Below are 55,390 nucleotides of genomic sequence, written 5' to 3' on the forward strand. Positions count from 1 at the left end.
CTGGTGGGCCTGGCTGTCCGTGACCTATGCAGGCGTGCCGATCGTACAGTCGACCATCTCGCCCAAGTCGAGCAGCGGCGATCAATGGACGACGATCGGTGGTCAGTCGCTGCGCGAGTCGTCACCCGCGATCCTGGGCTTGGTCAACGCGTGGATCATGACGAGGCCTGCGCCGCTCGCCCAGGTCATCGACGTGGCGGCGACCCAGCGGGCGGCCGACGACGGGTCGGGCGTTCCGAAGCTCATTGTTCCGCCTTACAGCGCGACGGGCGGCGGGACGCTGGCATCGGCGCTTACCACCTCGACCAGCGCCACCAATACAGGCGCGGTCCTGACCGGCTCCACCGCGCCGCAGGTTGGCGAATATCTGGTGATCGAGCCCGGCACGACGAATGTCGAGACGATCTATCTTCGCTCGGTCGTCGACAATGGCGATGGGACGTGGACCGTCAAAGGGCTGGGCACGTCGCAGGGGCTATCGGCCAATTTCTCCAAGGCTCACGCGGCGGGCGTGACCACCCGGACTTCCTACACGACGGATGGCTTGCACCCGGCGATGGCAATGCACTTGCTCATGGCCGAGCCGGTCAAGGCGGCGAAGACCGGTGCCTATCTGAAGTCCGCCACTTTGGTCCCCTAGCGCAGCTGGAGTGCTCTAGGTTCTCTTGTCCCAGACTCTAGAAAGTTTTGTCCCGCTACAGGCGGCCTTGTCGGAACACCCCTCCACCCCCATATCCGGGGTCGATTCGGCGCGCCTTTCCTTTTGGCGCCTTTGCGGCTATGGCGGCGCCTCTTCGACAGACCCAATAACACGACGAACCGAGGTATTTTTTGGCCAAGGAAGAACTGCTCGAGATGCGCGGCCGCGTGGTGGAACTCCTCCCCAATGCGATGTTCCGCGTCCAGCTCGAGAATGATCACGAGATCCTGGGGCACACGGCGGGCAAGATGCGCAAGAACCGCATCCGCGTGCTGGTCGGCGACGAGGTGCTCGTCGAACTGACGCCGTATGACCTGACCAAGGGCCGGATCACCTACCGCTTCAAGTGAGCGAACGGCCCCCCATGCCGCTCGTCCTTGCATCCTCCTCGCCGCGCCGCCGCGATCTGCTGGCGCGGTTGGGAGTCGTGCCCGATCGCACGGCCTCGCCCGATATCGACGAAGCGCCCCGCCCCGCCGAGCTTCCCCGTGCCTATGCGCTCCGTCTGGCGATGGAAAAGGCGCAGGCCATCCCGCGTGCCGAGGGCGAGATCATCGTCGCGGGCGACACGACCATCGCGGTCGGCCGCCGCATCCTGCCCCCCGCCGATACGCAGGATATCCAGCGCAAGCTGCTGCGCCTGCTTTCCGGGCGGCGCCATCATGCCCTGTCGGCGGTGTGCGTCATCGACGCGGGCGGCAAGGCACGCACCCGGCTGGCCGACACCATCGTCGCGTTCAAGCCGCTCTCCGAGGACGAGATCGACGGCTATATCGCGTGCGGCGAAGGGCTGGGCAAAGCCGGTGGCTACGCCATCCAGGGCCGCGCCGAGGCATTCGTCCGCTTCCTCCAGGGCAGCCATTCGGGCGTGATCGGCCTGCCGCTGTTCGAGACTCGGGCGCTGTTGAAGGCCGCCGGGCTGCCACTTGTCTGAATGGCTCTATGAGGCCGGGATCGGCGAGGCGCGCGCCGCGCTGGTCGAGGATGGCCGGATCGTCGAGGCCGCGATCGAGCTGACCGGCACGCTGACCGTCGGTACGGTGGCGCAAGGTCGGCTGGTCGAACTGCTCCCGGGTCGGCAGGGGCGGGTGACCCTGGAAGAGGGTCGCGACGTGCTGCTCGCGCCGGTTCCCAAGGGGATGACGCAAGGAGCGGCGCTGACCGTCATCGTAACGCGCGAAGCGATCCCCGAGCGGGGCCGCTCCAAGCTTCCCAAGGCGCAGGTCGCGCCCGAGGGAGCAGCGCCGGCCCCAGGCCCCGATCTCCACGCCCGTATCGCCGCCGCCGGCCTCCCCGTCCGCGCGTTGCAACCGCATCAGCCGGACGATCTGGAGGCGGCGGGCTGGTCCGAACTGCTCGACGAAGCCGTGACGGGCGAGATCGGCTTCGGCCCCGGCGTGTTGCGGATGACGCCCACCCCGGCGATGACCCTGTTCGACGTGGACGGCGCCGCGCCGCCCGAAACGCTGGCGATCGCCGCCGCGCGCGCGGTCGCCGAGGCGATCCTGCGCCACGGCATCGGCGGATCGATCGGGATCGACTTCCCGACGATCGAGGGGAAGGGCCCGCGCCAGGCGGTGGCCGAGGCGCTGGATGCCGCGCTCCCGCTCCCCTTCGAGCGGACGGCGGTCAACGGCTTTGGCTTTCTCCAGATCGTGCGTCCGCGTCCCCGCGCGTCGATCCCCGAACGGCTCGGCATCGACCCCATCGGCGCCCGCGCCCGCGCGCTGCTGCGCCAATGGGAGCGCGAGCCACCGGGGTCGTCCCCCGTGCATAGGCTGTCCGGCTCCCTCTATGATCGATTGATGGCGAATCCCGACTGGCGCGAGGAATGCGCGCGCCGCACCGGCCGCCCGCTGCAACTGGAACGAGCGTCATGACCAATTGCCCCATCTGCGACAAGCCGAGCGCCGCCGATCACACCCCCTTCTGCTCGCGCGGATGCAAGGACCGCGACCTTCTGCAATGGCTGGGCGAGGGTTATCGCATTCCGGTCAAGGAAAATGAGGAAGAGGGGGTGGACAGGATCGAAAACCACCCCTAAAGGCACGCCTCCAATCGCAATCGCGGTGTGGGCCCAAGTAGCTCAGTTGGTAGAGCATGCGACTGAAAATCGCAGTGTCGGTGGTTCGATCCCGCCCTTGGGCACCATTTTTCCCTGACATATATGGTGTTTTCGCGGTTCGCTGATTGGCGAAGCGATTTCCCGTCGCCTTCCCATCACGGATAGCTGACGGTCTTCGGAATCTCTGGAATCTCGATCCGCTCCACATCGTCGCCCGGCACGGTCGGGAACTCGCGCGCTTTCCAGGCGCGCTTGGCTTCCTCGATCCGCTCGCGGCGGGAGGAGACGAAATTCCACCAGACATGACGGGGCGTGGTGAAGGCATCGCCACCGCACAGCATCACCCGCCCGCCCGATTCCGAGCGCAGCGTCGCGGCGATCCCCGGCTTCAGGATGTAAAGTCGCTGCGGCTCCAGCGTCATGCCCTCCAGGCTCGCCTCGCCCAGCGCGCAATAGACCGCGCGCTCCTCCGCCGAGGCATCGATCGGGATGCTCCCGCCCGGCTCCAGCGCGATATCGGCATAGATGGTGCCCGCATAGGTGGTGGTCGGTGCACGTGCGCCCCATAATTCCCCCATGATGACCCGCGCGGTTGCGCCCTGCCCCTCGATCTCCGGCAAAGCCTCGGCCGCCACATGCTCGAAGGTCGGGTCCATCTCCTCCTGTGCTTCGGGAAGCGCCAGCCAGGTCTGGATGCCCGAGAGCACCGGCCCCTTTGGTCGCGCTTCGCCGGGGGACCGTTCGGAATGGACGATGCCGTGTCCGGCAGTCATCAAATTGACCGCGCCGGGCTCGATCACCACGTCGCTGCCCAGCGAATCGCGGTGCCCGATCGCGCCGTCGAACAGATAGGTGACGGTGGCGAGGTTGATATGCGGATGCGGCCGTACGTCGATCCCCGCGCCGGGCGCAAGCTGCGCCGGGCCCATCTGGTCAAAGAAGATGAAGGGGCCGACCATCGTCCGCTCCTTGTTGGGAAGCGTCCGGTGCACCTTGAACCCGCCCAGATCGTGGCTGGAGGGCTGCAGCGTGCGCAGCAGGAAATCGTCAAACATCCCTTTGCTCCATGGGGGTCGGCTCCGTGGCGTCGAGCAGCGCGATCAGATCGGTCGGGAAATAGGGTTCGGTATGGGCGGCAAGCTCTTCGCGGCTGAACCAGCGCCAGCTCTGCATGACCCGCTGTTCGAGCGCGGTGTGGCCCGCCCCCGTCACCTCATGCCCCTCGACATCGACGCGGAAATAGCGTTCGTCGGCCTCGACCTCGACACCCTCTATGGTGCGGAACTCGACCTGTCGCCGCGCCACCTGCGGCCCGCAATCGCGGTCGAGGCCGGTTTCCTCCCACAATTCGCGCCGCGCGGCATCCTCATAGCTCTCGCCCGGATCGACCGCGCCGCCGGGCGTGCACCAGAAGGGCGGACGATCATCGGGGGTGAAGCGGAACATCAGCGCCCGCCCACCCGCATCGACCAGCAGGATGCGCGCGGCGGGACGGGGTTGGCGGATCATGCGGCCTCCAGCGTCAGCCGGACGAACGCGCCGCGTCCCGGCAGGCCGGGCCAGTACCACAGGTCATAGGCCATTCGCTTACTCCTCGGGCGCCTTCGCGCTGATCGCCAGCGCGTGGATACGCTCCGACAACAGATCGGCAAGCGCGCGGTTCACCATGCGCTGGCGCGCGACCCGCGACTGGCCCGCGAAAAGCGGCGATTCGACAATCACGCGGAAATGGCTCTCGCCCGTGCCATCATCGCCCAGATGGCCGCTATGCAGCGCGCTTTCGTTGATGACGTCGAGATGGGTCGGCTGGAGCGCCTGGGTCAGACGGGCAGTGATCTGATCGGCGACAGGGGCGGTGGTGATATCGGTCATGCCCCCTATATAGACGGTTTTTCGGGACAAGCGGATAGCAGTGACGCGTCGGTCGAGCAGCGATACCCCCAGGGACAAACCCGGTGCGCGTTTTCACGGCCGGGTCGAGAATAGCGGTCGCGCCTGCGATCATGCCGGTTGCGCGCAGGCGGGCGAGTTCCGTGCGCCGCCGGCCGAAGGAACGCGCGGCGGCGATGGGCCGGGCCAGTTCCGCTGGTTCTGCCTGGAGCATGTCCGCGCGTTCAACAGCCGCTATAATTTCTTCGAGGGCATGAGCGCGGACGAGATCCACCGCGCACAACGCCCCTATTCGGGCTGGGAACGCGAGACACGGGCCTTTGCGCAAGGGGGCACCGATCCGGGGCCGCGCTGGGCGGATTTCTCCGACCCGCTCGACGCGATCGCCGCACGCTACCGCCGCGAGACCGCCCCCGAACGCAGCGACGGCAAGCCCCTGTCGGGGCAGGACCGGGAAAGCCTGAAGGTGCTGGGGCTGGAGGCGAACGCGGATCGCAGCGCGCTGCGGCGGCGCTATAGCGAGCTGGTCCGCCGCTATCACCCCGACCGCAATGGCGGCGATCGCAGCCACGAAGGGCGACTGCAAAAGGTGATCGCGGCGTATCAGCAGTTGCGACAGGCCCCGGCCTTCGCCTGAGCGGGGAATGACCGCACCATCCCGGCGAAAGGCCGGAGCGATCGCCCCGCAATCGCCACTCGGCCAACTTCGTGCGATCCTTGCCATTGAGTAGGGAGCCGCGCTTGGCCTAAGGCGTTGAGCGACGAGACGAGGGCCTGATGACCAACATCCCGAATACGCTTCCCGACAGCCGCGATACGACGATCCTCGACGCACCCGACAAGATGGTGTCGGTGCGCGACGTGTTCGGCATCGATACCGACATGGAGGTGCCCGCCTTCTCGCAAGCCGATGAGCGCGTGCCCGATCTCGATCCCGCCTATGTGTTCGATCCCGACACGACGCTGGCGATCCTGGCCGGTTTCGCGCACAACCGCCGCGTGATGGTGCAGGGTTATCACGGCACCGGCAAGTCGAGCCATATCGAACAGGTTGCCGCGCGCCTGAACTGGCCGTGCATCCGCATCAACCTGGACGCGCATATCAGCCGTATCGACCTGATCGGCCGCGACGCCATCGTCCTGAAGGACGGGCAGCAGGTGACCGAGTTCCGCGAGGGCCTGCTCCCCTGGGCGCTCCAGACGCCGACCGCGCTCGTCTTCGACGAATATGATGCCGGCCGCCCCGATGTGATGTTCGTGATCCAGCGCGTGCTGGAGACCGAGGGCAAGCTGACCCTGCTCGACCAGAACCGGGTGATCCGCCCCAACAAGTGGTTCCGCCTGTTCGCCACCGCCAACACGGTAGGCCTGGGCGACACCAGCGGCCTGTATCACGGGACGCAGCAGATCAACCAGGGCCAGATGGACCGCTGGAACATCGTGGTCACGCTCAACTATCTGCCCGCCGCCACCGAGGCGCAGATCGTGCTCGCCAAGTCCGGCGAATATGACAAGCCCGAGGGCAAGCAGCTGGTCGAGAACATGGTCCGCGTCGCCGACATGACCCGCAAGGGCTTCATCAACGGCGACATCTCGACCGTGATGAGCCCGCGCACCGTCATCACCTGGGCGCAGAACACGCTGATCTTCGGCGATCCGGGCTTTGCCTTCCGCCTGTCCTTCCTCAACAAGTGCGACGAGAATGAGCGCGCGCTGGTCGCGGAATATTATCAGCGCGTGTTCGGCAAGGACCTGCCTGAAAGCGTCGTCGGCCGGGCCTGACCTCCGTTGGCGAACGACACCCCTCTCGACCGGTTCAAGGCGGTCCTCGGCGGCACCGCGCGCACCATCGCGCAGGAGCCGGAGGTGGAGCTTGCCTTCACCGCCGATGCGCCGACGCAATCGGGCAAGCATATCCGCGTGCCCATGCCCGGCCGCGCGCTGCCCGCCGATCAGGTGGCGGAGGCGCGCGGATTCGCCGACGCCTTCGCGCTGCGGCTGAAGCTGCACGACACCGCGCTCCATGCGAAGGCCGCGCCGGTCGAGGCGGTGGCGCGCGCGGTCTATGATGCGGTGGAGACGGCGCGGATCGAGGCGCTGGGTGCGCGCGGCTATGTCGGGATCGGCGAGAATCTGGCGCGGGCGCTCGACGTACGGCTGCGCACCGATCCGATGACGCGGGCGCGCAACCGGGACGAGGTGCCGCTATCGACCGCGCTCGGGCTGTTGCTGCGCGAGCGGATGACGGGCCGCCCCTCCCCCGCCGAAGCCGCACCCGCCTTGGCGCTGGTCCGCGACTGGCTGGAGGGGGCGACCGATCTCGATGCGCTGGCGGGCGCGATGGACGATCAGAAGGCGTTCCAGACGCTCGCCGCGCGGATGCTCGCCGATCTCGAACTGGCCGAGCCCCCTGCCGAGCCCGAAGAGGCCGATGACGGCGGCAATGAGGAAGAGGGTGAGGACCAGCAGAACGAGGACGAAAGCGACGAGGACAACGACGAGCAGGGCCAGGGCGAAGGCGAGGTCGAGGCGCGATCGGAGAAGCGCGACTCGGACAGCGAGGATGGCGAGTCGCAGGACCAGAGCCAGGACTCCTTCGACGATCTCGACGGCGATCCCGGCGACGAGGGTGACGAGGGCAGCCAGCCGACCCGCCCCAACCGCCCACTGGTCGATCCGAGCGCCCAGTTCGACTATAAGCCCTGGACCACCCAGTATGACGAGGTGATCGCGGCGGGCGAATTGTGCGATGCGGACGAACTGGCGCGGCTTCGCGGCTATCTCGACCAGCAGCTCGCGCATCTGCAATCGGCGGTGTCGAAGCTCGCCAACCGCCTGCAACGCCGGTTGATGGCGCAACAGTCGCGGTCCTGGGACTTCGACCAGGAAGAGGGGATCCTCGACGCCGCACGGCTCGCCCGCGTGGTGGTGAACCCCGGCCAGTCGCTGTCCTACAAGATCGAACGCGACACCGATTTCCGCGACACCGTCGTCACTTTGCTGATCGACAATTCCGGGTCGATGCGCGGGCGGCCGATCGGCATCGCCGCCATCTCCGCCGACATCCTGGCGCGCACGCTGGAGCGGTGCGGGGTGAAGACCGAAATCCTGGGCTTCACCACCCGCGCCTGGAAGGGCGGGCAGAGCCGCGAAACCTGGCTCGCCGCCGGGCGTCCGCCGCAACCTGGGCGACTGAACGACATCCGCCACATCGTCTACAAACAGGCCGACGAGCCCTGGCGGCGCGCGCGCAACAATCTCGGCCTGATGATGCGCGAAGGGCTGCTGAAGGAGAATATCGACGGCGAGGCGCTGATGTGGGCGCATAGTCGTCTGGTCGCGCGGCCCGAGGAGCGGCGCATCCTGATGGTCATCTCCGATGGCGCGCCGGTGGACGACTCGACCCTGTCGGTCAATTCGGGCAGCTATCTGGAACGGCATCTGCGCCAGGTGATCGGCTGGATCGAGACCAAGAGCCCCGTGGAGCTGGTCGCGATCGGCATCGGCCATGACGTCACCCGCTATTATGCCCGCGCGGTGACGATCATGGACGCCGAGCAACTGGGCGGTACGATCATCGAGCAATTGGCCAGCCTGTTCGACACCGAATGAGCCGGATCGAGGCCCCGGCGGAGGGTTTTGTCGGCCCGGTGAAACGATCGATCACGATCGCGGGACACCAGACCTCGATCAGCCTCGAGCCGGTATTCTGGACCGCGCTGGAGGATGCGGCGGTGGCGCACGGCCTGCCATTGTCGGCGCTGGTGGCGGAGATCGACGCGCTGCGCATCGTCGTCGTCGATCCGCCCAACTTGGCGAGCGCGATCCGGTCGTGGCTTTTCCTGCGGCGGTGATTCCGGTTCGCCCGGAAAACGGGGACGCCATCCCGCCAGATTGACGCCATCGTCCCGCTACGGCAGGGCGCACCGTCTCTGTCGGAATGTGGGATGGCCGGAATCGCCCTTCGCTCGATCGGTTTGCGCGTGCATCGCTGGCTGGCGCTGACGATGGGCTGGCTGCTGATCGCGGTCGCGCTGTCGGGCGTGGCATTGGTCTGGAGCGGTCCGATCGACCGCATCACCCACCCCGCCCGCTACCGGATCAGCGGCGAGACGCGGATCGCCGCCCAGGATTATGCGACCGCCGCGCGACAGGCGATGCGCCCCGGCGAGCGGATCGCGGGCCTGTCGATGCAGGACGGATCGCGGCCGGTGATCGTGACGCTGCAACGGACCGACGGGCAGGCCCGGATGCTGTTCCTCGATCCGCCGACGGGCCGCATGCTGGCCTATGGCGCGCGCGATCGCGGCGTGGTGCCGGGGCTGCGAGCGCTGCATGACGCGCTGCTGATCCCCGGCATCGGGCACGTGCTGGTCGGCATGGTCGGGATCGCGGCCTGTCTGTCCGCCATCACCGGCCTCGGGCTCTGGGCAGTGCGCGACCGATCCCAGCGGCGCGCCAAGGCCAAGGAGCGATCCCGTGCGATGCATCGCCGCCTGGCGCCATGGGCCATGATCCCGCTGATCCTCTTCGCGGCTAGCGGTGTCGCGCTCGCCTTTCCATCCGGGCTCGCTCTGCTGATCGGCGCGGACGCGGCCCGCAGTCCCCACCCCGTCGCGCCGCCGCTCGCGCGGCCCGCGCTGTCGGTCGCGCGGGTGGTGGCGGGCGCACGAGCCTGGCCCCATGGTCGGTTGACGCAGATCGACTGGCCGACCGAGCGATCCCCCGACTGGACCCTGCATTTCGCCGGACCGACGGCGCCCGCGATCAAGGTCGCCGACGACAGCGGGTCCGCCATCGCCGCCCCGGCAAGGGGGGAGCCGATCGCGCGCTTCTGGGCCTATCGCTGGCACAGCGGCGCGGGCCTGTCATGGATATGGCGGCTTTTCGCGACCGCTTCGGGCCTGCTGATCGCGCTGCTCGCCACCAGCGGCCTGATCGGCTGGGCGAGGAGGCGTTAGAGCCGGTTTGAAGCGACGGGGAAGGCCCGTTTTGCGGGCGCCCTATCCGACGGCGCGCTTTCGCGGATTTTCGAACGAAGCTTCAGACCCGCTCGGGCGCGAGCAGGTCGGTCGCGTCCAGTCCCAGCAGCTCGATATGGTCACGGATGCGCGGCCATTGCACCGCCAGGAAGCTGCTCCGCTCGGCGGCGCGCAGGCGATCGGCGGCCCCCGGCATCACGAACATGCCGACCCCGCGCCGCACCTCGACATAACCATCGTCCTGAAAGCTCTGATAGGCCTTGGCGACCGTCAGCGGGTTGGCCCCCTGTTCGGCGGCGAGCGCCCGGACCGAGGGAAGCTGGTCCCCGGTCCGATAGGTGCCGTTGAGAATCCCCGTCGCGATCGTCCCGCGCAGGCGGATGTAAACCGGGCTGTCGTCACCGCTAAGAGCTGTCATGCCGAATTAATACAGCGGGCGACACGAAAAGTCGAGGGGGCCGATCCGATATCGTTTGCGGCCACGCCGCCCGGTCATGCCTCGGGCCCGCTCCAGGTTGACACGATCCGCGCCATGTCGGGGCGGGGCCGCTCGTCGAGCGGGCGGCCGGGCGTGCCCAGGAAGACGAAGCCGACGATGCGCTCGGGCGCCGCGCCAAAGGCATCGCGCACCGCGTCGGAAAAGGCCGGCCAGCCGGTCAGCCAGCCCCCGGCATAGCCCATGGCATGGGCGGCATGGAGCAGGTTCATGCACGCCGCGCCCGCCGACAATTCCTGCTCCCATAACGGAATATGGCTGTCGATCCTGGGACTGGACAGGACAGTGACGAGGCCCGGAGCCTGATGCGCGAACTGTTCCAGCGCGGTGATCTCGGTCGCGCTCGCCTGGGGGCGTTCGGCCCGATAGGCGGTGGTGATGACGTCGGCCAGCGTCCCGCGCGCTTCGATGGGGACGATCACGAAACGCCAGGGGGCGAGCTTGCCATGGTCGGGCGTGCGCGCGGCGATCGCCAGCATCTCCGCCAGTTCGCGCTCGTCCGGTCCCGGCGCGATCAGGTCGCGCGGCTTGCCCGATCGGCGGGTCGCAAGCAGCGTCAGCGGGGTCGAGCGGTCGTTGAAAGCCATGTCGGTCATGGCATCGATCCTTACGTCGTCGCGCATGATATTTACAGTCGCGGCTTTGGCGTTAGGTTACTGAACCATTACGCCCCCGCCTGCGCCCCCTGGCGCAGCGGGGGCGATTCCGATGGAGTAAACGCCGGCATGGCGACTGCGTATGAGGCCGCTGCACGCGGCAAGACGGTTTTGGGGCATCCCCGAGGCCTGTTCCTGTTGTTCTTCACCGAGATGTGGGAGCGTTTTTCCTTCTACGGAATGCGCGCCATCCTGGTCTTCTACCTGACCAAGCACTTCCTGTTCACCGACGAACCGGCCTTCGGCATCTATGCCGCCTATATGTCGCTGGTCTATTTCACGCCGGTGATCGGGGGCTATCTGGCCGATCGCTATCTGGGGGCGAGACGCGCGGTACTAGCGGGTGGTCTGTTCATCGCCTTCGGCCATCTGCTGATCGCCGCGCTTGAGGGGCCGCAGGGCGCGCAGGGCGTCTATCTGGAGGGCTTCTATCTGGCGCTGGCCGCGATCGTCATCGGCACCGGCTTCCTGAAGGCCAACATCTCGGTGCTGGTGGGACAGCTTTATGCGCGCGACGATATGCGGCGCGATCCCGCCTTCTCGATCTTCTACATGGGGATCAACGGCGGCGGCGCATTGGGGCCGATCGTCTGCGGCGTACTGGGCGAGATGGTGGGCTGGGCCTATGGCTTCGGCGCGGCGGGCGTGGGCATGTTGCTGGGCCTCGTCGCCTTCATCGCGCTCAAGCGCGAACTGCATGGCGCGGGTGAAGCGCCATCCCTGCCCCTGCTGCGCGCGCCGGTCGTGGCCGGTCTGTCGCGCGAATGGCTGATCTATCTGGGCGCGATCGTCGCGACGCTGGTGACGTGGCAGTTGATCCGGCATCAGGATGCGGTCGGCACGCTGCTGATCGCGTTCAGCATCGGCACGATCGGCTTCATCCTGTGGCGCGCGGTGTTCACCCTGCCCCGGGTCGATCGCGACCGCATTCTGGCCGCGCTGTTCCTGATCGCCCTCTGTCCCCTCTTCTGGGCCTTGTTCGAACAAGCGGGCTCCTCGCTCAACGTCTATGCCGATCGCATGGTCGACCGCAGCCTGCTGGGTTGGGTCATTCCGGCTTCGGCCTTCCAGTCGGTCAATTCGATCTTCATCATCCTGCTGGCGCCGCTGTTCGCCGCGCTCTGGACCTTCCTGGGCAAGCGCGGGCTGGAGCCGAGCGCGCCATTCAAGTTCGGCATCGGCCTGGTCGGCGTGGGCGCGGGCTTTCTGGTGCTGATCGCGGGCGCCGCCGCCTATGCGGGGGCGCCGACGCCGATGATCTTCGTGATCCTCATCTATCTGTTCCATACCATGGCCGAACTCTGCTTCTCGCCCGTCGGCCTGGCGGCGATGACGCGGCTGTCGCTGCCAAGCATGACCGGGCTGATGATGGGCACCTGGTTCCTGGCGACGGCGGCGGGCAATTTCATCGCAGGACTGATCGCGCAGGCGACCGGAGGCGAGAGCGCGGGGCCGGAAAAGGTGCTCGACGTCTATATGCGGATCGGCTGGTTCTCGATCGGGATCGGCGTGGCCGTCCTGATCGTCTCGCCCTTCATCGCCAGGCTGATGCATCTCGACCTGCTCAAGGCCGAAGGAGCACTGGCGGGGGACAAGGAACTGGCCGAACCGGCGGCGGCGGGCATCGACACCCGGCTGGAGCAGAAGCCGCTTTAAGCGAAGCAGGCGGTCGGGATTTGATGACCGACCGCCGTTCATGCCGCGTGGAGGTGGGATGCCGGGCTCAGAGCCGCGTCATCGCCATCGCCCGCTCGCCATAGCGAGGCCCCGCCGTACCGCCGCGTGGCGAGGCCTCGTCCAGCCTGGCCAGTTCCTCCGCCGACAAATCCAGCGCCGCCGCCTTCATCGAATCCTCCAGCGTCGCGCGCCGCTTGGAACCCGGGATCGGCACGATGTCGTCGCCTTGCGCCAGCAACCAGGCCAGCGCGACCTGCGCCGCACTGGCATCATGCGCGGCGGCGATCGCCTTCACCACCTCCACGACCTTCAGATTCCGGTCGAAATTCTCCTCGGAATAGCGCGGGTCGTTGCGGCGATAATCGCCCTCCGGTAAATCCTCGCGCCGGGTGATCTGCCCGGTCAGGAAGCCGCGCCCCAGCGGGCTGTACGGCACAAAGCCGATACCCAGTTCGCGGACCACCGGCAGGATGTCGGCCTCGACATCGCGCTCCCACAGCGAATATTCGGACTGGACCGCCGCGATCGGATGAACGGCGGCGGCCCGGCGGATCGTCTCGGCGCTCGCCTCCGACAGGCCCAGCCGCCGGACCTTGCCCTGCTCGACCAGCCGCCCCATCGCGCCGACCGTGTCCTCGATCGGCACATTGGGATCGACCCGGTGCTGATAGAACAGGTCGATCGTCTCGACGCCGAGCCGCCGGAGAGAGCCCTCGCAGGCGCGGCTGACATTGGCGGGGGTGGAATCCACGCCGGTCATCCCGTTGTCGTCATAGCGGAAACCGAATTTGGTCGCGATCACGACCGCGTCGCGCTTGCCCCGAATGGCGCGGCCGACCAGTTCCTCATTGACCAGCGGGCCATAGATTTCGGCGGTGTCGAACAGGGTCACGCCCAGTTCGATCGCCCGGTGGATGGTGGCGATGCTCTCCGCCTCGTCCGCCGCGCCATACATGTTCCTGCCGATGCCCGCCATCGGCATGCAGCCGAGGCCCAGCGCCGAGACCTCGAATTCGGGTCCGAGTGTGCGATACTTCATGGGGTGTCCTCGTCGATCGTGCCGCTCAACCGGGAAACGGTCGCGGTGGCGGCAAGGTCCATGCTGACATTGCCCAGGGTGCGGAAGATGTCCGGTATCGTCTCCACTGCGATGAGCAGCCCCAGGGGCGCGGCGGGCACGCCCAGCGCGACGCAGACCGGCGCGATCGAGGCGAAGAAGGTGATCTGCGCGGGCAGGCTGGCCGACCCCAGCGAACACAGGATCGCGACCACCACGGCGGCCACGATCGCGGCCGCGCCGGGAACGATCCCGAACCAGTCGGCGATGTAGAGCGACACCGCGACGTTCATCGCGGGCTGGGTCGCGCGGAACATCGCGACCGCCATGGGCAGGACCAGACCGGCGGTCGCGGGGGCGATGCGCAGGGTCTTCGTGCCCTCTATCATCGCGGGCAGGCTGGCGAGCGAGCTTTGGGTCGAGATGGCGACCGCCTGTGCCGGGGCCAGCGCGCGGGCAAAGCGCCCCAGCGGCACCCGCGCCGCCAGCATCGCCACGGCATAGGCCATCAGGATGACGATGACGCCGACGCTCGCGATGATGGTGATATAGTGCGCCAGCGCGCGGAACGCCCCGCCGCCTGCGCCGGCCCCGACGACGAACGCCAGCGCGAACACGCCCAGCGGCGCCAGCCACAGGACCCAGCCGATCAGCACCAGCATCGCGTCGCGGATCGCGGTGAACACGCGCAGCAGCGTGTCGCGCCCCTCCCCCTCGATCCGGGTGATGGCGAAGGCAAAGGCCAGGGTGAACAGGATCAGCGACAGCAGCGCATTGTTGGTGGCGGCGGCGAAGATGTTGGTCGGCACGATCCCGGTGACGAAGTCTGCGATGGGCGGTGGCGCCGTGACCGGCTCGGCATGGCCCAGCGCCCCCTTCAGCGCCGCCGCCGCATCGCGCGGGATCGGCAGCAGGTGCAGCAGCCCCGGCGTGACGATCGCCGACATGGTCCCGGTCAGCGTGACCAGCCCCAGAAAGGTGGCGATCGCGCGGCCCGCGATCCGCCCGGCCTGCACCGCCTGCGCCGTCGCGGCGACCCCGGTGATCAGCAGCGTGACGACCAGCGGGATGACCGTCATCTGCAACCCGTTTAGCCACAAGGTGCCGATCGGCCCCGCGACGGTGGCGATGGCCGCCGCGACGGCGGGCGCGGCGGTCGCCATCCCGACGCCGATCAACAGACCGGCGGCCAGGCACAAAAGAATCAGGGTGGCGCGGGACATGGGCGTTTCTCGCGTATTTTGAGCTTTTGGAAAGGTCGCGCTAAAGGGTGGCACGACCCGTTTGTTCCACTTCCTCTTAATCCGGCAGGGACTTGGCCGCATGGCAAGAAAATATTTCGGCACCGATGGCATTCGCGGCGCGACCAACGGCGCGGTGATGACGGCCGAGATGGCGATGAAGGTCGGCATGGCGGCGGGCGCCTATTTCCAGCGCGGCGATCACCGCCACCGCGTGGTGATCGGCAAGGACACCCGCCTGTCGGGCTATATGCTCGAATCGGCGCTGGTGGCGGGCTTCACCAGCGTCGGCATGGACGTGGTGATGCTGGGGCCGCTCCCCACCCCGGCGGTGGCGATGCTGACCCATTCGATGCGGGCCGATATCGGCGTGATGATCTCGGCCAGCCACAATCCCTTCGCCGACAACGGCATCAAGCTGTTCGGCCCCGATGGCTATAAGCTGTCCGACGAGGCCGAGGAATCGATCGAGGCGCTGATCGAACAGAATGTGCCCCTGGTCCCATCAGGCAAGATCGGGCGGGCGCGCCGGGTCGACGACGCCGCCGGCCGCTATATCCACTTCGCCAAGTCGACCTTCCCGCAGGCGCTCCGCCTCGACGGCCTGCGCGTGGTGATCGATTGCGCCAACGGGGCGGCGTACAAGGTCGCCCCCGCCGCCTTGTGGGAACTGGGCGCCGACGTGGTCGCGATCGGCGTGACCCCCAACGGCACCAACATCAACGACGGCGTCGGATCGACTGCGCCGCAGACGCTGGCCGAGACGGTGGTGGCGAGCGGCGCGGACATCGGCATCGCGCTGGACGGCGACGCCGACCGCCTGATCATCGTCGATGAAACCGGCCAGATCGTCGATGGCGACCAGTTGATGGCGATGATCGCCACCAGCTATGCGCGTGAGGGGCGGCTGGCGGGCGGCGGCCTGGTCGCCACCGTCATGTCGAATCTGGGGCTTGAGCGACACCTCGCCGCACAGGGACTGGGCCTGATCCGCACCAAGGTCGGCGACCGCCATGTGCTCGAAGCCATGCGCACGCGCGGCTACAATGTCGGTGGCGAGCAGTCGGGGCACATCATCCTGTCCGACTATGCCCGCACCGGCGACGGCCTGGTCGCCGCGCTGCAGGTGCTGGCCGAACTCAAGCGCGCGGGCGCCCCCGCCAGCGAGGTGCTGCACCGTTTCGATCCGCTGCCCCAGCTTCTCAAGAATGTCCGCTTCGCGGGCGGCAAGCCCCTGGAGCATGAAAAGGTGCAGTCCGTCATCGCCGACGCCGAGGCCGAGCTGGCCGGGCGCGGGCGCCTGGTCATCCGCCCCTCGGGCACCGAGCCGGTCATCCGCGTGATGGCCGAGGGCGAGGACAAGCGCCAGGTGGAGACGCTGGTCGACCGGATCTGCGACGTGGTGCGCGAGGTGGCCGCCTGATGCTGGAGATGCGTCCCGATTGCGAGCGCTGCGGCACGGAACTGCACCCGTCACAGGGTGGTGCCTTCATCTGCTCGCTCGAATCGACCTTCTGCGCCGAATGTGCCGACGAGCTGGACGAGATCTGCCCCGATTGCCGCGGCGAACTGCTCGACCGGCCGACGCGGATGGGCCGGGTGCTGAAGGCCAATCCTGCTTCGACGCGCAGCCGTTTTCGCGGCTGACCTCGACCCCGCGCGCCCGCCGCTCTATGCGGGCGTCATCACATTGAAGGAGTTTCCATGCCCCAGCTCGTCCTGATCCGCCACGGCCAGTCCGCCTGGAACCTGGAGAATCGCTTTACCGGCTGGTGGGACGTCGACGTGACCGCACAAGGCGCGGCAGAGGCACGCGCGGCCGGCGCGCTGATGGCGGAGAAGGGCCTCGACTTCGACCTGACCTTCACCAGCCTCCAGACCCGCGCAATCAAGACGCTCAACCTCGCGCTGGAGGTGATGGGTCGCCTCTGGCTGCCGACCGAGAAGCACTGGCGGCTGAACGAGCGGCATTATGGTGGCCTCACCGGGCTCGACAAGGCGGAGACGGCGGCCAAGCATGGCGACGAGCAGGTCAAGATCTGGCGCCGCAGCTTCGACGTGCCCCCGCCCCCGGCCGAGGCGGGCGGCGAGTTCGACGTGTCGGGCGACCGCCGCTACGCAGGCATCGACGTGCCGCAGACCGAGAGCCTGAAGGACACGATCGCGCGCGTCCTGCCCTATTGGGACGAGCGCATCGCGCCCGCGCTACGCGACGGCAACCGCGTGCTGATCTCGGCGCACGGCAACTCGCTGCGCGCGCTGGTCAAGCATCTGTCGAACATTCCCGACGACGAGATCACCGGCCTGGAAATCCCGACCGCGCAGCCGATCGTCTACGAACTGGCCGACGACCTGACGCCGACCGATCGTTATTATCTGTCGGAACGCTAAGCGACCGGGAGACGAGGGGCGGTCTGACGTGCGACCGCCTCGCGCCCCGACCTCTTCGCGCCATGGCGGCTTCGCGTGAGCCATTTGATTTCACGCGAAGCCGCGAAGCCGCGAAGATTTTGTTCGCGCGGAGACGCGGAGAATTGGTCCGCGCGGCGGGCGGATCGCCCCCATGGCAGCCTGCCGTCGTCTTCCGTTCGACGGGTAGGGCTACGCAGCAACCTATATCGACACCTCCGCGTCTCCGCATCTCCGCGCGAACCCAACTCCATCTTCCGTTCAGGCTGAGCGAAGTCGAAGCCCACGCCCCCCGCTCCGGCAAAATCGCCCGCACCAATGGCCGAACGCATACGGAAACTTGCCCCCCTCGCCCCGTGCCGCTAGGCAGCCCGCTTCCCCGGCAACGGGGCCAAAGGGGCTAAGGCGGAACAGCGGATATGACGTCGGTCGGGATCATCATGGGGTCCACATCGGACTGGGAAACCATGCGGCACGCCGCCGAGACGCTGGAGGCGCTGGGCGTCACGCATGAGAGCCGCGTCGTCTCTGCGCACCGCACGCCGCAGCGGCTGTACGATTATGCCACCGGCGCCGCCGATCGCGGGATCAAGGTCATCATCGCGGGCGCGGGCGGTGCGGCGCACCTGCCGGGCATGGCGGCGTCGATGACACACCTGCCGGTTCTGGGCGTGCCGGTCGAATCCAAGGCGCTGAAGGGCATGGATAGCCTGCTCTCGATCGTCCAGATGCCCGGCGGCATCCCCGTCGGCACGCTCGCCATCGGCAAGGCGGGGGCGATCAACGCCGGACTGCTCGCCGCCTCGATCCTGGCGCTGTCCGACGAAGCGCTCGCCGAGCGTCTGAAGGCGTGGCGCCAGCGCCAGACCGACAGCGTCGCCAACGATCCGCAAGGGTAAGCCAATGTTGAAGCCGGGCGCGACGATCGGAATCCTGGGTGGCGGCCAGCTGGGCCGGATGCTGGCGGTGGCGGCCGCGCAACTGGGTTACCGCACCCATGTGCTGGCCCCTGACGAGGAAAGCGTGGCGGCGCAGACCGCGTCCGCGCTGACCCGCGCCGATTATCACAATACGGTCGTGCTCGCCGACTTCGCCGCCGCCTGCGACGTCGTGACCTATGAGTTCGAGAATGTCGACGTGACGCCGGTCGAGTGGCTGGCCGAACGTCTTCCCGTCCATCCCGCGCCCGCCGCGCTGCGCGTCGCGCAGGACCGGATCGCCGAGAAGAGTTTCGTCGAGAAGGTCGGCGGCCGCCCCGCGCCCTGGGCCGCGGTGAACAGCGCCGCGGACCTGACCGCCGCGCTGGAGCGGATCGGCTGCCCCGCGATCCTGAAGACCACCCGGTTCGGCTATGACGGCAAGGGCCAGGCGCTGATCCGCGACATCGCGGAAGCCCCCGCCGCCTGGGAAGCGATCGGCGGTCCGGCGGTGCTGGAGGGGTTCATCCACTTCACCCATGAATTCTCGATCCTCGTCGCACGCGGCCTGGACGGGAAGGCGGTCCGTTACGACCCGCCGCACAATGTCCATCGCGATGCGATCCTTCGCACCTCGACCCTGCCCGCGCCGCCCGAGATCGCCGCCCAAGCCGAGGAGGCGACCACGCTCGCGATCCGCATCGCCGAGGAACTGGGCTATGTCGGCGTGCTGGCCTGCGAGTTCTTCGCGACCGCAAACGGCCCCGTTTTCAACGAGATGGCGCCGCGCGTCCACAATTCGGGCCACTGGACGATCGAGGGCGCCGAGACCTCGCAGTTCGAGAATCATATCCGCGCCATCTGCGGCCTGCCGCTGGGCGATACGTCGCTGACGGGTGCGTGGGTGCAGATGGAAAACCTGATCGGTGACGATGGCTGGGCGTCGTCGCTCACCGAAAAGGGCGCGCATCTGCACCTCTATGGCAAGGGCGAGGCGCGACCGGGGCGCAAGATGGGGCATATCACGCGGGTCACGCGGTAGAGGACACCCCGTCCCCTATCACCGGACCTTGAAGGTCACCGGCACCAGCACCTGCGCCTGTACGACCTGATCCCCCTTCATGACCGGCCGGATGCGGAATTGCGGATAGAGCCCCAGCGCCGCCGCGCCGAATCCGCGCCCAACAGGTCGCTCCGCCGCGATCGAACAGCTTTCGGGCTTGCCCGGCTGGGGCACGACGCACAGCAGCACCGCGATGCCGCTGATCCCGCCACGGCGCGCCATCGGGGGAAAGGCGTTGTCGATCAGGCTCTGACGCGGCCTCTCGATCCATTCGGCCAGTGCGAAGCGCAGGCGTCCGTCGCCCGGACCCGCACCATCACCCCGCCCATTGCCGGTGCCATGCCCTTCGCCACCCAGCCCCTGCCCGCTTGCGATCCCCGCGGTACGCCCATCGGATAGCGCCGCGCCGACCCGCAGCGGCAATTCGGCACCGATATCGCTGGCGGGGGCGAGCCGGTCGACGGAATCGAACCGTTCCGGGGTCACCGCCCGCGGAGCCGCTCGCTCTGCGGACACCACCGGGGCCGGGCGAGGCGAACCGCCGCCCGCGATCGGGCGCAGGACGCGGTTTTCGCGCTTGACCGGCTCGGGTGGGATCGGCGGCGGCGGCACGGGCAGAGGCGGCGGTTCGGGCGGCCGTGGCACATCGAACAGAACCAGGCTCGGCGGCTCGGCTCGCGAATCGAGAGGAAGCGGTATCTGGCGCAGCAGGAGCAGCGCTATGCCGACATGCACAGCCAGGGTGGCGATGGCCGCCACCCGTCGCCGCCCATGATCCTGACCGATCCAAACGCCTGTCCGCATCGCGAGAGTCTCCCGCCGACAGGATCGCCCGCGCCGACGGGCCGGGTCAAGCCCGCGCCCATTCCTCCCCGATCCGGCGCAGCACGTCGAGCGGTACGCGGCCATGGCGCAGGACGGCGGTGTGGAACGCCTTCAGGTCGAAGGCATCGCCCTTCTGCTTCTTCGCCAGGTCGCGAATGTCGACGAACACCGAATGGCCGAGCTTGTAGCTCGCCGCCTGCCCCGGATTGACGCAGTAGCGCTCCACCTCGCGCGTGGCGAAGCCCTCCGCCTCGCCCTCCGCATCGACGAAATGCCGGATCGCCTGTTCGCGGGTCCAGCGCAGATGATGCAGGCCGGTATCGACCACGCAGCGATTGGCCCGGAACAGCAGGAACTTCAGATAGCCGAGCTGCCCCAGCGGATCGTCGTCATACATGCCGATCTCGTCCGCCAACTGCTCGGCATAGAGCGCCCAGCCCTCGCCATAGCCGGAGAAGCCGTTGATCTTGCGGATCAGCGGCAGTCGCGTGTTGGAAAGCGCCAGCCCGCCCTCCATCTGATGTCCCGGCAGCCCTTCGTGATAGACGGTCGTCGCCAGGCAGAATTTGGGCCAGTCGGCGCTGTCCTTCAAGTTGAAATAGACGAGCCCCGGCCGCGAACCGTCGATCGCGGGCCCCTGTGCAAAGGCCGCCGCCGCCCCGGCCTCGGTCTGCGGGGGCACCCGGCGCACCTCGAAGCCATAGGGCGGGATCCGCTCGAACACCTGCGGCAGGCGGGTGCGGATCGCATCCAGCCGCGCGTTGCAATAGGCGATGGCGGCGCGCTTGCCCTCGTCGGTATTGGGATAAAGCTGATCGGGATTCTTGTAGAGCGCGGCCATGCGCTGCCCCACCGTCCCCTTCGTATAGCCCTGTTTCTTCAACAGCGCGTCGAGCCGTGCCGACAGCATCGCCGCCTGATCGCGGCCGAAACGATGCACCTCGTCGGGCGAGAAGCTGGTCGTGGTATTGGCCTTGAGCGCGACCGGATAATAGGCCGCGCCCTCGCGCAGCTTCCACACGCCCGCGTCATGCGTGGCCTTGGCCCGCAACGCCCTGGCATAGGCGATCTGGCGGTCGAGCGCGGGCAGGATTTCCGCCTCATGGATTTTCGCGGCCGCCTGCGCATAGCGGTCGCCCAGCCCCTTTTCGGCGGCGCGGCGGGCGAGCGACTGGACGACCAGCGCCTGGTCGGCGGGCTGGCGGGTCTTGCCCATCTGGTCGAGCGCGAGGTCGAGGATGAAGTCGGGCGGAACCACCCCCTGCCCCGCATCATGGCGCATCCGGTCGGTCTGCGCATCGATCTGCGTCGCGAAGGCGCGCAGCCGCATCAGATAGGCATCCGCATCCCCGGCCGTGGCGATCTTGTGCTTGGTGTCGAGGAAATCGGGCACCGACTGGTACGCGCCCGACAGTTGCGACACGACATAGGGGCTGGGGCCATAGGAATAGCCGCCGAAGTCGAACGCCTGCACCGCCTGCGCGGAGCGGCGGGTGTAGAGGATCGATTCCAGGTCGATCCGCTCCTCGGGCGACAAGCTGGCAGGATCAATCGCCTGGAGCCGCGCCAGATCGGCGCTGGTCGCCGCCTTGGCCGCCGCGATCCCGGCGGGCGACTGGTCGGACAGTTTGCTACGCAAGTCGGCGTTCGCGCCGGTGTCGAGGCCGAGATTGGTCGCGGCCTCCGGGCTGCGGCGAAGCTGTTCTTGGACCAGCGTGTCGAACAGGGTGGTGAGCCGGGTCGATGGCGTGTCCTGCGCCAGGACGCCCTCTGTTTGCGCCGCCAGCGCCAGCGCCGCGCTGCCCCCCAGGAAATGCCGCCGATCGATCATGCTTGTCCCCATTTTGCTTACCAAGGGTCAGCGTAACGGGATTTCGCGTGAATTGAACCAGTTATGTGGCCGACGCCACCCCATGAACAAAAGGACGGCGCGCCCATCCCGACGCACCGCCCCCTCGCCTGTCACAGGGCCAGGATCAGGCCGCGCGGGTCCCCGACAGCGGGAAGCTGCCGAACGCGCCCGCGCCCACCGATCCGGTCAGCGTGTCGCCATCGGCGGTCGCTTCGCAGTCCAGAGTCATCGGCATCGGCGAGGAGATCGACATCTTCCAGTGGATCGTGTTGCCCGACACGTCGCCCTCGATATCCATCGCCCCCATCTGGCCGCCGCCCGAACCAGTGAAGCGATCGCCCTCGGTCGTAACGGTCAGCGTCATCTCCTGATCGCCCAGCGGCGATTTCACCGTGCAGTTCCAGGTGCCGTCGATATCGGCCATCGTCCCTCTCCCTTACTTGCCCGCAGCGGGAGCAGACCCCGCCACATCCGCAGCCTCGATCACCTCGATCGGCAGCCCCAGCCCGTCAAGCTGCGGCTTCACCGCCTTGGCATCGCCGACCACCACCCAGATGAAGTCCTTCGGGTTCAACGCGGCCTCGATCGACTTGTTCAGTTCGCCCAGGGTCATCGCCCGGTAACGCTGGGTGATCGTGGCATAGTAATTGTCGGGACGGCGTAGCAGGTCGTTGGTCTGCATCGCCGACAGGACCGCATTCGAGGTTTCGAAGCTGCCCGACAGCGAACGAATCGCACCCGTGATCGCGCGGTCGAACTCGACCTGGTCCATCGGCTTGGTGGTCAGGAACTCGGTGACGTCGGTGCGCAGCGCGTCGATCGACGGGCCGGTCTTGTCCGCCTGGACCGGTGCCGACATGACATAGGGCGCGGCGAACGCGGACGTCTGGAAACCGCCCCGCACGCCGTAAGACCAATGCTTGTTCTCGCGGATGTCGGTGTTGATCCGGCTGAGGAAGCTGCCGCCCAGCGCGTCGTTCGCGGTGTTCACCAGCAGCATGTCATCCGTGCCCTTCAGCCTGGTCGGCAGACCGGCCAGGATCATCGACTGCGGGCTGTCCGGCCGGTTGATCAGCAGGATCTTCGGGGCCGAGGGCTGGCCCGCCACGAAGGTCTTGGTGCCCGCCGGGCCGGTGCCCTGCCAGTCGCCGAACACGCCGTCGAGCGCCGCCTTCACCTCGGCCAGCGGACGGTCCGAGGTGACGAAGATCTTCGCCTTGTCGGGACGCAGCCATGCCTGCTGGAACGCGATCAGATCGGCACGCGTCAGCGCCGCCACCGCCGCCGGGTCGCCCCCTCCCTGCGCCTTGGCATAGGGGCTGGTCGGCCCATAGACGAGCGGCGGCAGGACGCGGCCCGCCAGCCCCTGCGGGCTGGTCAGTTCCTGCTTGATCCCCGCCAGCGTCTGCGCCTTGACGCGTGCCAGTTCGGCATCGGGGAAGGCCGGGTTGCGGACGATATCGGCATAGAGGTCGAGCGCGGGCACCAGATTGGCGCTCGGCACGTCCAGGCCGACGATGGTACGATCGTTCGATGCGCTCGACCCGATCGAGGCGCCCAGCCGTTCCTGCTCCTCGGCGATCGCGATCGTGTTGCGATGCGTGGTCCCCTCGTCGAGCATCGACTGCACCAAGCCCTGCGTGCCCAGCTTGCGCGGCACGTCGGCCGCGACCCCGGCGTCGAACGACAGGGCGACCTGCGTCACCGGCACGGCGGTCCGCTGCGCATAGACGAGTTCGATCCCGTTGGTCAGGCGGGTACGCTGGACGGCGGGGAAGCTCAGCGGCTTGACCTCGCCCACCGCGGGCAGCGGCCCGCGCGTGCCCTGCACCGGCTGATCGGCGGCGGCGGGTACATCGGTGCGCGGCGGCACCTTGGCCTCTTCATAGGCGTCGCGCGCGCCCGGTACGACGGTCAGCGTATAGGCCGGGCGCGACAGCCACTTGTCGGCCGCCGCCTTCACGGTCGCGGGCGTCTGCGCCGCGATCGCCAGCAACTGCTTCTTATATTTGCCCGGATCGTTCGAGTAGAGCGCCCCCTCGGCCAGCGCCACCGCCTTGCCGCCGAAGCCGCCGACCGATTCCAGCCCCTCGACGCGGTTGGAGACGAACCGCGTCACCGCGCGCTGCACCTCATCGGCGGTCGGGCCATTTTTCAGGAAATCGGCGAGGATGTCGTCCATCCGCTTGCTGACCAGCGCGGGATCGACGCCGGGGCGGACGATCGCCATCATGTTGAACATGCCGACCTGGGCGAAGGGGCGGTCGCTCGCGGACACCCGCACCGCCAGCTTCTCCTGCTTGACCAGGATATTGTCGAGCCGCGACGAGGCGAGCCCGCCCAGGATCGAGCCCGCGACGACGAGCGGCGCACTTTCGGGATCGTTCAGGCCCGGCACCGCCCAGTTGCGGCTGATCATGACCGCCGCAACGCGGTCCTTCATCTCCTCGTTGACGGGCGCGGGCAGCGTCGGAATGGTGACGGTCGGCAGCACGCTCTTGGGGCCGGGCTTGATCGCGCCAAAATATTTCTCGACCAGCGGCCTGGCGGTCGCGACGTCGATATCGCCCGCCAGCACCAGCACGGCGTTGTTGGGACCATAATGGCTGCGGAACCAGTCCTTCACCGTGTCGAGCGTGGCCGCATCCAGATCGGTCATCGAACCGATGGTCGTATGGGCATAGGGATGCCCGGCGGGGAACAGCCCCTCCAGAATCTTGTACTGGGTCAGGCCATAAGGCTGGTTGTCCCCCTGACGCTTTTCGTTCTGGACGACACCGCGCTGTTCATCCAGCACCCCTTGCGTCACCGCGCCGAGCAAATAGCCCATGCGGTCCGATTCCAGGAACAGCGCGCGGTCGAGCGCGGCGGTGGGCACCGTCTCGAAATAATTGGTGCGGTCGAAATAGGTGGTGCCGTTGTAATCGGTGGCGCCCACCGACTTGAGCGGCGCGAAGAAGTCGCCCGGCGCATTCTCCGACCCGTTGAACATCAGATGCTCGAACAGATGCGCGAAGCCGGTCTTGCCCTTGGGCTCATGCTTGGACCCCACGTCATACCAGACGCTGACCGCGACGACGGGCGCCTTGCGATCGGTATGCACCACGACGCGAAGGCCGTTCGGCAGGGTGAAGGTCTGATAGGGAATGTCGACCGCCTTAACGAGGGTCGAGACGGGCGCGGGCTTGGCCACGGGCGCCGCTTTGGCGACCTGGGCCATGACGGGGGCCTGGACGGGCAGGACGAACGCAAGGGCGGCGGCGCCGGTCAGCGCCACGGACTTGATACGCATTTCTTCTAACTCCCCAAGCGGTGTTTGGTGCGAGCATAGCGGCCGCGCGGCACACCGCAATGCCGCCGAAAACAGGGAAAGTCCGGTCAGAAGCGCGCGACCCTTTCGGAATCGAAACGGCGATCCCATGTTGGGGAGAACCGAAATTCGCCCCGCCCCTTGTGTTGCAAAATTGCAACACCATCTGACCTGGAAACGACAGGAACCCCAGATGAACCTCGAAAAATTCACCGACCGCGCCAAAGGCTTTTTGCAGGCCGCGCAGACCGTCGCGATCCGCAACAGCCATCAGCGTATCGCCCCCGAACATCTCCTCAAGGCGCTGATCGAAGACGATCAGGGCATGGCGTCCGGCCTGATCCAGGCGGCGGGCGGCGACGCCAAGCGTGTCGAGCGGGAGACCGATGCGGCGCTGGCCAAGATTCCGGCCGTCTCCGGCTCGGGTGCGCAGAGTTCGCCGGGTCTCGACAATGATCTGGTCCGCGTGCTCGACCAGGCCGAGCAGGTCGCACAGAAAGCGGGCGACAGCTTCGTCACCGTCGAACGTCTGCTGCTCGCCCTCACCCTGGCCTCGACCAATGCGGCGGGCAAGGCGCTGGCGGCGGGCGGTGTGACCCCGCAAGCGCTCAACGGCGCGATCGAGCAACTGCGTCAAGGCCGCACCGCCGATACGGCCGGGGCGGAGGACCGATACGACGCGCTCAAGAAGTTCGCCCGCGACCTGACCCAGGTGGCGCGCGACGGCAAGCTCGACCCCGTGATCGGCCGCGACGAGGAAATCCGCCGCACCATCCAGATCCTCGCGCGCCGGACCAAGAACAACCCCGCGCTGATCGGCGAGCCCGGCGTCGGCAAGACCGCGATCGCCGAAGGGCTGGCGCTGCGCATCGCCAATGGCGACGTGCCGGATACGTTGAAGGACCGCAAGCTGATGGCGCTCGACATGGGCGCGCTCATCGCCGGTGCGAAATATCGCGGCGAGTTCGAGGAGCGGCTGAAGGGCGTGCTCGACGAGGTGAAGGCCGCCGAGGGCGACATCATCCTGTTCATCGACGAGATGCACACGCTGATCGGCGCAGGGAAAGGCGACGGGGCGATGGACGCCTCCAACCTGCTCAAGCCCGCGCTCGCACGCGGCGAACTCCACTGCGTCGGCGCGACCACGCTCGATGAATATCGCAAATATGTCGAGAAGGACCCCGCGCTCCAGCGGCGGTTCCAGCCGGTGTTCGTCGGCGAGCCGACGGTCGAGGACACCATCTCGATCCTGCGGGGCCTCAAGGAGAAGTACGAACTCCATCACGGCGTGCGCATCACCGACGGCGCGCTGGTGGCGGCGGCGACCCTGTCGAACCGCTACATCACCGACCGTTTCCTGCCCGACAAGGCGATCGACCTGATGGACGAGGCCGCCAGCCGCATCCGCATGGAGGTGGAGTCCAAGCCCGAGGAGATCGAGACGCTCGACCGCCGCATCCTGCGCCTGAAGATCGAGCGCGAGGGGCTGCGACGCGAGAGTGATGCCGCCAGCATCGACCGGCTGGAGCATCTGGAGGAGGAACTCGCCAATCTGGAGGAGCAGTCGCACGCGCTGACCCAGCGCTGGCAGGCCGAGAAGGAAAAGATCGCGGGCGAGGCGAAGCTGAAGGAACAGCTCGACCAGGCACGGATCGAACTCGACCAGGCGCAGCGCGCGGGCGACCTCGCGCGGGCGGGCGAACTGTCTTATGGGCGCATCCCGCAGTTGGAGAAGCAACTGGCCGAGGCGCAGTCCGCGACCGAGGGCGCGATGCTGCGCGAGGAAGTCACCGCCGACGATATCGCGGGCGTGGTCAGCCGCTGGACCGGCGTGCCCGTCGACCGGATGATGCAGGGCGAGCGCGAGAAGCTGCTCCATATGGAGGAGGTGCTGGGCAAACGCGTCATCGGACAGGAGGATGCGGTCCGCGCCGTCTCCACCGCCGTCCGCCGCGCGCGAGCCGGGCTACAGGATCCCAACCGGCCGCTGGGCTCGTTCCTGTTCCTCGGACCGACGGGCGTCGGCAAGACCGAGCTGACCAAGGCGCTCGCCGAATTCCTGTTCGATGATCCGTCCGCGATGGTGCGCATCGACATGAGCGAATTCATGGAGAAGCACAGCGTCGCCCGGCTGATCGGCGCCCCCCCCGGCTATGTCGGCTATGAGGAAGGCGGCGTCCTGACCGAGGCGGTGCGCAGGCGGCCCTATCAGGTCGTGCTGTTCGACGAGGTGGAGAAGGCGCATGGCGACGTGTTTAACGTGCTGCTCCAGGTGCTGGACGATGGCCGCCTGACCGATGGTCAGGGGCGGACGGTCGACTTCTCCAACACGCTCATCATCCTGACCTCAAACCTGGGCAGCCAGTATCTGGCTAGTGTCGAGGACGGGCAGAGCGTCGAGAGCGTCGAGCCGCAGGTGATGGAGATCGTACGGGCCCATTTCCGCCCCGAATTCCTCAACCGGCTGGACGAGATCATCCTGTTCCACCGGCTGGGCCAGAGCCATATGGGCCCGATCGTCGACATCCAGGTCGGCCGCGTCGCCAAGCTGCTGGCGGATCGCAAGATCAGCCTGCACCTGACCGACGCCGCGCGCGAATGGCTGGGCCGGGTGGGCTATGATCCGGTGTACGGCGCACGCCCCTTGCGCCGCGCGGTCCAACGCCACCTCCAGGATCCCCTGGCCGAAGCGATCCTGCGCGGCGAGGTCAAGGACGGGTCGACCGTCACCGTGGATGAGGGCGACGGGAAGCTGACGCTGTCGGTGGGGTGAGACCCAGGAAAAAGGGGGCGACTCCCGAAGGAGGCGCCCCCAAGTAGGGTTCGGCAGGCCGAACCCTGGGGTTAAAAGTCGACCTTCGCACCGAAACGGACGAAGCGGCCGATGAACAGGCTGTCGCTCCACGCCGGGTTGAACTGGTACAGGCCATAACCCGCATTCGGCTCGTAAGCAGGCTTGCGGTCCAGCAGGTTCTTGACGTCGAGATAGAAGGTGAAGCTGTCCTGCACCTTAACCTCGGCGTGACCATCGAGGTAGAACACCGACTTCGAGCGGCACTGCACCGGATCGCCATTGTTGTACGTCACCAACTGGCCGTTGGCGGCGCTGGCCGCACAGTCGCCATAGACGCCACCCGCGTCAGTCGCGACCGACGAATAGCTGCTCGTATAATAGGCCGTCAGGCTAACATTGCCGCGCCCGTTGAAATCGAGCGTGTTCTGCCAGGACGCACGCAGATGCGGCGCGCCCGAGCAGGAAGTGATGTTGCATGGCCCCAACGTCCCATCATACCGCTGGACGGTGCCGTCCTCGAGCGTTTGCTCCAGACGCAAGAGGCGCGAGGCATTGGCGATAGTCCGCCACCGCACATCGGCCGTGATCGGGAAATTCGCGCTCAACGAGAAATCCAAACCACGGACCAGATAGGTATCGGCATTCTTGTACGACCCCGCCGCGAAACCGAGCAGCGGCAGCGCACCGGGGTTCTGCTGGTCGGCGACCCCCGGAGTGACCGTGATGCCGGGCGCGGTGACCTTCCCATTGTTGGTGTAATATTGCGCGATCGCGTCGGCGCTGATCTGCGCGGGGATGATCACGTTGTTGATCCGCGTCTGGAAGTAGTCGACCGTAAAGGTGACGTTCCGAACCGGATTCAGCACCACACCACCGGTGAACCCTTCGGTCTTTTCAGGCTGCAGGTTGGGATTTCCGCTCGACGTCAGGCCATAGGAATAGCCGCCCTGATAATAAGACGGGTTGCTGGCATGCGCCTGGCAGAAGGCCGCATAGGTCGGCGACGAACAATTGATCGTTGCAGTGACATAGCCGGTCGTTGGAAGCGCGAACGACTCGCTGAAACTCGGGATGCGGAATCCACGCGAATAGGTGCCCCTGAACTTGATCTGCTCGACCGGCCGGAACTCCGCCTCGAACTTCGGCGAGAAGCGGCTCTGTCCGGTCGAATAACTGTCGTAAGATCCCTCGGCCTTCACCTTCAGCACATCGAGGATCGGGGCGGTGATTTCATAACCGGCCGACCAGACATCACGCTTGCCGACCACGCCGACCGCGTTGATGCCGAAATAACGGGCGTTGGGATTGGTTTCGTTCGCCGGGTTTGAGCTCGGGTTGTTGATCTCCTCGTGGCGATACTGCCCAATAACCGCGATATTCAAATCGCCACCCGGCAAGGCGAACACATCCTTGTTCACCGATGCCTGGACCTGACCGAGCTTCGAATAGGAGTGGTTCCGGTTCTGCGGGAAAAGCGCCGCAGTTTGCGCCGCGGTATTCTGTGACTGGTCAACGAAGTTGTACGTTCCCTGCGCAACGGCGTTCATCAAACCCTGAAGGTAGAGATAACCGTTATTGACGCGGTCAAGCGTGACCTGCGACGCGGTCGCGCCGACATTATAATTGAAGCCGTTTCCGAACACACCGTTGATACCGGCGGAGAAGCGATAGGTCTTCGTATTGGTCGAAGTGTTGCGAGTGACCTGGGGCAAAGCGACCAGCCGAGCCAATTGTCCCTGCGCCGCGAACGGATTGTTGGGGTTGAGCGTACCGTTCGCCGCATTACAGCCGGTTGCCGTCAGAGCATTGGTCAGCGCTCCGACCGTGGTGATCACACCCACACCGTTTGAGCAGACATAAGCGGGCAACAGGATACTGCTGACCGTCGCCTGAGTGCCACCGGCCGCCGTCTGACCGGTGAAGCCCTGAGGCCCCGAATTATTGTCGCTCGTGGTCGTATTATAGTAATTGAACATCGCATAGACTTCGGTGTCCGGACCAAGCTTGCCCGTCGCCCGGATATTGAAGCCCTTGCGTTCGATGTTCGAGTTATACGCGCGATATTCGTTGACCAGATCTTCCTGGCATACAGTCGCTGGCGTCGAACCGGCGATGGGGATGCCAGCAGCGGCGGACGCAGCGCGTTCGGCCGCAGTGAGGGTATGCGATTGAAGTCCCTGGCATCCCAGCGTCGGATTGAGCAACTGATAGCCGCCCAGCGAAGCACCGGTGGCGGGGTCATAAGGACGTACATACGGCACGCGGGTAGACTGGAAACCATTGTAGGTGCCGTCATACTGGACGCCGTTCCGGATGCCGTTGGTCAGGCATCCCTGAACAGACGTTCCACAGATCCGGCTCTGATCCGCCGTATTGAACGGATAGCCACGATCCCGCATGAACAGCGGATCGTTCTTCTGATACTCGCCGTTCACATAGATGTTGAAGCCCTGAGTATCGAGATCGCCATAGCCAGCAGTCGCGCTGATCCGCTGCTCGCCGTTGTCCCCTCGCTGCGAGATACCCGTCGACGCGTTGAGATGGAGGCCAGTGATCTGGCGCTTGATGATGACATTCACCACACCCGCGATCGCGTCCGACCCATAGGTCGCCGATGCACCGTCAAGCAACGTATCGATGCGCTCGACGATCGAACTTGGGATGGTGTTGATATCAACGAAGTTACGATAACCGTCATCGCCCAGCGGATACGGCGCGGTCCGCATGCCGTTGAAAATAGTCAACGTATAGGCGTTGTTCAGGCCGCGGAGCGACGGCGAGCTGGCACCTGTGGCGAAACCGAAAGACGACCAGCTCGGCGGTGCCGTGCCGGCATTGTTGGCGGTCAGCAACTGCAACGCGTCCGCCACCGTCGTGACGCCGCGATTCTGCAGATCTTGGGCGGAAATGGAAACCACGGGTGAAGCGGTCGCCGCTGCTGGATTGCGAACGATCGAACCGGTTACGATGATATCGCCACCCGTCGGGGCGTCGGTTTGGTCTGATGCCTGCGCAACCTGCGCATCGCTATCGGCACTTTGATTTGCGGCGGGCGCGGTCTGCGCGAAGGCAGGTATACCCAGCAGCATCGACAACGGAGCTACGGTCGCCAACAGGCCGAGCCTGCGCTGACCGATCCAGGAATTGGTCATGTCTACTACCCCTTTTCGTATCGTCCGGAATCTTCGGCTCCGACGGCTTCGCTCCGCCAACGCAACAGCAATTCTGCTTCGTGACGGAATATTGCTAAATTGGGGCGAAGAGGGGGGTGGTGTAAAGTCGACAATGGTCATGCCAAGACATGAAGATTGCTCGTGTCGCATAAATGACACAATAGCTGACTCATTGGCATGCAATGCATCATGTCTTCTTCATGAGATATTTTTCACGAGTAGAAGACAGGCACCATTGCTAACATAGTTTAGGAATGTTTGGTCATCAGCCTTATCAGGGGCTACCGCCATGGACGCGGATCGGCACTCAGGAAATTTGTGAACCTCCAGCGGAACGACAGTCCCGCAAGCGAGACGCGGCGCGGTCGAGCGAGCCGATACACTCGCTTATGCCGTGATATCTCCTGTCCGCGTCCGGCCATGCCGGTCGATCTACTCGGCGACCGCGCCCAGCCCCTGCCCGCCTTCGATCCGCCCCAAAGCGGCGAACAGGCTTTGCAGCATCGCCTGTTCCTCAAGCGTCAAATGTGGATTCCAGGTGTCGAAGATCAGCACCGCGCGCAGCGCCGCGCTGTCGTTCCACGCCTCATGCTCGATGGTATCATCAAAGGCGAAGGCGTGCCCCTCTACCCAGTCGCGCGTCTCCCCGCCGACGCGAAAGCCGCAGTTCGGTGGGACGATAAGTGGTAGATGGACGATAGCACGGACATTGCTGACCCCGGTATGGGCCGGCAGACGGGTGCCTGGCTTGAGCACCGAGAAGAAGGCGGTCGGCCCCTTGCCCGGAATATGCGCCATGGGCAGCGCCTCGAGCATCGCCATCGTGTGAGGACAGGCCACCGCCATATCGGGATCGCGCACACCATACCGCCACAGATAGCGCGCGCTCCACGCTTCCGACTGATCGAGCGCAGTCCATTTGTTCTCGGGGGTGCCGGCCTCTATCGTGACATAGGGAGCGAAACCGCTGTCGGGGCGGCGAAGCAATGCCTCCAGTTCGGCGCGGACGACCGGCGTCGCGGCCTCCAGTTCGGCGAACCAGGGGAAATGCGTAGGGTCGAAAAATTCGTCGGCAGGCAGGAAGGGGAAATGCACGCCGTGGCAGGCATTGGTGTAGATGGCCCGTCGCCCCAACATCGCATCGACGCAGCGATCGAACCGCCGCCGACGCGCGGGCGATACCTCACTCCATTGCGGCGCCAGCGCGGCGTCCAACTGTTCCCCCAGAATCCGCGCGCGCGCCGTCACCCTGTCCAACGCGTGGGCCAACAACTGATCGAGCCCAGCGGATCGCTCGGGCAGCGACTGGAGAACGGTCGCCACGCCGTGCCACCGGAATTGCGCCTGCGATTCCTCGCCCGCCCGATCATGCCACTCCGCCATTCGGACATTGGCCATGACGTGACGCTGGTCGCGAGTGAGCACCTGTTGCAAAGCATCGCGCTCCCCCAACGGGTCGCCCTGGTCGCGCCGCGCGGTCGCCAGATTCATCCAAAGCGGCGGTGCATCGGCGTCACCCTCGATCGCCCGCTCGAACCAGCTCGCCGCCGCCGCAGGGTCGACCGCCAGAAGGCTCATGCCCATGGCGTTGCAAAGGATCGGGTGACCGGGGGCCTGCGCCAGCGCCTGTTCCAGCAGCCGCCGCATCTGAATGGCGTCCGCAGCCGCCTGCGCGGACTGGAGAAGCGACAGGGCGGGGGCGGGAAGCGGCTGCGTCATACGCCCGTTATGAGCAGTGGAGACATAGGGTGACAAGCATGTCCTTGCCCATTCGTGCTTTCGTGCAGCAGCTTTCCGTCTCCACGCGACATCCGGCGTGAGGGGCGATCGGAAGATTCAAAGACGGAACCGCCACAGGACCATGAACGGTTCCGCCGGGATCAGCACCAAATCCCGAGCGGGCGCCCGACCGGTAAAGTCCCCGGCGTCTCCATGCGCAAAAGGCCTGGTCGCCATTCGGATCGGAACGACCAACGAAAAAGGGCGGCCCTTGCGGACCGCCCTTTCCCTTTAGCGACATCCGTCGCCGGCCCACCCTTAGAAGTGGACGCGGCCACCGATGCGGAAGGCACGCCCAACCGCGTCATAGGTCGACGGATAGGTGTTACCGCTGTTGTACGAGGTCGAACCAGCGTTCGAACCGACGATCGGCGGCTGCTTGTCAAGCAGGTTGGTCACGAGGACAGTGAACTCGAAGTTCTCGCCAGCGCGAATCCGCGTGCCAAGATCGAGATAGTTATAGGCCTTGATCCGGTTGAAATTCCAGTTCTGGCCCGCGATCGGCGTGTTGCCGGTGATCGTGCCCGAGAAGAGCGGGGTCAGACCCGGCTCGTAACGGACCGTATCGATGTGGCGCCATAACAGCGACAGATCGACGTCACCGAAGGTCAGCGTGGTGCGCTGGTTCCAGGCGAACTTCGGCTGGATGGTTAGGCAGTTGGCGCTGTAATAGCCGACGCACTCACGCACCACCGAGGTGCCCGAAGCCTGGAAGGTGTTGCTGTTCGTCCAGGTACCCTGGAAGTTCAGGTTCAGCTTCGCAAAGCCCAGGTCGCGGCGATAATCGGCGTTCAGGTCGATACCATCGGTCGCGATCCGGCCCGAGTTGGTTAGCGGCTGGGGCAGACCCGCCACCACTGCCGACGAACCGCTCAACGCGCCCGTCGCGGTGCTGCGACGGATGCTGGTGCAGGCGGTCGACGTGGCCGACGCGGCGGTGATGTTGCCGAAGCAGGCCGCCAGAATATCTGCCGGGGTCGCCGCGGTGATCGCCTGGTTCACCTTGATGTTAAAATAATCGACGCTGATGGTCAGCCCTTCGACCAAGGTCCGCGGGGTCAGGATAACGCCGATGGTATAGGTGTCGGCGACTTCCGGACGGATGTTCGGATTGCCGCCGCCCGTAGCGTTGGGCTGACCAGACGCCGGGTTCGGAATGCCCCCCGCAGCCACCAGCGAAGCGGGTGCACCCTGCGCGACGCAGACCGCAGCCAGATTGGCATTGTTAAGCGGCGCATTGCCGGCGCAGGGATCGACGGTCAGATTGACGAGATAGGTCGACACCGGATCGAACAGCTCGCCGATGTTCGGTGCGCGCACTGCACGCTGATAGTTCCCGCGGATCTTCAGGTCGGCCACGGGTTCCCAAGTGCCGCCAGCTTTCCAAGTGGTGGCATCGAATTTCGGGCTGCCCGCCGCCTGAACCTGATAGTGGGACTGGCGGATACCGCCCTCGACCGTCAGGGCGCGGAAGAACGGCTTGTCCTCGACCAGCGGCGCGATGATTTCACCGAAGAATTCACGGACATTGTAACCGCCGTTAAGCGGCAGAACTGCGCCACCGGCGCCGCCCAATTCGCCCGGAATCAGGGCATAAGCATCAGGGATGCGCTGTGCGCGATAGTCGCGATACTCCGCACCGGCGGCAAAGCCGATCGGGGTGGACGCCGCGGGCGATGCGAAGCCGAAATCACCGTTCAGCACCGCATGGACCTGCGACAGCTGAGTCTTGTTGGTGACCGTGCTCTGGCCGTTCAAGAAGCCAGCCTGCGCAGCCGAGATGCTGCCCGCCGGACCGAAGAGGTTGAGCGGCACACAGCCATTGCTGGTGTCGTTGCAGGTCGTGGTGTTGGTGGCGTTCAAGGCCTGCTGCACGCGCGACTTCAGAACATAGCCGGACTGGGTCTGGACGTTCTCGCTCTCACCATAGGCGCCGTACACGTCCAGGCCGATCGACTTGGTAATGTTCAGGCGAACGCCAGCGGTATAGTCGAACAAGGTCGTCTGATACTCGCTGACGCGCGGGCCGACTTCAACCGTGCGGCGATACACTTCCGGCATCGGAATGGCAGTGTTGGTGTTGCAGGCCGTGCCCGGCGCGATCCCGGCGGCGCTGCAGAGCTGGTCGCGGATGCCAGCGGGCAGATACGGGTTGTTACCCGGAACAGTCAGACGCTCGCCGAAAATGCCCGACGGCGCGATGATCGTCGACACGCGGTTCTTGGAGAACAGGCCGCGGGTATAGACGGTGACGGTGTCCGACACGTCATAATGTGCGGCGCCGTACATGTTGTAACGCTTAAACGGCGTAAAAAAGATATTGTACGGGCTGAAGTTGAAGTCCTGATACGGCGCGACGAGCGCCGTTCCGGTCGAGTTGACCTGCAGGCGGCCCGCGCCGGCCACAGAGATCGTGGTCGGGACCGAGGTCGGCGAACCGCCGGCCGCACGACCGGTGGTCGAGCTGATGGTGTTCGACGAATAGGGGCGCGCGCCCTGATAGATGGGATCGGCTTCCTGATAGCCGACGCTGAACACCGCGTTACCGCGGCCATCGTCGAAATTCGCACCGATGGTCAGGTCGGCGCGGAAATAATTGCCGTCACCGCGCTGCGATATCTGCTGGCTGGCCGACGCGTCGACACCGGCAAAGTCCGAACGGGTGATGAAGTTGACGACGCCCGACACCGCGTCCGCGCCATAGGTGGTCGACGCGCCGCCGGTCAGGATGTCGGTCCGCTCCAGCAGCGCCAGCGGAATGTTGTTGAGGTCGGTCTGGCCTGCGGGCCCCGACGGTGCGATGCGCTTGCCGTCCAGCAGGACGAGGTTGCGATTCGAACCCAGGTTACGCAGGTTGACGAACGAGGCACCGCCATTGCCGTTGTTCACGGCCGAACCGATGCCGGGCACCGCGCCGGGCAACTGGCGCAGGACTTCCTCGGCGGTGTTGGTCTGGCGCAGCGTCAGTTCTTCACGACCGACGACCGCGACCGGGCTGGACGACACAAGGTTCGGGTTGCGGATCAAGGTGCCGGTGACGACGATGTCACCCTGGCTGGTCTCGTTGGTGACGGGCGAACCATCGGCGTTGGTCTGTTCGACTGCCTGGTCCTGCGCGATGACTTGGGCCTGGCCCGGAGCGGCGACAAAGCCTGCTCCCATTAGCAACGTGGACGCGAGCAGACGCACGCGAGCATTTGTTTTCATAAACTTAACCCCTTAGTGTCGGCCTTGTGACCTGACGTTTCCCACCCGAAAATGTCCGAGTGCTGCCATTTTATTACGAATGACGCCGCGCCACGTGCAAACGTAAAGCGGTGTTTCAAGTTACAGGTTTTCCATGTTTATTCCCCGTGTGACAAAAGCGTCACAGAGGGCGCAGCTTTCTTACGTTTTGATCGCTCTAGATGATTGAAGGATACCGATGCCCGTGAAATCCTTAACCATTCTATGCTCCGTCATGATCCTGATCGGGCCGACGGCAACCCTGGCCCAAAACCGCGAAGACAGGATTCGCGCAGTGGATGCGCTGATAGCCTGCCGCACGCTGGGTGAGGATGCCACACGGCTTGCCTGTTTCGACCGCGCCGCCGCCGCGCTGTCGCAGGCGCGGGCGTCCGGCGAATTGATGGTGCTTGACCGTCAGACGGTGGTGGCGCGCAAACAGCAGCGCTTCGGGCTGACGACGCAGACCGGCGAGATGTTCGGGGGCGCCCCCGCAGATGAGGCAACCGAAGTACGGCAGCTCATCGGCAAGATTGCAGCGATCGTGCCTGCCAAGGCCTATGGCCGATTCGACATCCAGTTGGACAACGGATCGGTATGGCAAACGACCGAGGCCCTGCCCTTTCCGCCCAAGGCCGGGGCGGACGTTACGATCCGGCAAGGTTCGCTCGGCGCTTATCGCGCATCGATCGCGGGTGGACGCTCCATCTTGGTCAAGCGGATTCGCTGATCGGGACCAAACCCCCTCAGCTCATCGGCCCCGTCACCAACAGCGGGTCGAGCTTGCGGCCGCGCCATTGCAGGCTCCAGTGGAGATGCGGGCCGGTGGCGCGGCCGGTGGCGCCGACCGCGCCGATCGGCTGGCCCTGGCGGACATGGTCGCCGACCCGGACATCGATCCGGGACAGGTGCAGGAAGGCGCTGTTCAATCCTTGGCCGTGGTCGAGCATCAGCAGATGTCCCTCCAGCGTGAAGGGCGTGTCCGCCGCCAGGATGACGACGCCATCGGCGGGGGCGCGGACGATCGTGCCGGTGGACGCGGCGATGTCGGTGCCCGAATGATAGCTGCCCGGCTCGCCGCGATAGATGCGCTGCGCCCCGAACAGGCCCGAGATGCGCCCCGTCACCGGCCATCGCAGCGACTGGCGCCAGCCGTCCGCATCGGTCGTCATCGCACGCGCGGCGCGGATCTGGTCGAGTTCGGGTGGGCGGCGCCGCTGGAATTCGGGATCGGGAACGGGATATTTGGGCAGCCGGTCGAGCCGCTCGATCCGCCAGGCGCGCGGCGCGACGGCGAGCGGCTGGCGCACCTGTCGCCCATCCGCCAGCGTCGCGACCAGTTCGGCGGAGGGGCCAGCGTCGCGGTCGAACCCGATCAGAAAGGCGCCGTCGCGGGACAGCGGGATCGCCTCGCCATTCAGCGTCACCGAAACGGCGCCCTTCGGTGCCTGCCCCCGGATCAGGCCGCCCTGACTCGCTTCGCCGGTCCAGCGAAACGAGGAGAGCGGGTCCGTCACCGGGTCCGGGACAGGCCGGGGGGCGGGTGGGGACGCCACCGGCATGGACATCGTCTCACGGGGCGCGACGCATCCGATCAGCAAGAGCGCGAGCACCCCGCCCGACAGCCTCATTGCGGGGCCAGCACCTGCGCGGTCGCCTGGGCGTCGGCATAGGCTTCCTGCCGCGCCGCGCTCCAATATTTCAGGTCCTCCAGCGCGATCCGCCGGCCGGTCACCGCGCAGACGACATGATCGCCGGGCGACAGCACGCGAAAGCCGTTGGCCATATAGTGAAGCCGCGCGGGGCGATCGGTGTTCGACATCAGCATCTTCGTCACTTTCGGGTCAAAGGAGGGTGGGCTGGTCGGCCTTGGGCTCCCGCTTCGGCTTGTCATAGGTTCGGGGGGCGGCACGCTCAACCCCACCCTTCTCCACCGCCACATCGACCGTGCCGTCGCGGAAGCGCAGGGTCAGGATATCCGCGGCCCGCGCCGCCTCGGCCGAGGACAGGGTCTCCCCGCCCGGCCGCGCAGTGATCCGGGCATAGCCTCGCTCCAGGATCCGGTCGGGGTTGAGCGACTGGACCAGTCGCCAGGTCGAGGCCAGCCGGTCGCGCCCGCGCTCCACCTGCCGTTCGAGGATCGCGGGGCGCAGTGCCGCCCCCGCCCGGTCCAGCCCGCCGCGCGCCAGCGTCACCCGCCGCTCCAGCCCGCGATCGAGCCGCGCGCCCGCTTCGTCGGCGCGCTGTCGCTGCGGCCCCAGCAACTGGTCGCGCTTGGGGAGCAGCCGCGCCATCGCGTCCAGCCGCTCGCGGCCCCGCTCGACATAGCGGCGCGCGCAGCGTTCGGTCCGCTGGCGATGGCTGGCCACCGTCAGGCGCAGATCGGCGAGCACCGGCACCGCGATCTCCGCCGCCGCCGTCGGGGTCGGCGCACGCAGGTCGGCGGCATAGTCGCACAAGGTCGTATCGGTCTCGTGCCCGACCGCCGAGATGATCGGGATGGAGCAGTTCGCGACCGCGCGGACCACGATTTCCTCGTTGAACGACCACAGATCCTCGATCGAGCCGCCACCGCGCGCGACGATCACCAGATCGGGACGCGGCACCGGCCCGCCGGGCTGGATCGCGTCGAACCCCTGGATCGCGGCGGCGATCTCCCTGGCCGAACCCTCGCCCTGGACCTTGACCGGCCAGACGATGACATGGGTGGGACAGCGATCCTCCAGCCGATGGAGAATGTCGCGGATCACCGCGCCGGTGGGCGAGGTGACGACGCCGATCACCGGCGGCATGAAGGGAAGCGCGCGTTTCCGCTCGCGCGCGAACAGCCCTTCGTCCGCCAGTTTCGCCTTCAGCTTCTCGAACAGGGCCATCAGCGCGCCCGCGCCCGCCAGCTCCATCCGCTCGACGACGATCTGATATTTGGACCGGCCGGGGAAGGTGGTCAGGCGGCCGGTGGCGATCACCTCGACCCCGTCCTGCGGCTGGAAGGGCAGCGTGTTGGCCGCCCCCTTCCACATCACCGCGTCGATGACAGCATTCTCGTCCTTCAGGCTCATATAGACATGGCCCGAGGCAGCGCGCTTATAGCCCGAAATCTCGCCGCGCAGGCGGACATGGCCGAACTCGCCCTCCACCATCCGCTTCAGCTTCAGGCTGAGTTCGCCGACCGACAGCGCGAGCGCGTTGTCGCCGGCGATCTCCTCGGCTACCAGCCTCGAACTTTCGTCATAGGAATAAGGATCGGGCATGAACGTCCTGCTGCTGGGATCGGGTGGCCGCGAACATGCGCTGGCGTGGAAGCTGGCACAGTCGAACGGGTTAGATACGCTCTACGCCGCGCCCGGCAACCCCGGTATCGCGCGCCATGCGACCTGCGTCGCGCTGAACGCGACCGATCACGCCGCCGTGGTGGCGTTCGTGAAGGAGCATGAGATCGGCCTGGTCGTGGTCGGCCCCGAAGCGCCGCTGGTCGATGGCCTTGCCGATTCGCTCCGCGCCGCGGGCGTGCCGGTGTTCGGGCCCGGCAAGGCCGCCGCGCAACTGGAGGGGTCGAAGGGCTTTACCAAGGATCTGTGCCGCCGCGCCGACATCCCGACCGCGGGCTATGTCCGCGTCGCGACGCTGGCGGACGCGCAGGCCGCGCTCGCCACCACCTTCGGCCTGCCGGTGGTGATCAAGGCCGATGGGCTGGCGGCGGGCAAGGGCGTGACCGTCGCCTTCACCCGTGACGAGGCCGATGCCGCGATCGCCGACCTGTTCTCGGTGCCCGGCGCCGAAGTGGTGATCGAGGAATTCCTGGAAGGCGAGGAGGCCAGCCTCTTCGTCCTGACCGATGGCGAGGCGCTGCTCCCCTTCGGCTCGGCGCAGGATCACAAGCGGGTGGGCGACGGCGATACCGGCCCCAATACCGGCGGCATGGGCGCCTATAGCCCCGCGCGTGTCCTGACCCCGGAACTGGAGCAACAGGCGATCGACCGGATCGTCCGCCCGACCGTCGACACGCTGCGCGCCGAGGGCACGCCTTTTTCGGGGGTGCTCTATGCCGGGTTGATGCTGACCGAGCAGGGGCCCAAGCTGATCGAATATAATGCGCGGTTCGGCGACCCCGAATGCCAGGTGCTGATGCTGCGTTTCCAGGGCGATCTGCTGGCGGTGATGCTGGCGGTGGCGGAGGGACGGCTGGCGGAGATCCCCGCGCCCAGCTTCTCGCCCGACCCGGCGCTGACCGTGGTGATGGCCGCGGCCGGCTATCCGGGCACACCCAGGGCGGGCGGCGACATCGCGGCGATCGATGCTGCCGAGGCGACCGGCGCGGTGGTCTTCCAGGCCGGCACCCGGATGGACGGCGAACGACTGGTCGCCAGCGGCGGCCGGGTGCTGGCCGTCACCGCCAGCGCGGGCTCGGTGGGCGAGGCGCAGGCCGCCGCCTATCGGGCGGTCGATGCGATCCGCTTTCCCGACGGCTTCTGCCGCCGCGACATCGGCTGGCGCGAGGTGGCGCGCGAAGCGGACGCGACGGGAACCGAGGGTTGATCCGATCGATTGGGCTCGCGACCGGGCCATGGGATGATAGGGTGATGCGATGAACGACATGACGGCCGCACCGGCGGAAAGCCTGATCCCCGATGGGGTGGCGGCGATCACGACCATTCACTTCGCCCTGATCGCCATCGTCGCGCTGGCCGCCATCGCGGTGATCGTGATCGGCATGAGGCTGAAGCGACGGCGTACCCATGCCGCGCGGAAGGTGGAGGAGAATGCGCAGGACGCAGGGGTGGCGCCGCGCCAGCCCGATCCCGCGCCGCTCAGCGAAGCATCGCTGACCGAGCCGCAAGTCGCGCCCACGCCCGCACCCGCCGCCCCGCCGCCGCCACCGCCGGTCATGCCCGCCCCCGCCGCGCCCGAGGAACCGGCGACGGTCGCCGACGATCCGTTGCGCGACGAACCCGTCGCCGCCGCCGCACCGATGGCCGCCAGCCCGGCCGCCGAGGCCGCGCCCGCCTCGCCCATCACCGACATGGCACGGCCGGAGGACCAGCCGATCACGCTGCTCAAGGGCCTCGGCCCCAAGCTGACCCAGAAGCTGGCCGAACACGGCATCGCCACGGTCGGCGACATGGCGGCGCTCAGCGAGGCGCAGGCTCAGGCGCTCGACGCACAGCTCGGCCCCTTTTCGGGCCGCATGACGCGCGACCGCTGGCTGGAACAGGCGCGGCTGCTCGCCGCCGGGGACCGTGCCGGATTCGAAGCGGTGTTCGGCAAGCTCTGAATGTTGGAGACTGATCCGGCCCAGCTGGATCAGCGCGGTGCCGACCCGCGTTTCGTCGGGAAAGCCTTCACCTCTCCCTCCAACGGAAAAGGGGCCGCGCGACGGTTTCGCGCAGCCCCTGCCCTGTCATCCGTTTCGTGGGATCAGCGCAGGTCGCCCTCGCGGATCGGCACGATCTTGATCTCCACGCGGCGATTGGCGGCGCGGCCCGCATCGGTATCGTTCGACGCGATCGGCTGCGTCTTGCCGAAGCCGCGCGTGCCGATGCGCGCGGGCTGTACCCCGCGCGAGACGAGGTAATCGGCGACCGACACCGCACGCCGTTCGGACAGGGTCTGGTTATAGGCGTCGCTACCGGTCGAATCGGTGTGGCCGTACACGTCGATATAGGTCTGCTTGTACTGCGACAGGATGTCCGCGACCTGATCCAGCGTCTGGCGGAACTGCGGCTGCACATCGGCCGAATTATAGGCGAAGGTGATGCCCGAGGGCAGGTTCAGCAGCAGATCGTCGCCCTGCCGCACCACCTGCACATCGGTTCCCGCGGTCCGCGCGCGCAGATCGCGTTCCTGCTTGTCCATATAGGCGCCGATCCCGGCCCCCGCGAGGCCGCCAATGCCGGCACCCAGGATCTTCTCGGTCCGGTCATGCCGGCCACCGACCAGGTCGCCCAGCAGATAGCCGCCGACCGCGCCGCCAATGCCGCCGATCGCCGTCTTGGACAGGCGTTGCTGGCCGGTTTCCGGGTCGGTCGTGCAGGCCGAGGTGGCGATCAGTGCCGATAGCGCGGTGATGGTCAGGAGCTTGGCGGATTTCGTCATGCGGATAGTCCTTAGTCGCGTTTTCACCCCCGAAACGCGGGGTCCGGGGCGCTTGTTCCGCAAGCGAACTGAACGCAAGATGACGACGGGAGTTGTCGAAGTCCCGTCCGGCCCGCTATGAGCACTCCATAACGATGGCACCGCTGCCCCCCTTTCCGTGGATCGACGTCCTCATCATCCTCGCGCTGGTCGCGCTGAACGGCGCGTTCGCGATGAGCGAGCTGGCCATTGTGTCGTCGCGCCGCGCGCGGCTGGAGGCGATGGCACGGGGCGGGCGCAAGGGCGCGCAGGCCGCGCTGACGCTCGCCGCCGATCCGGGCAAGTTCCTGTCGACCGTGCAGATCGGCATCACCCTGACCGGGATCATCGCGGGCGCCTATTCGGGGGCAAGCCTGGGCACACCGACTGCCGCGCGGTTGCAATTGCTGGGCGTGCCCGCCGCGACCGCCGCGACCCTGGGGTTCGCACTGGTCATCGGCCTGACCACCTATGCCTCGCTGATCCTCGGTGAACTCGTCCCCAAGCAGTTCGCGCTGCGCAAGCCCGAGCCGATCGCGGCCTTCGTCGCCATGCCGATGCGCTGGCTCGCGATGATCACCGCGCCGATCGTCTGGGTGCTCGATTCGACCAGCAGCGTGATCTTCAAGCTGCTCCGCCTGAACCGCGACAATGAGGATCAGGTGACCGCCGAGGAACTGCACCTGATCGTCGCCGAAGCGTCCAAGTCCGGCGTGATCGAGGAGCATGAACGCTCGATCATCTCGGGCGTGGTCCGCCTGGCCGACCGGCCGGTGCGCGAGGTGATGACGCCGCGCACCGAGATCGACTGGCTCGACTGCACGCTGGACGAGGCGGCGATCCGCGCCAAGCTGCTGGAAAGCCCGCGCACCCGGTTGCCGGTGGGCGAAGGCTCGATCGACGCGGTCGTCGGCGTGGTGCAGGCGCGCGACATCGCCGTGGCGCTGTTCCGGGGCGATCCGCTCGACCTGAAGAAGCTGATGCGCAAGGCGCCGGTCGTGATCGACCGGATCGACGCGATGGACGTGCTGCTCGCGCTGCGCCAGGCCGAGGTTCCGATGGCGATGATCCATGACGAATATGGCCATTTCGAGGGGATCGTGACCCCGGCCGACCTGCTCGCCGCCATCGCGGGCGAGTTCGCCTCCGATGCCGATCCGGGCGAGGCCCCGTCGGTGGTCGAGCGCGATGACGGATCGCTGCTGGTCGCGGGCACCATGGCGGCGGACGCACTGGCCGACCGGCTGGGCATCGACCTGCCCGACGACCGCGATTACGCGACCGTGGCGGGTCTGGCGCTGGCGGTGTTCCGCCACCTTCCCGCCGAAGGTGAGAGCTTCGTCGAACAGGGCTGGCGATTCGAGGTGGTCGATCTCGACGGGCGGCGAATCGACAAGCTGCTGGTCAGCGAGGCCTGAGCCACCGACTTATCTGCATGATTCGGCTCCGCTGGCCGCACAGGACAGCGACGGTGCCGCCCCCCCCTGCTGGCCCGCTATCCCGGCGCGGTGATCGACGGCTATTGCGCGCCCTCGCTGGATGAGATCGTCGTGCCGACCGGCCCGGTCGCCGATGGATCGGCGTCGACCAACCTGCAAAGGCTGGAAGGCCGGGTCAGCCATGTCGACTATCGCGTCAAACCCACGACCGCATCCGCGTGATCGTCGCCCGGCGCGGCGAAACCTGGGTTCTGCTCCATATCGCCGAGGGGCCGGATCGCTCGCAGATTTTCCAGATGGTGGTCGAAGACGCCGGCTCCGCGAAATAACCCTATCGCCGCGCGGCGAAGAAATCTCGCAGCAGCGCGGCCGCCTCTCCCTCGCCGATCCCCGCATAGATTTCGGGGCGATGGTGACAGGTCGGCTGAACGAAGAAGCGTGGGCCATGTTCGACCGCGCCGCCCTTGGGATCGCTCGCCGCATAATAGAGCCGGGCGATTCGCGCATGGGCGATCGCCCCGGCGCACATGGCACAGGGCTCCAAGGTCACCCACAGGTCGCAATCCTCCAGCCGATCGCGCCCCAGGGCGGCGGCGGCGGCGCGAATCGCCTGGATTTCCGCATGGGCAGTCGGATCGTGCAGGCGGCGGGGCGCATTGGCACCGATCGCCACGACTCGCCCTTGGTGCGTGACGACGGCCCCCACCGGCACCTCGCCCGCCATGCCCGCCTGTCGGGCGGCGTCGAGGGCGGCGCGCATCGGGTCGGGCAAGGGGAACATGGCCCCTCCCTGCCCCGCCCCGGCGACACGAGCAAGGGGCGCGCGACGACGTAGCGGGCGGGCCTGCTTACTGCGTGTTCTCGTTGGGCTTTTCGACCGATACGGTCGGCACGTCGACCGTCTTCTGGGTGGTGCCGACCGAGACCTTGGGCCCTTCGGCACGGAAGGCGGGGGCCTGGACGACGGCGGGGCGGGTCTGGTCGATACTGATCCAGCCCATCGCCATCGCCCCGGCGGCGAGCAGCAGGACAATAGCGATGAGGACGAGAAAGGCGCGCATGGGTCTGGCTCCATCAGGTTCGTTGCCGTAACAACGCCGCGTCGCGGGGCGGGTTGCACGTCGCCATCATGCCTCCGATGGGGGAATCGGTTGACGCAGCCGCCCGGACGGGTTATCCGCGCGGCCTTTCCGGGCATTGCCTGAAACCAGGATAACGATCATGTCGCGCATTTGCGAGCTGACCGGCAAGGGCCGGCAGGTGGGCAACAATGTTTCCCACGCCAATAACAAGACCAAGCGGACGTTCCTGCCGAACCTGCAGAACGTGACGCTGATCTCCGACGCGCTGGAAAAGAGCGTCCGTCTTCGTGTCTCGACCCACGGCCTGCGCTCGGTCGAGCATAATGGCGGCCTCGACAACTGGCTGGTCAAGACCTCGGACGACCAGCTTTCGCTGCGCGCCCGTCGCCTGAAGCGCGACGTCGTGAAGAAGCTGGCTTCCGCCCAGACCGAAGCCGCCGCCGCGTAATCACACGCTGCGACTGCCGACGGGTTGAAACCCGCCGCTCCATCGGAGTGGCGGGCTTTCGTCGTGGTTGAGCAAAGTCGATCGCAAAGCGACTCGCATCCGGCCTCAGTGCGAATCGAGCCGGAACTTCAACAGATAGCTGTGCTGTAGAAAAAGCTGATTGTCGTCGGACACCAGCCACAGGATCGTCGCCCCGTGCTCTCGGGTGACGGCCACCCCTTCGAAATTGTCATGGATCAGCGGCGCGTCCAGTTCGGCCAGCAACCGCCCGCTCACAACCCTTCCCGGCATGATGGCATCGGTCGGGACCAGCATCAGGCGATTCGAGAATCGGAAGGGCAATCGGAACCGGCGCTCCAGCACCAGCAGCGATCCATCGGGCAGCGCCGCCGCATCCGAGATGGCATGATGGGGCGATACGCGATAGGCGATGCGCCGTCCGGGGTAGATGAGCGGATCGCCCGCAAAGACCAGCCCCTGGCGCGACAGCGCCCGCGACGCAGCACTTCCACGCCAGTCCCGCCGTGCGACCTCCTCATCCTCCGAGAAGGTGATGAAGCGGCCGTCCGGCAGCCGGGCCAGCGACTCGGGGCCCCCATTGGCCGACCAGTCCGCCATGGGCTTGGGCGCGACATAGCCGAGCGCCCGGCCGAATCCGGCCGAATAGCGCCAGATCTGGTTATACCCCTCGAAGCCCACCCACATGTCGCCTGTCACCGGATCGACCGCCAGCGACTCGCTGTCGCGATCCTCCTTGCGCCATCCGACTCCGGGTCCGCTCGGCAGGTTGACGAAGCGCAGGCCGTGCGGTCGCCAGTCGGCGCCCATCGCGAACATCACGGCATTGCCCCCGTCGCTGAGCAGCGTGAACCGGTCGCCCGCCACGGTCAGCGAGGAAAAGCCGCCGAACGCCGGGTCGCGGCTCGTCAGTTCCACCCCACCCAGATAAGTCAGCGCCCCCAGCCGCCGGCGCGTCGGATGGGCGGGGTCGAGCATGACGGGCCGGACATCCATCTGCGGCGCGGCGCTATCCAGCAGGGGCAGACGCTCGCGCACCGTCCAGTTCGGCAGCAGGGCCAATAGCAACAGGCAGGAGAGAAGGGCGCGCATGCGGCCTCTTACGCGCTGCGCCGCACCATGCCACCGGCAAATCGCGCGTCACACTCCGGCCGTACGGGCGGTGCCAGATGAACGGCGGATAACCGGGACATTCAGGAATCGGTCAACGCGAATCATCCAGAAGCAGGCCAACGACGACGGACGGGACCGTCGATCGAAGAGATTTCGGGAGTGAGACGATGATGAAGACCCTGACCCTGACGGCGACCGCGCTGGCCATGATCGGTGGCGCCGTCCTGCCCGCGACCGCCGCCGATGCGCAGCGCTACCGCGGCCGGGCTCATCAATATGATCGCGGTTATCACGACGGCGCGCGGGACGAATATCGCGCCCAGAAGTGCCGCCGCTCGGGCACCACGGGCACCATCGTCGGCGCGATCGCGGGTGGTCTGCTGGGTCGCACGGTCGATACGGAAGGGGATCGCACGCTGGGCACGCTGGTCGGCGGCGGCGCGGGCGCTCTGGCCGGCCGGGCGATCGAGCGTTCGGGCCGTCCGGGCTATTGCGGCTGATACGAAATAGGCGGCGGGCACGCGTATCTGGCCCCCGCCCTGTTCTCCTCGCGTAGCGTATCGAGGACGGGACGCCGATCTCTCTTTCGAGGGGTCGGCGTCCTTGATTCGGGTGGCTCGCGCCCGCGCCCCGAACCGGCGGGTCAGTACATGTGCTGGCCGCCGTTGATCGACAGGGTCGAGCCGGTGACGAAGCCAGCTTCCTCCGAGCACAGGAACGCCACGCCGCGCGCAATCTCATGCGCCTGGCCCAGGCGGCCGACCGGAATCCTGGCGACGATCTTTTCCAGCACATCGCCGGGGACCGCGGCCACCATGTCGGTATCGATATAGCCCGGCGCGATCGCGTTGACGGTCACGCCGACCCGTGCGCCTTCCTGCGCCAGCGCCTTGGTGAAGCCGTGGATGCCCGACTTGGCGGCGGCGTAGTTGACCTGGCCATATTGGCCCGCCTGGCCGTTGATCGACCCGATATTGACGATCCGCCCCCATTTGCGCTCGCGCATGCCGGGGAACACCGCCTTGGCCATGTTGAAGCAACCGCCCAGATTGGTGTCCATGACCTCTTTCCACATCTGGTAGGTCATCTTCAGGATCGTGCCGTCGCGGGTGATGCCCGCATTGTTGACGACGATGTCAACCGGGCCGAGGTCCGCGGCGACCTGCGCGACGCCCGCCTGCACCGCGTCATAATCGGCGACGTCCCATTTATATGCCTTGATCCCCGTCCGCTCGGTAAAGGCCTGGGCGCGTTCGTCATTGCCCGCATAATTGGCGGCGACGGTGATTCCCGCCTCTTTCAGCGCCAGGCTGATCGCCTCGCCAATACCGCGCGTACCACCCGTCACAATCGCGACCCGTGCCATCAGACCTCTCCCAAATTTCAATTGTGGCTTAAAAGCGGCAGACGTGATCCGCAATGGCAAAGGCCGGGCGAAACGTAATATAACGCTACGGCAACCAGCCCTGCAGTTCGCGTTCGATCAATCCGCGCAGCATCGCGATGCCGATCTCGCTGTCATTGAGACAGGGGAGATAGGCGAAATGCGTGCCGCCCGCGCGCTCGAAACTTTCGCGCCCGCGAATCGCCAGTTCCTCCAGCGTCTCGATACAGTCGGCCGAAAAGCCCGGCGCCAGGATCGCGACCTTGCGGATGCCACGACCGGGCAGCGACTCCAGCATGGTGTCGGTCGCGGGCTCCAACCATTTGGCGCGGCCGAATCGCGACTGGAACGCGACCAGCAACTCGCGCCCGTCGAGCGTATCGGCCATCGCCGCGGCCAGCAGTCGCGCGGTCTTGCGGCAATGGCAGTGATAGGGGTCGCCCAGCTCCAGCGTCCGTTGCGGCATGCCGTGAAAGCTGGCGACGATCGCCTCGGGCTCGAAGTCGAGGCTCGCAAGCTGTGCCTCCAGCGTCCGTTTCAGCGCGTCGATATAGAGCGCGTCGCCATAATAAGGCGGCAGGGTGCGGATCGCGGGCTGCCAGCGCATCGTCGCCAGATGCGCGAACGCCCGGTCATTGGCGGTGGCGATCGTCGCCGCGCAATATTGCGGATAGAGCGGGGCGAGCAGGATGCGCTCGCACCCGGCATCCTTCATCGCCTGCACCCGCTCGGCAATGGCGGGGCGGCCATAGCGCATCGCCCAGTCGACCATCACGTCCGGCCCAAAGGCATCCTTCAGCCCCTCCGCCTGCGCCCGCGTGATCGCAGCCAGAGGCGAGCCATCGTCCCGCCAGACCAGCGAATAGGCATGGGCCGATTTCTTCGGGCGGGTGTTCAGGATGATGCCGCGCAGGATCGGTTGCCAGAGCAACGCGGGAATCTCGATGACGCGCCGGTCCGACAGGAATTCGCGGAGGTAGCGCTTCACGGCGCGCGGCTCGGGCGCGTCGGGGGTGCCCAGGTTCATCAGGAGCACGCCGATCCTGGGACGCGGTACGGGGGGATGGTCGGGGGGCAGCATCAGGCGGACAACTCCATGGGCAGGCTTCGTATCCGTGGGACACCAGGCAGGGTGGCAAGCGCATTGGCGATGGCGGGCGCGACCGGCGGCACCGCCACTTCGCCCACCCCGCCCGGGTCTTCGTCGGATCGGATCAGTTCGACGGTGATATCGGGACTATCGGCCAGACGCGGCAGGTCCAGCGCGCCGAGCCGCGACGGCGTGGCCCAGCCGCCCTCGAAACCGACCGCCTCACCGCGCAGATTGGCCAGCCCGAAGATCAGCCCGCCCTCGATCTGCTGGCGCACGATGTCGGGGTTGACGATCCGCCCGCAATCGACCGCCGCGACCAGCCGGTCGACCACCAAGCGCCCGTCATCGCCGCGATGCGCCTCGGCCATCACCGCGACATGGGAACCGCGAAAACCGTGCGCGGCGATCCCCTGCCCGCTACCCGCACGCCCCCCTTCCCAGCCGCCTAGCGAGGCGGCGATGGACAGGCAGCGCGCGAGGCGCGGTTCTTCCCCCAGCATCGCGATCCGCCATGCCAGCGGATCGGCCCCGGCGGCCTGCGCGCATTCGTCGAGGAAGGATTCGACCACGAAGCCATTGGCCACATGGGCACCGCCACGGACATGGCCGGTCGGGATGGCAAGATCGGCGGGGTGATGGTGCACCGCCAGCGCGGGAATCGCATAGGGCGGCACGGCCCCACCCATCGCATAGGCATCGGCGTGCCCCGCGCCGCGCATCCCGAAGCGCACCAGAGCGGCGGGCATGATCCGGTGCGCCAGCGCCTGCCCGGTCGATGGGGTCGCGATCCGCGCCCGCCATCCCTGGATACGCCCCCCCACCATCCGCGCGGCCATCTTCGCCAGCATCGGCGCGCGATAGGCGTCGCGGCGCAGATCCTCGGTCCGCGACCATTGGACGTTGACGGGACGCTTCAGCTTCGCCGCGATCATCGCCGCCTGCGCCGCCGCCTCGTTTTCGAGCGCGACGCCGAAGGAACCGCCGATCGGCATGGGATGGACGATCACCCGGTCGGGATCGACACCCCCGGCGCGGGCCGCCGCTGCCCGCGCCTGCACCGGCGCCTGGGTCGGCAGCCACAGCTCCAGCACGCCGTCACGCCAGGCCGCCACCGCCGCGCGTGGCTCGATCGCGGCGTGGACGCCCGTTCCGACCTGATAGCGCGCCTCGATCAGCCCCACGCCCTCCAGCGCGCCCGCGACGTCGCCGCGCTCGACCACCGACCGCCCCTCCCCCGCCAGCGCCTGTTCCAGCGTCCGGGCGATTCCGGCCGTGTCCGGGATCGCGCCATCGGTCACGGCACGCGGGGCCAGCGCATCCAGCCCCTTTTGCGCGATCCACCAGCTTCCGGCGGCCACCGCCACCCAGTCTTCGCCTTCGATGACATCGACCACGCCCTGCACCCGCATCGCGGCCGCGCGGTCGATGCGGATCCCCCGAGTCCGTCCCAGGGGCGCATGGCGGACCGCGACATGCACCATGTCGGGCAGGCGGATATCGGCGGTGAAATTGGCCGAGCCATCGACCTTGGCAGGCGAATCGAGCCGGGGCACGTCCGTCCCGGCCAGCCGCCCCGCGCCGCCACTGCCCAGCGGCAGGGGCTCGGGCACCGTCTCGGCCGCCGCCGCCTCGGCCAGTTCGGCGAAGCGCAGCCGCTGGCCCGCATGGGTGATGAAGCCGTCCTTCGCCTCGCAAAGGCTCCAGTCCACGCCCCATCGGCGCGCAGCGGCCTGCGCCATCAGCGCGCGCGCCGTCGCCGCGGCGGCGCGCGCGGGCTCCTCGAACATGCGGATCGAACTGGAACCGCCGGTCAGCATCACCATGTCGCGACGCAGCCATTCGTCGCGCCCCCCCTCCGGCAACCGATCGAACGCGCCCTCGAACAGCGAATCGACTCCGACCGGATTGGCGTATAGCGGCCCCGGCGGCGCAGGCTCGACCGCGATGGTGCGCCAGTCGGCGCCCAGCTCGTCGGCAACGACCTGCGCCAGCGTGGTGGCGATACCCTGTCCATACTCGGCCTGCGGCACCGCAACCGTCACGATGCCCTCGCGCCCGATCTTCAGCCAGGCGCCGAACGCCTGTTCGCCCGGCTCTACGGTCAGATTGGGGGCATAGGCGCGCGGCCAAAGGCCCCAGGCGACGAGCAACCCGACCCCCGTCCCGCCGCCGACCAATATCCTGCGCCTGTTCATCTCCATCGCGGCGAAGCCTTAACGGTGAGGGGCGGTCAGGCAAGCCGGGGGTTTCGCTGTCTGAAAGCGAGCCCGTCGATCGGCGGCCGGGCGATGGGCATGGCCTTCGACCTCCCCATGCTCTTGGTGTTGTCGCACGACCACTCTATGGAAGCGGGCCAGAGATAAGGGAAACGCGCTTGATCCTGTCCATGCTCGCCGCCGCCGGGGGCCATATCCGGTTCGAGGATCTGGGGTTGCACCCGGATATCTTCTCGATCGGCTTCTTTACGCTGCGCTGGTATAGCCTGGCCTATATCGCCGGTATCCTGTTCGGCTGGTGGTATCTTGGCCGGATGCTCGACCGGCCGGGCGCGCCGATGTCGCGTGCCCATGCCGATGATCTGGTCTTCTACGCGACGCTGGGCATCATCCTGGGCGGGCGGATCGGCTATGTGATCTTCTACGCGCCCGAGATGTTCCTGCACCCGCTACGCATCATCCGCCTGTGGGATGGCGGCATGAGTTTCCATGGCGGCGCGGTCGGCACCGGGGTCGGCGTCATCCTCTTCGCGCGCAAGCACAAGCTTAGCTGGCTGCGCATCCTCGACTATCTGGTCTGCGCCGCGCCGGTCGGGCTGTTCCTGGGGCGCCTCGCCAATTTCGTGAATGGCGAGCTGTGGGGCAAGCCGTCGGACGTGGCCTGGGCCATCATCTTCCCGCGCACGGTGCCCTTCGGCCTGCCCGACCCGGCGCGCCATCCCAGCCAGCTCTATGAAGCCGGGCTGGAGGGGCTGGTCCTGTTCGCGGTGATGAGCTTCGCCTTCTGGCGGACCAAGGCGCGCTATGATCCGGGCAAGCTGTCGGGGCTGTTCCTGCTCGGCTATGGCATTGCGCGCTTCATCGTCGAGTTCTTCCGCGAACCCGACCAGCAGTTGCGCGCCTTCGCGCAAGTGACCGGGCTGCACATGGGCCAGTGGCTGTGCGTGCCGATGATCCTGAGCGGCCTGTACCTGATGAACACCGCCAAGGCGCGCCGCGTCCGGGTCGAGCCGTTTGCGGGAACCGACAGCGTCGCCTGATTCCCCGGACCCGATCCCCTTGCGGTGGCGGGAATCGGGCGGCAGAGCGAAGGGCATGACGAACCCGCTGATCCCCCCCGCCGATCACAAGGCCGAGCCCGAGGAGGCGCTGCCCGAACGCCTCGCCCGCGCCATCGCGCTGGCCGGGCCGATCCCGGTCGCGCAGTTCATGGCCGCCGCCAATGCGCATTATTACGGCACCCGCGATCCGCTGGGCGCGGGCGGCGACTTCACGACGAGTCCCGAGATCAGCCAGATGTTCGGCGAGCTGGTCGGCCTGTGGTGCGCGGACCTGTGGGACCGGGCGGGACGACCGGAAGCGCACTGGGTCGAGCTGGGCCCCGGGCGCGGCACGCTGGCGGCCGATGCCCGGCGCGCCATGGCGAAAGCGGGATTCGCGCCCGCCATCCACTTCGTCGAGACCAGCGCCACCTTGCGTACCGCGCAAAGCCAGCGGGTGGCCGACGCCCAGTGGCATGATACGGTCGAGAGCCTGCCCACCGATCGGCCGCTGATCGTCGTCGCCAACGAGTTCTTCGACGCGCTGCCCATCCGCCAGCTCGTCCGGCGTGGGCAGGGCTGGCACGAGCGGCTGGTCGCCGCGCAGGACCTGCTCTTCCTGCCGATCGCGGGACCGCCGGTGCCGGGCGAGATCATCCCGGAGCCGCTTCGCGACGCCCAGGCCGGTTCGGTGATCGAGGTATCCCCCGCCAGCGTCGCGGTGATGCGCGCCCTCTCCGCCCGGATCGCCGCGCAGGGGGGGGCCGCGCTGATCGTCGACTATGGGTATGAAGGCCCTGCCATCGCCGACACGCTCCAGGCGGTGCGCGGCCATGCCTATGCCAATCCCTTCGAGCGGCCGGGCGAACAGGATCTGAGTGCGCATGTCGATTTCACGACGCTCGCCGCCGCCGCGCAAGGCTCGGGCCTCGCCGCCTTCGGCCCCGTGACGCAGCGAGACCTGCTCGGCGCGCTCGGCATCGACCAGCGCACCGCGTCGCTGGCCCGCGCGCATCCCGATCGCGCCGATGCGCTGCTCGCCGATCGCAACCGGTTGATGCAGGACATGGGCACGCTGTTCCGCGCGCTGGCGGTGACGCGACCCGACTGGCCGGTCCCTGCGGGCTATGGCGAATGATCGTCTATCGTGACGCCGTGGCCGGTGATGGCGGGGCGCTGGCCGCGATGGCGCGTGCCGCGTTCACCGACACGTTCGGGCATCTGTATCCGGCCGCCGACCTGGATGCCTTTCTGGCCGAAGCCTTCGGACCGGAGGGCCTGCCCAGCCAGATCGGCCATCCCGACTTCACCATCCGGCTGGCCACCAAGGGCGATGCGATCATCGGCTTCGCCAAGATCGGCCCCGTCGGCTTTCCCGGCGAATGGCCCGAGGATGCGGTCGAGCTCTATCAGCTCTATGTCGCGTCGAGCCATCTGGGCGCCGGGGTCGGCCCCGCGCTGATGGACTGGACCATCGCCACCGCACGGGCCCGCGGCGCGCGCACGTTGATCCTGTCGGTCTATGTCGACAATCACCGCGCCAAGGCCTTTTACGCGCGCTACGGTTTCGTCGATATCGGCCGCTATGACTTCCCGGTCGGTGACACGATCGATGAGGACCGATTGATGAGCTTGTCGCTATGACCATCGAAACCCTTCGCACGCCGCTGCTGGAGCCCATTCCGCACGGCTTTCTCGGGCGGCGCGGCGGCGTGTCGGCCGGGATCCATGGCGGACTGAATGTCGGGCTCGGGTCAGAGGACGATGCCGATGCGGTCGCCGAGAATCGCCGGCACGCCCGCGACGCGGTGCTGCCCGGCGCGCGGCTCATCACCTGCTATCAGATCCACTCGGCGGAAGCGGTGACGGTGCTGACCGCGCCGCAGGACGATATCCGCCCACACGGCGATGCGCTGGTGACCGACCGGCCGGGACTGCTGCTCGGCATCCTGACCGCCGACTGTGCGCCGGTGCTGTTCGCCGACCGCGAGGCGGGGGTGGTGGGGGCCGCCCATGCCGGATGGAAGGGCGCGTTCGGCGGGATCACCGATGCGACCCTGCTCGCGATGGAAGCGCTGGGGGCGAAGCGCGAGCGGATCGCCGCCGCGATCGGCCCCTGCATCGCCCGCGCCAGTTATGAGGTCGACGCCGCCTTCCTCCGCCGCTTCGTCGAACAATCGCCCGATCATGAACGCTTCTTCGCCGATGGCACGCGGCCCGATCATTATCAGTTCGATCTGGAAGCCTATGTCGCGCACCGCCTCGCCGCCGCCGGGGTCGCCCGGGTCGCGGCGCTGGGCGAGGACACCTATGCGCAGGAAGACCGCTTCTTCAGCTTCCGCCGCGCCACCCATCGCGGCGAACCCTCTTATGGTCGCCAGATTTCGCTGATCGGCCTTTCCTGAGCCTCGCCAAAGCCATTTACGCCGCTATCCTTGGGACATAGCCGCCAGCAGAGCGGCCCTTTCGTCCCAAGGAGACCACCATGCCGACCGAATCCGATCTGACCGGCGTTCCGCCCCGGAATCAGGCCCCGGCCGACCGCAAGAGCGATGCGACCAGCATCGGCGACCGCAAGCTGAGCCCCGCGACCCTGATGATGGGCCATGGCTATGACCCCGTGCTGTCCGAAGGGGCGCTGAAGCCGCCGATCTTCCTGACCTCCACTTTCGTCTTTCCCAATGCCGCGGCGGGCAAGCGCCATTTCGAGGGCGTTACCGGCAAGCGGCCGGGTGGTGCCGATGGTCTGGTCTATTCGCGCTTCAACGGGCCAAACCAGGAAATCCTGGAGGACCGCCTCGCCATCTGGGACGAGGCGGAGGACGCGCTGACCTTCTCCAGCGGCATGGCGGCGATCGCCACCCTGTTCCTGTCGATGGTCCAGCCGGGCGACGTCATCGTCCATTCCGGCCCGCTCTATGCCGCGACCGAGACGCTGATCGGCCGCATCCTGGGCCGGTTCGGGGTGAAGTGGCTCGACTTCCCCGCGGGCGCCACGCGCGAGGAGATCGACGCGGTGCTCGCCAAGGCGGCGGCGACCGGCCGCATCGCGCTCATCTATCTGGAAAGCCCGGCTAATCCCACCAATGCCCTGGTCGATATCGAAGCGGTGGCGGCGGCCCGCGATGCGGCGTTCGCCGATGCCGCCGAAAAGCCGCCAATCGCGATCGACAACACCTTCCTGGGGCCGCTGTGGCAGCGCCCGCTTCGCCACGGCGCCGACCTGGTCGTCTATTCGCTGACCAAATATGCGGGCGGCCATTCCGATCTGGTCGCGGGCGGCGTGCTGGGGTCGAAGGCGCATATCGCCACCATCCGTTCGATGCGCAACACGA

Annotated in this window: 53 protein-coding genes and 1 tRNA gene (1 of these 54 cut by a window edge); 30 read left to right on the forward strand and 24 right to left on the reverse strand. The window is 67.1% G+C overall.

Going from position 1 to position 55,390, the window contains the following annotated elements; all coding sequences use genetic code 11:
• The 6 genes from ABDV78_RS06310 to ABDV78_RS06335 all read left to right on the forward strand — a co-directional run.
• On the forward strand, positions 1 to 640 hold a 640-nt coding region (locus ABDV78_RS06310), incomplete at its 5' end, for a hypothetical protein (RefSeq protein WP_343526492.1).
• Positions 641 to 831: 191 nt separating this feature from the next.
• Positions 832 to 1,050 (forward strand): translation initiation factor IF-1, encoded by a 219-nt coding sequence (gene infA, locus ABDV78_RS06315; protein WP_007403889.1) that lies wholly within the window; start codon positions 832 to 834, stop codon positions 1,048 to 1,050.
• Positions 1,051 to 1,064: 14 nt separating this feature from the next.
• Positions 1,065 to 1,634, forward strand: coding sequence for a nucleoside triphosphate pyrophosphatase (locus ABDV78_RS06320; protein ID WP_343526633.1), 570 nt, complete (start codon positions 1,065 to 1,067; stop codon positions 1,632 to 1,634).
• Positions 1,627 to 2,580, forward strand: coding sequence for a ribonuclease (locus ABDV78_RS06325; protein WP_343526497.1), 954 nt, complete (start codon positions 1,627 to 1,629; stop codon positions 2,578 to 2,580). The genes ABDV78_RS06320 and ABDV78_RS06325 overlap by 8 nt, the downstream gene beginning before the upstream one ends.
• Entirely contained in the window at positions 2,577 to 2,744 is a 168-nt protein-coding gene (gene yacG / locus ABDV78_RS06330) for a DNA gyrase inhibitor YacG (protein WP_343526499.1), read from the forward strand. Before ABDV78_RS06325 ends, yacG begins: the two co-directional genes overlap by 4 nt.
• A gap of 31 nt (positions 2,745 to 2,775) precedes the next feature.
• Positions 2,776 to 2,851 (forward strand) — tRNA-Phe (locus tag ABDV78_RS06335).
• Between the two features lie 69 nt (positions 2,852 to 2,920).
• Here ABDV78_RS06335 and ABDV78_RS06340 read toward each other — a convergent pair.
• From ABDV78_RS06340 to ABDV78_RS06350, 3 genes are all read right to left on the reverse strand, one after another.
• Positions 2,921 to 3,820 carry a pirin family protein gene (locus ABDV78_RS06340; RefSeq protein ID WP_343526500.1) on the reverse strand — a complete coding sequence of 300 codons (900 nt, stop codon included), beginning with the start codon at positions 3,818 to 3,820 and terminating at the stop codon, positions 2,921 to 2,923.
• Positions 3,813 to 4,274: an NUDIX domain-containing protein gene (locus ABDV78_RS06345; RefSeq protein ID WP_343526501.1), complete on the reverse strand. Its 462-nt coding sequence runs from the start codon at positions 4,272 to 4,274 to the stop codon at positions 3,813 to 3,815. Before ABDV78_RS06345 ends, ABDV78_RS06340 begins: the two co-directional genes overlap by 8 nt.
• Positions 4,275 to 4,352: 78 nt before the next feature.
• Positions 4,353 to 4,637, reverse strand: a complete 285-nt coding sequence (locus ABDV78_RS06350; protein ID WP_343526502.1) for a BolA family protein — start codon at positions 4,635 to 4,637, stop codon at positions 4,353 to 4,355.
• Positions 4,638 to 4,677: 40 nt separating this feature from the next.
• Between ABDV78_RS06350 and ABDV78_RS06355 the strand changes: the two genes are divergently transcribed.
• From ABDV78_RS06355 to ABDV78_RS06375, 5 genes are all read left to right on the forward strand, one after another.
• Positions 4,678 to 5,292, forward strand: coding sequence for a J domain-containing protein (locus ABDV78_RS06355; protein WP_343526503.1), 615 nt, complete (start codon positions 4,678 to 4,680; stop codon positions 5,290 to 5,292).
• Between the two features lie 140 nt (positions 5,293 to 5,432).
• The gene (gene cobS, locus ABDV78_RS06360) at positions 5,433 to 6,437 is read left to right on the forward strand and encodes a cobaltochelatase subunit CobS (RefSeq protein ID WP_343526504.1); all 1,005 of its coding nucleotides are present in this window, start codon (positions 5,433 to 5,435) and stop codon (positions 6,435 to 6,437) included.
• A 6-nt stretch (positions 6,438 to 6,443) separates the two neighbouring features.
• A complete protein-coding gene (gene cobT, locus ABDV78_RS06365; protein WP_343526506.1) occupies positions 6,444 to 8,267 on the forward strand; it encodes a cobaltochelatase subunit CobT in 1,824 nt (607 codons plus the stop codon).
• On the forward strand, positions 8,264 to 8,509 hold the full coding sequence (locus ABDV78_RS06370; RefSeq protein ID WP_343526508.1) for a ribbon-helix-helix domain-containing protein: 246 nt from the start codon (positions 8,264 to 8,266) through the stop codon (positions 8,507 to 8,509). The genes cobT and ABDV78_RS06370 overlap by 4 nt, the downstream gene beginning before the upstream one ends.
• Before the next feature lie 93 nt (positions 8,510 to 8,602).
• Positions 8,603 to 9,616, forward strand: coding sequence for a PepSY-associated TM helix domain-containing protein (locus tag ABDV78_RS06375; protein ID WP_343526510.1), 1,014 nt, complete (start codon positions 8,603 to 8,605; stop codon positions 9,614 to 9,616).
• 82 nt (positions 9,617 to 9,698) lie between these two features.
• On the opposite strand, the gene ABDV78_RS06380 is transcribed toward ABDV78_RS06375, so the two are convergent.
• Both ABDV78_RS06380 and ABDV78_RS06385 read right to left on the reverse strand, forming a co-directional pair.
• Entirely contained in the window at positions 9,699 to 10,055 is a 357-nt protein-coding gene (locus tag ABDV78_RS06380) for a GntR family transcriptional regulator (protein WP_343526511.1), read from the reverse strand.
• A gap of 74 nt (positions 10,056 to 10,129) precedes the next feature.
• Complete coding sequence (locus tag ABDV78_RS06385; RefSeq protein WP_343526512.1) at positions 10,130 to 10,729, reverse strand: nitroreductase; 600 nt, start codon at positions 10,727 to 10,729, stop codon at positions 10,130 to 10,132.
• Positions 10,730 to 10,858: 129 nt separating this feature from the next.
• Here ABDV78_RS06385 and ABDV78_RS06390 point away from each other — a divergent pair, with 129 nt between their 5' ends.
• Positions 10,859 to 12,445, forward strand: a complete 1,587-nt coding sequence (locus tag ABDV78_RS06390; protein WP_343526513.1) for a peptide MFS transporter — start codon at positions 10,859 to 10,861, stop codon at positions 12,443 to 12,445.
• Positions 12,446 to 12,512: 67 nt separating this feature from the next.
• Here the strand turns inward: ABDV78_RS06390 and ABDV78_RS06395 are convergent, their stop codons facing one another.
• Complete coding sequence (locus tag ABDV78_RS06395) at positions 12,513 to 13,505, reverse strand: aldo/keto reductase (RefSeq protein WP_343526514.1); 993 nt, start codon at positions 13,503 to 13,505, stop codon at positions 12,513 to 12,515.
• On the reverse strand, positions 13,502 to 14,746 hold the full coding sequence (locus ABDV78_RS06400; RefSeq protein WP_343526515.1) for a cation:dicarboxylase symporter family transporter: 1,245 nt from the start codon (positions 14,744 to 14,746) through the stop codon (positions 13,502 to 13,504). Before ABDV78_RS06400 ends, ABDV78_RS06395 begins: the two co-directional genes overlap by 4 nt.
• Before the next feature lie 100 nt (positions 14,747 to 14,846).
• Here ABDV78_RS06400 and glmM point away from each other — a divergent pair, with 100 nt between their 5' ends.
• From glmM to ABDV78_RS06425, 5 genes are all read left to right on the forward strand, one after another.
• Positions 14,847 to 16,187, forward strand: coding sequence for a phosphoglucosamine mutase (gene glmM / locus ABDV78_RS06405; protein WP_343526517.1), 1,341 nt, complete (start codon positions 14,847 to 14,849; stop codon positions 16,185 to 16,187).
• Positions 16,187 to 16,411, forward strand: coding sequence for a DUF1272 domain-containing protein (locus ABDV78_RS06410; RefSeq protein ID WP_343526519.1), 225 nt, complete (start codon positions 16,187 to 16,189; stop codon positions 16,409 to 16,411). Before glmM ends, ABDV78_RS06410 begins: the two co-directional genes overlap by 1 nt.
• A 57-nt stretch (positions 16,412 to 16,468) precedes the next feature.
• Positions 16,469 to 17,155 (forward strand): 2,3-diphosphoglycerate-dependent phosphoglycerate mutase, encoded by a 687-nt coding sequence (gene gpmA / locus ABDV78_RS06415; RefSeq protein WP_343526521.1) that lies wholly within the window; start codon positions 16,469 to 16,471, stop codon positions 17,153 to 17,155.
• A gap of 458 nt (positions 17,156 to 17,613) precedes the next feature.
• Positions 17,614 to 18,072, forward strand: coding sequence for a 5-(carboxyamino)imidazole ribonucleotide mutase (purE, locus tag ABDV78_RS06420; protein ID WP_343526523.1), 459 nt, complete (start codon positions 17,614 to 17,616; stop codon positions 18,070 to 18,072).
• Positions 18,073 to 18,076: 4 nt separating this feature from the next.
• Positions 18,077 to 19,132: a 5-(carboxyamino)imidazole ribonucleotide synthase gene (locus tag ABDV78_RS06425; RefSeq protein ID WP_343526525.1), complete on the forward strand. Its 1,056-nt coding sequence runs from the start codon at positions 18,077 to 18,079 to the stop codon at positions 19,130 to 19,132.
• Positions 19,133 to 19,150: 18 nt separating this feature from the next.
• Here the strand turns inward: ABDV78_RS06425 and ABDV78_RS06430 are convergent, their stop codons facing one another.
• The 4 genes from ABDV78_RS06430 to ABDV78_RS06445 form a co-directional block, all read right to left on the reverse strand.
• Positions 19,151 to 19,957, reverse strand: a complete 807-nt coding sequence (locus ABDV78_RS06430; protein ID WP_343526526.1) for an energy transducer TonB — start codon at positions 19,955 to 19,957, stop codon at positions 19,151 to 19,153.
• 46 nt (positions 19,958 to 20,003) lie between these two features.
• Positions 20,004 to 21,809 carry a DUF885 family protein gene (locus ABDV78_RS06435; RefSeq protein ID WP_343526527.1) on the reverse strand — a complete coding sequence of 602 codons (1,806 nt, stop codon included), beginning with the start codon at positions 21,807 to 21,809 and terminating at the stop codon, positions 20,004 to 20,006.
• Positions 21,810 to 21,954: 145 nt separating this feature from the next.
• Positions 21,955 to 22,254, reverse strand: coding sequence for a hypothetical protein (locus tag ABDV78_RS06440; RefSeq protein WP_343526528.1), 300 nt, complete (start codon positions 22,252 to 22,254; stop codon positions 21,955 to 21,957).
• A 12-nt stretch (positions 22,255 to 22,266) separates the two neighbouring features.
• Positions 22,267 to 25,122 carry a pitrilysin family protein gene (locus ABDV78_RS06445; RefSeq protein ID WP_343526530.1) on the reverse strand — a complete coding sequence of 952 codons (2,856 nt, stop codon included), beginning with the start codon at positions 25,120 to 25,122 and terminating at the stop codon, positions 22,267 to 22,269.
• A gap of 211 nt (positions 25,123 to 25,333) precedes the next feature.
• On the opposite strand from ABDV78_RS06445, the gene clpB reads away from it, so the two are divergent.
• Positions 25,334 to 27,913, forward strand: a complete 2,580-nt coding sequence (gene clpB, locus ABDV78_RS06450; RefSeq protein ID WP_343526532.1) for an ATP-dependent chaperone ClpB — start codon at positions 25,334 to 25,336, stop codon at positions 27,911 to 27,913.
• A 71-nt stretch (positions 27,914 to 27,984) separates the two neighbouring features.
• On the opposite strand, the gene ABDV78_RS06455 is transcribed toward clpB, so the two are convergent.
• The 3 genes from ABDV78_RS06455 to ABDV78_RS06465 form a co-directional block, all read right to left on the reverse strand.
• Entirely contained in the window at positions 27,985 to 31,086 is a 3,102-nt protein-coding gene (locus tag ABDV78_RS06455) for a TonB-dependent receptor (protein WP_343526533.1), read from the reverse strand.
• Between the two features lie 453 nt (positions 31,087 to 31,539).
• Positions 31,540 to 32,826, reverse strand: a complete 1,287-nt coding sequence (locus tag ABDV78_RS06460) for an aspartyl/asparaginyl beta-hydroxylase domain-containing protein (RefSeq protein WP_343526534.1) — start codon at positions 32,824 to 32,826, stop codon at positions 31,540 to 31,542.
• 318 nt (positions 32,827 to 33,144) lie between these two features.
• Positions 33,145 to 36,075, reverse strand: coding sequence for a TonB-dependent receptor (locus ABDV78_RS06465; RefSeq protein WP_343526535.1), 2,931 nt, complete (start codon positions 36,073 to 36,075; stop codon positions 33,145 to 33,147).
• Between the two features lie 271 nt (positions 36,076 to 36,346).
• Between ABDV78_RS06465 and ABDV78_RS06470 the strand changes: the two genes are divergently transcribed.
• A complete protein-coding gene (locus tag ABDV78_RS06470) occupies positions 36,347 to 36,841 on the forward strand; it encodes a hypothetical protein (protein WP_343526537.1) in 495 nt (164 codons plus the stop codon).
• 16 nt (positions 36,842 to 36,857) lie between these two features.
• Here ABDV78_RS06470 and ABDV78_RS06475 read toward each other — a convergent pair whose 3' ends face one another.
• From ABDV78_RS06475 to xseA, 3 genes are all read right to left on the reverse strand, one after another.
• Positions 36,858 to 37,628, reverse strand: coding sequence for a peptidoglycan DD-metalloendopeptidase family protein (locus ABDV78_RS06475; RefSeq protein WP_343526538.1), 771 nt, complete (start codon positions 37,626 to 37,628; stop codon positions 36,858 to 36,860).
• A gap of 110 nt (positions 37,629 to 37,738) precedes the next feature.
• Positions 37,739 to 37,939, reverse strand: a complete 201-nt coding sequence (locus ABDV78_RS06480; protein WP_343526634.1) for a DUF2093 domain-containing protein — start codon at positions 37,937 to 37,939, stop codon at positions 37,739 to 37,741.
• Between the two features lie 16 nt (positions 37,940 to 37,955).
• Positions 37,956 to 39,362 carry an exodeoxyribonuclease VII large subunit gene (gene xseA, locus ABDV78_RS06485; RefSeq protein WP_343526539.1) on the reverse strand — a complete coding sequence of 469 codons (1,407 nt, stop codon included), beginning with the start codon at positions 39,360 to 39,362 and terminating at the stop codon, positions 37,956 to 37,958.
• Between xseA and purD the strand changes: the two genes are divergently transcribed.
• Together purD and ABDV78_RS06495 are read left to right on the forward strand one after the other, a co-directional pair.
• The gene (gene purD, locus ABDV78_RS06490; RefSeq protein ID WP_343526540.1) at positions 39,361 to 40,647 is read left to right on the forward strand and encodes a phosphoribosylamine--glycine ligase; all 1,287 of its coding nucleotides are present in this window, start codon (positions 39,361 to 39,363) and stop codon (positions 40,645 to 40,647) included. The genes xseA and purD overlap by 2 nt on opposite strands.
• A gap of 49 nt (positions 40,648 to 40,696) precedes the next feature.
• A complete protein-coding gene (locus ABDV78_RS06495; protein ID WP_343526541.1) occupies positions 40,697 to 41,383 on the forward strand; it encodes a hypothetical protein in 687 nt (228 codons plus the stop codon).
• A 143-nt stretch (positions 41,384 to 41,526) separates the two neighbouring features.
• Here ABDV78_RS06495 and ABDV78_RS06500 read toward each other — a convergent pair whose 3' ends face one another.
• Positions 41,527 to 42,204, reverse strand: a complete 678-nt coding sequence (locus ABDV78_RS06500; protein WP_343526542.1) for an OmpA family protein — start codon at positions 42,202 to 42,204, stop codon at positions 41,527 to 41,529.
• Positions 42,205 to 42,338: 134 nt separating this feature from the next.
• Here ABDV78_RS06500 and ABDV78_RS06505 point away from each other — a divergent pair, with 134 nt between their 5' ends.
• Together ABDV78_RS06505 and ABDV78_RS06510 are read left to right on the forward strand one after the other, a co-directional pair.
• Positions 42,339 to 43,640: a hemolysin family protein gene (locus tag ABDV78_RS06505; RefSeq protein WP_343526543.1), complete on the forward strand. Its 1,302-nt coding sequence runs from the start codon at positions 42,339 to 42,341 to the stop codon at positions 43,638 to 43,640.
• A gap of 90 nt (positions 43,641 to 43,730) precedes the next feature.
• Positions 43,731 to 43,883, forward strand: coding sequence for a hypothetical protein (locus ABDV78_RS06510; protein ID WP_343526544.1), 153 nt, complete (start codon positions 43,731 to 43,733; stop codon positions 43,881 to 43,883).
• A 109-nt stretch (positions 43,884 to 43,992) separates the two neighbouring features.
• Here the strand turns inward: ABDV78_RS06510 and ABDV78_RS06515 are convergent, their stop codons facing one another.
• Both ABDV78_RS06515 and ABDV78_RS06520 read right to left on the reverse strand, forming a co-directional pair.
• The gene (locus tag ABDV78_RS06515; RefSeq protein WP_343526635.1) at positions 43,993 to 44,421 is read right to left on the reverse strand and encodes a nucleoside deaminase; all 429 of its coding nucleotides are present in this window, start codon (positions 44,419 to 44,421) and stop codon (positions 43,993 to 43,995) included.
• Between the two features lie 88 nt (positions 44,422 to 44,509).
• Positions 44,510 to 44,722, reverse strand: a complete 213-nt coding sequence (locus tag ABDV78_RS06520) for a hypothetical protein (protein ID WP_343526545.1) — start codon at positions 44,720 to 44,722, stop codon at positions 44,510 to 44,512.
• Positions 44,723 to 44,882: 160 nt separating this feature from the next.
• Between ABDV78_RS06520 and rpmB the strand changes: the two genes are divergently transcribed.
• Positions 44,883 to 45,191, forward strand: coding sequence for a 50S ribosomal protein L28 (rpmB, locus tag ABDV78_RS06525; protein ID WP_343526546.1), 309 nt, complete (start codon positions 44,883 to 44,885; stop codon positions 45,189 to 45,191).
• Positions 45,192 to 45,296: 105 nt separating this feature from the next.
• Here the strand turns inward: rpmB and ABDV78_RS06530 are convergent, their stop codons facing one another.
• Positions 45,297 to 46,301, reverse strand: a complete 1,005-nt coding sequence (locus ABDV78_RS06530) for an esterase-like activity of phytase family protein (RefSeq protein WP_343526547.1) — start codon at positions 46,299 to 46,301, stop codon at positions 45,297 to 45,299.
• Positions 46,302 to 46,489: 188 nt separating this feature from the next.
• On the opposite strand from ABDV78_RS06530, the gene ABDV78_RS06535 reads away from it, so the two are divergent.
• A complete protein-coding gene (locus ABDV78_RS06535) occupies positions 46,490 to 46,822 on the forward strand; it encodes a glycine zipper 2TM domain-containing protein (protein ID WP_343526548.1) in 333 nt (110 codons plus the stop codon).
• 143 nt (positions 46,823 to 46,965) lie between these two features.
• Here ABDV78_RS06535 and phbB read toward each other — a convergent pair whose 3' ends face one another.
• The 3 genes from phbB to ABDV78_RS06550 form a co-directional block, all read right to left on the reverse strand.
• Positions 46,966 to 47,688: an acetoacetyl-CoA reductase gene (phbB, locus tag ABDV78_RS06540; protein ID WP_343526549.1), complete on the reverse strand. Its 723-nt coding sequence runs from the start codon at positions 47,686 to 47,688 to the stop codon at positions 46,966 to 46,968.
• 85 nt (positions 47,689 to 47,773) lie between these two features.
• On the reverse strand, positions 47,774 to 48,787 hold the full coding sequence (gene hemH, locus ABDV78_RS06545) for a ferrochelatase (protein WP_343526550.1): 1,014 nt from the start codon (positions 48,785 to 48,787) through the stop codon (positions 47,774 to 47,776).
• Positions 48,787 to 51,000 carry a molybdopterin cofactor-binding domain-containing protein gene (locus ABDV78_RS06550; RefSeq protein ID WP_343526551.1) on the reverse strand — a complete coding sequence of 738 codons (2,214 nt, stop codon included), beginning with the start codon at positions 50,998 to 51,000 and terminating at the stop codon, positions 48,787 to 48,789. The genes hemH and ABDV78_RS06550 overlap by 1 nt, the downstream gene beginning before the upstream one ends.
• A 185-nt stretch (positions 51,001 to 51,185) precedes the next feature.
• Between ABDV78_RS06550 and lgt the strand changes: the two genes are divergently transcribed.
• From lgt to ABDV78_RS06575, 5 genes are all read left to right on the forward strand, one after another.
• On the forward strand, positions 51,186 to 52,055 hold the full coding sequence (gene lgt, locus ABDV78_RS06555) for a prolipoprotein diacylglyceryl transferase (protein WP_343526636.1): 870 nt from the start codon (positions 51,186 to 51,188) through the stop codon (positions 52,053 to 52,055).
• 55 nt (positions 52,056 to 52,110) lie between these two features.
• On the forward strand, positions 52,111 to 53,193 hold the full coding sequence (locus ABDV78_RS06560; RefSeq protein ID WP_343526552.1) for an SAM-dependent methyltransferase: 1,083 nt from the start codon (positions 52,111 to 52,113) through the stop codon (positions 53,191 to 53,193).
• A complete protein-coding gene (locus tag ABDV78_RS06565) occupies positions 53,190 to 53,699 on the forward strand; it encodes a GNAT family N-acetyltransferase (protein ID WP_343526553.1) in 510 nt (169 codons plus the stop codon). The genes ABDV78_RS06560 and ABDV78_RS06565 overlap by 4 nt, the downstream gene beginning before the upstream one ends.
• Positions 53,696 to 54,460 (forward strand): peptidoglycan editing factor PgeF, encoded by a 765-nt coding sequence (pgeF, locus tag ABDV78_RS06570; protein ID WP_343526554.1) that lies wholly within the window; start codon positions 53,696 to 53,698, stop codon positions 54,458 to 54,460. Before ABDV78_RS06565 ends, pgeF begins: the two co-directional genes overlap by 4 nt.
• An 80-nt stretch (positions 54,461 to 54,540) precedes the next feature.
• Positions 54,541 to 55,390, forward strand: the 5' portion of a protein-coding gene (locus ABDV78_RS06575) for a cystathionine gamma-synthase family protein (protein WP_343526555.1). It continues 482 nt past the right edge of the window; 850 of the gene's 1,332 nt are visible here — the first part of the coding sequence; its start codon is at positions 54,541 to 54,543; the stop codon falls past the right edge of the window.

Origin of the sequence: Sphingomonas sp., from assembly GCF_039594485.1 — a bacterium.
Lineage (GTDB): Bacteria > Pseudomonadota > Alphaproteobacteria > Sphingomonadales > Sphingomonadaceae > Sphingomonas.

What these genes read in the sequence shown, in the direction of transcription:
- ABDV78_RS06345 (WP_343526501.1), bottom strand. Translation starts at nt 4,274, where the DNA reads ATGATCCGCCAACCCCGTCCCGCCGCGCGCATCCTGCTGGTCGATGCG.
- glmM (WP_343526517.1), top strand. Translation starts at nt 14,847, where the DNA reads ATGGCAAGAAAATATTTCGGCACCGATGGCATTCGCGGCGCGACCAAC.
- ABDV78_RS06530 (WP_343526547.1), bottom strand. Translation starts at nt 46,301, where the DNA reads ATGCGCGCCCTTCTCTCCTGCCTGTTGCTATTGGCCCTGCTGCCGAAC.
- ABDV78_RS06435 (WP_343526527.1), bottom strand. Translation starts at nt 21,809, where the DNA reads ATGATCGATCGGCGGCATTTCCTGGGGGGCAGCGCGGCGCTGGCGCTG.
- ABDV78_RS06535 (WP_343526548.1), top strand. Translation starts at nt 46,490, where the DNA reads ATGATGAAGACCCTGACCCTGACGGCGACCGCGCTGGCCATGATCGGT.
- ABDV78_RS06515 (WP_343526635.1), bottom strand. Translation starts at nt 44,421, where the DNA reads ATGCGCGCCGCCCTCGACGCCGCCCGACAGGCGGGCATGGCGGGCGAG.
- ABDV78_RS06340 (WP_343526500.1), bottom strand. Translation starts at nt 3,820, where the DNA reads ATGTTTGACGATTTCCTGCTGCGCACGCTGCAGCCCTCCAGCCACGAT.
- clpB (WP_343526532.1), top strand. Translation starts at nt 25,334, where the DNA reads ATGAACCTCGAAAAATTCACCGACCGCGCCAAAGGCTTTTTGCAGGCC.
- cobS (WP_343526504.1), top strand. Translation starts at nt 5,433, where the DNA reads ATGACCAACATCCCGAATACGCTTCCCGACAGCCGCGATACGACGATC.
- yacG (WP_343526499.1), top strand. Translation starts at nt 2,577, where the DNA reads ATGACCAATTGCCCCATCTGCGACAAGCCGAGCGCCGCCGATCACACC.
- ABDV78_RS06565 (WP_343526553.1), top strand. Translation starts at nt 53,190, where the DNA reads ATGATCGTCTATCGTGACGCCGTGGCCGGTGATGGCGGGGCGCTGGCC.
- phbB (WP_343526549.1), bottom strand. Translation starts at nt 47,688, where the DNA reads ATGGCACGGGTCGCGATTGTGACGGGTGGTACGCGCGGTATTGGCGAG.
- ABDV78_RS06500 (WP_343526542.1), bottom strand. Translation starts at nt 42,204, where the DNA reads ATGACGAAATCCGCCAAGCTCCTGACCATCACCGCGCTATCGGCACTG.
- ABDV78_RS06480 (WP_343526634.1), bottom strand. Translation starts at nt 37,939, where the DNA reads ATGCTGATGTCGAACACCGATCGCCCCGCGCGGCTTCACTATATGGCC.
- rpmB (WP_343526546.1), top strand. Translation starts at nt 44,883, where the DNA reads ATGTCGCGCATTTGCGAGCTGACCGGCAAGGGCCGGCAGGTGGGCAAC.
- ABDV78_RS06455 (WP_343526533.1), bottom strand. Translation starts at nt 31,086, where the DNA reads ATGACCAATTCCTGGATCGGTCAGCGCAGGCTCGGCCTGTTGGCGACC.
- gpmA (WP_343526521.1), top strand. Translation starts at nt 16,469, where the DNA reads ATGCCCCAGCTCGTCCTGATCCGCCACGGCCAGTCCGCCTGGAACCTG.
- ABDV78_RS06560 (WP_343526552.1), top strand. Translation starts at nt 52,111, where the DNA reads ATGACGAACCCGCTGATCCCCCCCGCCGATCACAAGGCCGAGCCCGAG.
- ABDV78_RS06430 (WP_343526526.1), bottom strand. Translation starts at nt 19,957, where the DNA reads ATGCGGACAGGCGTTTGGATCGGTCAGGATCATGGGCGGCGACGGGTG.
- ABDV78_RS06390 (WP_343526513.1), top strand. Translation starts at nt 10,859, where the DNA reads ATGGCGACTGCGTATGAGGCCGCTGCACGCGGCAAGACGGTTTTGGGG.
- ABDV78_RS06385 (WP_343526512.1), bottom strand. Translation starts at nt 10,729, where the DNA reads ATGACCGACATGGCTTTCAACGACCGCTCGACCCCGCTGACGCTGCTT.
- ABDV78_RS06460 (WP_343526534.1), bottom strand. Translation starts at nt 32,826, where the DNA reads ATGACGCAGCCGCTTCCCGCCCCCGCCCTGTCGCTTCTCCAGTCCGCG.
- ABDV78_RS06410 (WP_343526519.1), top strand. Translation starts at nt 16,187, where the DNA reads ATGCTGGAGATGCGTCCCGATTGCGAGCGCTGCGGCACGGAACTGCAC.
- lgt (WP_343526636.1), top strand. Translation starts at nt 51,186, where the DNA reads ATGCTCGCCGCCGCCGGGGGCCATATCCGGTTCGAGGATCTGGGGTTG.
- ABDV78_RS06375 (WP_343526510.1), top strand. Translation starts at nt 8,603, where the DNA reads ATGGCCGGAATCGCCCTTCGCTCGATCGGTTTGCGCGTGCATCGCTGG.
- ABDV78_RS06440 (WP_343526528.1), bottom strand. Translation starts at nt 22,254, where the DNA reads ATGGCCGATATCGACGGCACCTGGAACTGCACGGTGAAATCGCCGCTG.
- ABDV78_RS06445 (WP_343526530.1), bottom strand. Translation starts at nt 25,122, where the DNA reads ATGCGTATCAAGTCCGTGGCGCTGACCGGCGCCGCCGCCCTTGCGTTC.
- ABDV78_RS06380 (WP_343526511.1), bottom strand. Translation starts at nt 10,055, where the DNA reads ATGACAGCTCTTAGCGGTGACGACAGCCCGGTTTACATCCGCCTGCGC.
- hemH (WP_343526550.1), bottom strand. Translation starts at nt 48,787, where the DNA reads ATGCTGCCCCCCGACCATCCCCCCGTACCGCGTCCCAGGATCGGCGTG.
- ABDV78_RS06400 (WP_343526515.1), bottom strand. Translation starts at nt 14,746, where the DNA reads ATGTCCCGCGCCACCCTGATTCTTTTGTGCCTGGCCGCCGGTCTGTTG.
- ABDV78_RS06425 (WP_343526525.1), top strand. Translation starts at nt 18,077, where the DNA reads ATGTTGAAGCCGGGCGCGACGATCGGAATCCTGGGTGGCGGCCAGCTG.
- ABDV78_RS06350 (WP_343526502.1), bottom strand. Translation starts at nt 4,637, where the DNA reads ATGACCGATATCACCACCGCCCCTGTCGCCGATCAGATCACTGCCCGT.
- ABDV78_RS06550 (WP_343526551.1), bottom strand. Translation starts at nt 51,000, where the DNA reads ATGGAGATGAACAGGCGCAGGATATTGGTCGGCGGCGGGACGGGGGTC.
- pgeF (WP_343526554.1), top strand. Translation starts at nt 53,696, where the DNA reads ATGACCATCGAAACCCTTCGCACGCCGCTGCTGGAGCCCATTCCGCAC.
- ABDV78_RS06395 (WP_343526514.1), bottom strand. Translation starts at nt 13,505, where the DNA reads ATGAAGTATCGCACACTCGGACCCGAATTCGAGGTCTCGGCGCTGGGC.
- ABDV78_RS06505 (WP_343526543.1), top strand. Translation starts at nt 42,339, where the DNA reads ATGGCACCGCTGCCCCCCTTTCCGTGGATCGACGTCCTCATCATCCTC.
- ABDV78_RS06495 (WP_343526541.1), top strand. Translation starts at nt 40,697, where the DNA reads ATGAACGACATGACGGCCGCACCGGCGGAAAGCCTGATCCCCGATGGG.
- purE (WP_343526523.1), top strand. Translation starts at nt 17,614, where the DNA reads ATGGGGTCCACATCGGACTGGGAAACCATGCGGCACGCCGCCGAGACG.
- ABDV78_RS06470 (WP_343526537.1), top strand. Translation starts at nt 36,347, where the DNA reads ATGATCCTGATCGGGCCGACGGCAACCCTGGCCCAAAACCGCGAAGAC.
- ABDV78_RS06520 (WP_343526545.1), bottom strand. Translation starts at nt 44,722, where the DNA reads ATGCGCGCCTTTCTCGTCCTCATCGCTATTGTCCTGCTGCTCGCCGCC.
- purD (WP_343526540.1), top strand. Translation starts at nt 39,361, where the DNA reads ATGAACGTCCTGCTGCTGGGATCGGGTGGCCGCGAACATGCGCTGGCG.
- xseA (WP_343526539.1), bottom strand. Translation starts at nt 39,362, where the DNA reads ATGCCCGATCCTTATTCCTATGACGAAAGTTCGAGGCTGGTAGCCGAG.
- ABDV78_RS06320 (WP_343526633.1), top strand. Translation starts at nt 1,065, where the DNA reads ATGCCGCTCGTCCTTGCATCCTCCTCGCCGCGCCGCCGCGATCTGCTG.
- ABDV78_RS06370 (WP_343526508.1), top strand. Translation starts at nt 8,264, where the DNA reads ATGAGCCGGATCGAGGCCCCGGCGGAGGGTTTTGTCGGCCCGGTGAAA.